Annotated in this window: 51 protein-coding genes and 1 pseudogene (2 of these 52 only partly in view); 22 read left to right on the forward strand and 30 right to left on the reverse strand. The window is 65.7% G+C overall.

Going from position 1 to position 56,192, the window contains the following annotated elements:
- Positions 1 to 2,081, forward strand: partial view of a histidine kinase dimerization/phospho-acceptor domain-containing protein gene (locus tag QJT82_RS24675; RefSeq protein WP_028340595.1) — the 3' portion only. Its footprint begins 1,828 nt before the window's first position; only the last 2,081 of its 3,909 coding nucleotides appear in the window; its start codon lies off the left edge, out of view; its stop codon occupies positions 2,079 to 2,081.
- A gap of 687 nt (positions 2,082 to 2,768) precedes the next feature.
- Positions 2,769 to 3,596: a metallophosphoesterase gene (locus QJT82_RS24680; RefSeq protein ID WP_028340596.1), complete on the forward strand. Its 828-nt coding sequence runs from the start codon at positions 2,769 to 2,771 to the stop codon at positions 3,594 to 3,596.
- On the opposite strand, the gene QJT82_RS24685 is transcribed toward QJT82_RS24680, so the two are convergent.
- Both QJT82_RS24685 and QJT82_RS24690 read right to left on the reverse strand, forming a co-directional pair.
- A complete protein-coding gene (locus QJT82_RS24685) occupies positions 3,535 to 4,020 on the reverse strand; it encodes a cyclic nucleotide-binding domain-containing protein (protein ID WP_028340597.1) in 486 nt (161 codons plus the stop codon). The two genes, QJT82_RS24680 and QJT82_RS24685, sit on opposite strands and share 62 nt — an antisense overlap.
- A 130-nt stretch (positions 4,021 to 4,150) precedes the next feature.
- On the reverse strand, positions 4,151 to 4,945 hold the full coding sequence (locus QJT82_RS24690) for an alpha/beta fold hydrolase (protein ID WP_028340598.1): 795 nt from the start codon (positions 4,943 to 4,945) through the stop codon (positions 4,151 to 4,153).
- A 155-nt stretch (positions 4,946 to 5,100) separates the two neighbouring features.
- On the opposite strand from QJT82_RS24690, the gene QJT82_RS24695 reads away from it, so the two are divergent.
- From QJT82_RS24695 to QJT82_RS24705, 3 genes and pseudogenes are all read left to right on the forward strand, one after another.
- On the forward strand, positions 5,101 to 5,754 hold the full coding sequence (locus QJT82_RS24695) for a GntR family transcriptional regulator (protein WP_080686739.1): 654 nt from the start codon (positions 5,101 to 5,103) through the stop codon (positions 5,752 to 5,754).
- Positions 5,751 to 7,280 carry an aldehyde dehydrogenase gene (locus tag QJT82_RS24700; protein ID WP_028340600.1) on the forward strand — a complete coding sequence of 510 codons (1,530 nt, stop codon included), beginning with the start codon at positions 5,751 to 5,753 and terminating at the stop codon, positions 7,278 to 7,280. Before QJT82_RS24695 ends, QJT82_RS24700 begins: the two co-directional genes overlap by 4 nt.
- 78 nt (positions 7,281 to 7,358) lie before the next feature.
- Positions 7,359 to 8,726, forward strand: a pseudogene (locus tag QJT82_RS24705) (MFS transporter).
- A 63-nt stretch (positions 8,727 to 8,789) separates the two neighbouring features.
- Here QJT82_RS24705 and QJT82_RS24710 read toward each other — a convergent pair.
- From QJT82_RS24710 to QJT82_RS24735, 6 genes are all read right to left on the reverse strand, one after another.
- Positions 8,790 to 9,773, reverse strand: a complete 984-nt coding sequence (locus QJT82_RS24710) for a carbon-nitrogen hydrolase family protein (protein WP_028340602.1) — start codon at positions 9,771 to 9,773, stop codon at positions 8,790 to 8,792.
- A 13-nt stretch (positions 9,774 to 9,786) separates the two neighbouring features.
- A complete protein-coding gene (locus QJT82_RS24715) occupies positions 9,787 to 10,314 on the reverse strand; it encodes a tautomerase family protein (protein ID WP_028340603.1) in 528 nt (175 codons plus the stop codon).
- Between the two features lie 103 nt (positions 10,315 to 10,417).
- The gene (locus tag QJT82_RS24720; protein ID WP_028340604.1) at positions 10,418 to 11,425 is read right to left on the reverse strand and encodes a helix-turn-helix domain-containing protein; all 1,008 of its coding nucleotides are present in this window, start codon (positions 11,423 to 11,425) and stop codon (positions 10,418 to 10,420) included.
- Between the two features lie 393 nt (positions 11,426 to 11,818).
- On the reverse strand, positions 11,819 to 12,460 hold the full coding sequence (locus QJT82_RS24725) for an acetyltransferase (RefSeq protein ID WP_028340605.1): 642 nt from the start codon (positions 12,458 to 12,460) through the stop codon (positions 11,819 to 11,821).
- 1 nt (position 12,461) lies between these two features.
- A complete protein-coding gene (locus QJT82_RS24730) occupies positions 12,462 to 13,112 on the reverse strand; it encodes a 3-oxoacid CoA-transferase subunit B (protein ID WP_018268725.1) in 651 nt (216 codons plus the stop codon).
- A 24-nt stretch (positions 13,113 to 13,136) separates the two neighbouring features.
- Positions 13,137 to 13,844, reverse strand: a complete 708-nt coding sequence (locus QJT82_RS24735; protein WP_028336014.1) for a CoA transferase subunit A — start codon at positions 13,842 to 13,844, stop codon at positions 13,137 to 13,139.
- Between the two features lie 245 nt (positions 13,845 to 14,089).
- Here QJT82_RS24735 and QJT82_RS24740 point away from each other — a divergent pair, with 245 nt between their 5' ends.
- From QJT82_RS24740 to QJT82_RS24755, 4 genes are all read left to right on the forward strand, one after another.
- The gene (locus QJT82_RS24740; RefSeq protein ID WP_028340606.1) at positions 14,090 to 16,054 is read left to right on the forward strand and encodes an AsmA family protein; all 1,965 of its coding nucleotides are present in this window, start codon (positions 14,090 to 14,092) and stop codon (positions 16,052 to 16,054) included.
- Positions 16,055 to 16,214: 160 nt separating this feature from the next.
- Entirely contained in the window at positions 16,215 to 17,600 is a 1,386-nt protein-coding gene (locus tag QJT82_RS24745) for an ABC transporter substrate-binding protein (protein ID WP_028340607.1), read from the forward strand.
- A 203-nt stretch (positions 17,601 to 17,803) separates the two neighbouring features.
- Positions 17,804 to 18,673, forward strand: coding sequence for a sugar ABC transporter permease (locus tag QJT82_RS24750; RefSeq protein ID WP_028340608.1), 870 nt, complete (start codon positions 17,804 to 17,806; stop codon positions 18,671 to 18,673).
- The gene (locus QJT82_RS24755; protein WP_028340609.1) at positions 18,670 to 19,521 is read left to right on the forward strand and encodes a carbohydrate ABC transporter permease; all 852 of its coding nucleotides are present in this window, start codon (positions 18,670 to 18,672) and stop codon (positions 19,519 to 19,521) included. The genes QJT82_RS24750 and QJT82_RS24755 overlap by 4 nt, the downstream gene beginning before the upstream one ends.
- A gap of 92 nt (positions 19,522 to 19,613) precedes the next feature.
- Here the strand turns inward: QJT82_RS24755 and QJT82_RS24760 are convergent, their stop codons facing one another.
- Genes QJT82_RS24760 through QJT82_RS24770 form a run of 3 tightly spaced genes read right to left on the reverse strand, consistent with a single transcriptional unit; the run spans position 19,614 to position 22,440 of the window.
- Positions 19,614 to 20,429, reverse strand: coding sequence for an ABC transporter permease subunit (locus QJT82_RS24760; protein ID WP_028340610.1), 816 nt, complete (start codon positions 20,427 to 20,429; stop codon positions 19,614 to 19,616).
- Entirely contained in the window at positions 20,429 to 21,343 is a 915-nt protein-coding gene (locus QJT82_RS24765; RefSeq protein ID WP_264641725.1) for an ABC transporter permease subunit, read from the reverse strand. Before QJT82_RS24765 ends, QJT82_RS24760 begins: the two co-directional genes overlap by 1 nt.
- Positions 21,340 to 22,440 carry an ABC transporter ATP-binding protein gene (locus tag QJT82_RS24770; protein ID WP_245288711.1) on the reverse strand — a complete coding sequence of 367 codons (1,101 nt, stop codon included), beginning with the start codon at positions 22,438 to 22,440 and terminating at the stop codon, positions 21,340 to 21,342. Before QJT82_RS24770 ends, QJT82_RS24765 begins: the two co-directional genes overlap by 4 nt.
- Before the next feature lie 296 nt (positions 22,441 to 22,736).
- On the opposite strand from QJT82_RS24770, the gene QJT82_RS24775 reads away from it, so the two are divergent.
- Positions 22,737 to 23,966: a tetratricopeptide repeat protein gene (locus QJT82_RS24775; protein WP_080686741.1), complete on the forward strand. Its 1,230-nt coding sequence runs from the start codon at positions 22,737 to 22,739 to the stop codon at positions 23,964 to 23,966.
- Between the two features lie 155 nt (positions 23,967 to 24,121).
- Here the strand turns inward: QJT82_RS24775 and QJT82_RS24780 are convergent, their stop codons facing one another.
- The 3 genes from QJT82_RS24780 to QJT82_RS24790 all read right to left on the reverse strand — a co-directional run bounded on the left by QJT82_RS24780 (position 24,122) and on the right by QJT82_RS24790 (position 30,215).
- Positions 24,122 to 25,588 carry a glycerol-3-phosphate dehydrogenase gene (locus QJT82_RS24780; protein ID WP_028340614.1) on the reverse strand — a complete coding sequence of 489 codons (1,467 nt, stop codon included), beginning with the start codon at positions 25,586 to 25,588 and terminating at the stop codon, positions 24,122 to 24,124.
- 64 nt (positions 25,589 to 25,652) lie between these two features.
- Positions 25,653 to 27,176, reverse strand: a complete 1,524-nt coding sequence (locus tag QJT82_RS24785) for an ABC-F family ATP-binding cassette domain-containing protein (RefSeq protein ID WP_028340615.1) — start codon at positions 27,174 to 27,176, stop codon at positions 25,653 to 25,655.
- A gap of 351 nt (positions 27,177 to 27,527) precedes the next feature.
- Positions 27,528 to 30,215 (reverse strand): EAL domain-containing protein, encoded by a 2,688-nt coding sequence (locus QJT82_RS24790; protein WP_028340616.1) that lies wholly within the window; start codon positions 30,213 to 30,215, stop codon positions 27,528 to 27,530.
- A gap of 262 nt (positions 30,216 to 30,477) precedes the next feature.
- On the opposite strand from QJT82_RS24790, the gene QJT82_RS24795 reads away from it, so the two are divergent.
- Complete coding sequence (locus QJT82_RS24795) at positions 30,478 to 31,593, forward strand: NAD(P)/FAD-dependent oxidoreductase (protein WP_338132181.1); 1,116 nt, start codon at positions 30,478 to 30,480, stop codon at positions 31,591 to 31,593.
- A 96-nt stretch (positions 31,594 to 31,689) separates the two neighbouring features.
- On the opposite strand, the gene QJT82_RS24800 is transcribed toward QJT82_RS24795, so the two are convergent.
- Positions 31,690 to 31,875 carry a DUF465 domain-containing protein gene (locus tag QJT82_RS24800; RefSeq protein WP_016847370.1) on the reverse strand — a complete coding sequence of 62 codons (186 nt, stop codon included), beginning with the start codon at positions 31,873 to 31,875 and terminating at the stop codon, positions 31,690 to 31,692.
- A gap of 240 nt (positions 31,876 to 32,115) precedes the next feature.
- On the opposite strand from QJT82_RS24800, the gene QJT82_RS24805 reads away from it, so the two are divergent.
- The 3 genes from QJT82_RS24805 to QJT82_RS24815 all read left to right on the forward strand — a co-directional run bounded on the left by QJT82_RS24805 (position 32,116) and on the right by QJT82_RS24815 (position 33,020).
- Positions 32,116 to 32,322, forward strand: a complete 207-nt coding sequence (locus QJT82_RS24805) for a DUF465 domain-containing protein (RefSeq protein WP_016847372.1) — start codon at positions 32,116 to 32,118, stop codon at positions 32,320 to 32,322.
- 194 nt (positions 32,323 to 32,516) lie between these two features.
- On the forward strand, positions 32,517 to 32,726 hold the full coding sequence (locus QJT82_RS24810) for a hypothetical protein (RefSeq protein WP_028340618.1): 210 nt from the start codon (positions 32,517 to 32,519) through the stop codon (positions 32,724 to 32,726).
- 42 nt (positions 32,727 to 32,768) lie between these two features.
- The gene (locus QJT82_RS24815) at positions 32,769 to 33,020 is read left to right on the forward strand and encodes a hypothetical protein (RefSeq protein WP_018268738.1); all 252 of its coding nucleotides are present in this window, start codon (positions 32,769 to 32,771) and stop codon (positions 33,018 to 33,020) included.
- Positions 33,021 to 33,108: 88 nt separating this feature from the next.
- Here the strand turns inward: QJT82_RS24815 and QJT82_RS24820 are convergent, their stop codons facing one another.
- A complete protein-coding gene (locus QJT82_RS24820; RefSeq protein WP_028340619.1) occupies positions 33,109 to 33,804 on the reverse strand; it encodes a GGDEF domain-containing protein in 696 nt (231 codons plus the stop codon).
- Positions 33,805 to 33,949: 145 nt separating this feature from the next.
- On the opposite strand from QJT82_RS24820, the gene purE reads away from it, so the two are divergent.
- Together purE and QJT82_RS24830 are read left to right on the forward strand one after the other, a co-directional pair.
- Positions 33,950 to 34,438 (forward strand): 5-(carboxyamino)imidazole ribonucleotide mutase, encoded by a 489-nt coding sequence (gene purE / locus QJT82_RS24825; RefSeq protein ID WP_028340620.1) that lies wholly within the window; start codon positions 33,950 to 33,952, stop codon positions 34,436 to 34,438.
- On the forward strand, positions 34,435 to 35,541 hold the full coding sequence (locus tag QJT82_RS24830) for a 5-(carboxyamino)imidazole ribonucleotide synthase (RefSeq protein ID WP_028340621.1): 1,107 nt from the start codon (positions 34,435 to 34,437) through the stop codon (positions 35,539 to 35,541). The genes purE and QJT82_RS24830 overlap by 4 nt, the downstream gene beginning before the upstream one ends.
- A gap of 179 nt (positions 35,542 to 35,720) precedes the next feature.
- Here QJT82_RS24830 and aqpZ read toward each other — a convergent pair whose 3' ends face one another.
- A complete protein-coding gene (gene aqpZ, locus QJT82_RS24835) occupies positions 35,721 to 36,443 on the reverse strand; it encodes an aquaporin Z (RefSeq protein WP_016840586.1) in 723 nt (240 codons plus the stop codon).
- A 264-nt stretch (positions 36,444 to 36,707) separates the two neighbouring features.
- Between aqpZ and rpsU the strand changes: the two genes are divergently transcribed.
- Both rpsU and QJT82_RS24845 read left to right on the forward strand, forming a co-directional pair.
- On the forward strand, positions 36,708 to 37,004 hold the full coding sequence (gene rpsU / locus QJT82_RS24840; RefSeq protein WP_021078544.1) for a 30S ribosomal protein S21: 297 nt from the start codon (positions 36,708 to 36,710) through the stop codon (positions 37,002 to 37,004).
- 113 nt (positions 37,005 to 37,117) lie between these two features.
- On the forward strand, positions 37,118 to 37,780 hold the full coding sequence (locus QJT82_RS24845) for a tetratricopeptide repeat protein (RefSeq protein ID WP_028340622.1): 663 nt from the start codon (positions 37,118 to 37,120) through the stop codon (positions 37,778 to 37,780).
- A gap of 40 nt (positions 37,781 to 37,820) precedes the next feature.
- On the opposite strand, the gene QJT82_RS24850 is transcribed toward QJT82_RS24845, so the two are convergent.
- From QJT82_RS24850 to QJT82_RS24895, 10 genes are all read right to left on the reverse strand, one after another.
- Positions 37,821 to 38,732, reverse strand: coding sequence for a hypothetical protein (locus tag QJT82_RS24850; RefSeq protein WP_028340623.1), 912 nt, complete (start codon positions 38,730 to 38,732; stop codon positions 37,821 to 37,823).
- A 276-nt stretch (positions 38,733 to 39,008) separates the two neighbouring features.
- Positions 39,009 to 39,293: a cupin domain-containing protein gene (locus QJT82_RS24855; protein ID WP_028340624.1), complete on the reverse strand. Its 285-nt coding sequence runs from the start codon at positions 39,291 to 39,293 to the stop codon at positions 39,009 to 39,011.
- A gap of 37 nt (positions 39,294 to 39,330) precedes the next feature.
- Positions 39,331 to 40,428 carry an ionic transporter y4hA gene (locus tag QJT82_RS24860; protein WP_028340625.1) on the reverse strand — a complete coding sequence of 366 codons (1,098 nt, stop codon included), beginning with the start codon at positions 40,426 to 40,428 and terminating at the stop codon, positions 39,331 to 39,333.
- Positions 40,429 to 40,481: 53 nt separating this feature from the next.
- Entirely contained in the window at positions 40,482 to 41,300 is an 819-nt protein-coding gene (locus QJT82_RS24865) for an alpha/beta fold hydrolase (protein ID WP_028340626.1), read from the reverse strand.
- Positions 41,301 to 41,315: 15 nt separating this feature from the next.
- Entirely contained in the window at positions 41,316 to 41,486 is a 171-nt protein-coding gene (locus QJT82_RS24870) for a hypothetical protein (RefSeq protein ID WP_196238154.1), read from the reverse strand.
- Positions 41,487 to 41,496: 10 nt separating this feature from the next.
- Positions 41,497 to 42,894, reverse strand: coding sequence for an NAD(P)(+) transhydrogenase (Re/Si-specific) subunit beta (locus tag QJT82_RS24875; RefSeq protein WP_028340627.1), 1,398 nt, complete (start codon positions 42,892 to 42,894; stop codon positions 41,497 to 41,499).
- Between the two features lie 43 nt (positions 42,895 to 42,937).
- The gene (locus tag QJT82_RS24880) at positions 42,938 to 43,255 is read right to left on the reverse strand and encodes a proton-translocating transhydrogenase family protein (RefSeq protein WP_016841609.1); all 318 of its coding nucleotides are present in this window, start codon (positions 43,253 to 43,255) and stop codon (positions 42,938 to 42,940) included.
- 11 nt (positions 43,256 to 43,266) lie between these two features.
- Positions 43,267 to 44,391, reverse strand: coding sequence for a Re/Si-specific NAD(P)(+) transhydrogenase subunit alpha (locus tag QJT82_RS24885; RefSeq protein ID WP_028340628.1), 1,125 nt, complete (start codon positions 44,389 to 44,391; stop codon positions 43,267 to 43,269).
- A 146-nt stretch (positions 44,392 to 44,537) separates the two neighbouring features.
- Positions 44,538 to 44,690, reverse strand: coding sequence for an aa3-type cytochrome c oxidase subunit IV (locus QJT82_RS24890; protein ID WP_016841611.1), 153 nt, complete (start codon positions 44,688 to 44,690; stop codon positions 44,538 to 44,540).
- Positions 44,691 to 44,929: 239 nt separating this feature from the next.
- Positions 44,930 to 46,846, reverse strand: coding sequence for a M3 family oligoendopeptidase (locus QJT82_RS24895; RefSeq protein ID WP_028340629.1), 1,917 nt, complete (start codon positions 46,844 to 46,846; stop codon positions 44,930 to 44,932).
- Positions 46,847 to 46,988: 142 nt separating this feature from the next.
- Between QJT82_RS24895 and QJT82_RS24900 the strand changes: the two genes are divergently transcribed.
- The 3 genes from QJT82_RS24900 (at position 46,989) to QJT82_RS24910 (ending at position 52,942) form a co-directional block, all read left to right on the forward strand.
- A complete protein-coding gene (locus QJT82_RS24900; protein WP_281446659.1) occupies positions 46,989 to 48,479 on the forward strand; it encodes a sigma-54 dependent transcriptional regulator in 1,491 nt (496 codons plus the stop codon).
- 307 nt (positions 48,480 to 48,786) lie between these two features.
- Positions 48,787 to 51,078 (forward strand): L,D-transpeptidase family protein, encoded by a 2,292-nt coding sequence (locus tag QJT82_RS24905; protein WP_028340631.1) that lies wholly within the window; start codon positions 48,787 to 48,789, stop codon positions 51,076 to 51,078.
- A 265-nt stretch (positions 51,079 to 51,343) separates the two neighbouring features.
- Positions 51,344 to 52,942, forward strand: coding sequence for a DUF882 domain-containing protein (locus QJT82_RS24910; protein WP_028340632.1), 1,599 nt, complete (start codon positions 51,344 to 51,346; stop codon positions 52,940 to 52,942).
- A gap of 36 nt (positions 52,943 to 52,978) precedes the next feature.
- Here QJT82_RS24910 and QJT82_RS24915 read toward each other — a convergent pair whose 3' ends face one another.
- The 3 genes from QJT82_RS24915 to QJT82_RS24925 all read right to left on the reverse strand — a co-directional run bounded on the left by QJT82_RS24915 (position 52,979) and on the right by QJT82_RS24925 (position 55,626).
- The gene (locus QJT82_RS24915; protein WP_028340633.1) at positions 52,979 to 54,742 is read right to left on the reverse strand and encodes an adenylate/guanylate cyclase domain-containing protein; all 1,764 of its coding nucleotides are present in this window, start codon (positions 54,740 to 54,742) and stop codon (positions 52,979 to 52,981) included.
- A gap of 134 nt (positions 54,743 to 54,876) precedes the next feature.
- The gene (locus QJT82_RS24920) at positions 54,877 to 55,149 is read right to left on the reverse strand and encodes a DUF2312 domain-containing protein (RefSeq protein WP_024584938.1); all 273 of its coding nucleotides are present in this window, start codon (positions 55,147 to 55,149) and stop codon (positions 54,877 to 54,879) included.
- Between the two features lie 174 nt (positions 55,150 to 55,323).
- A complete protein-coding gene (locus QJT82_RS24925) occupies positions 55,324 to 55,626 on the reverse strand; it encodes a DUF1244 domain-containing protein (RefSeq protein WP_026191804.1) in 303 nt (100 codons plus the stop codon).
- 196 nt (positions 55,627 to 55,822) lie between these two features.
- On the opposite strand from QJT82_RS24925, the gene QJT82_RS24930 reads away from it, so the two are divergent.
- Positions 55,823 to 56,192, forward strand: the 5' portion of a protein-coding gene (locus QJT82_RS24930; RefSeq protein ID WP_035631531.1) for a DUF1036 domain-containing protein. It continues 239 nt past the right edge of the window; only the first 370 of its 609 coding nucleotides appear in the window; its start codon is at positions 55,823 to 55,825; the stop codon falls past the right edge of the window.

Below are 56,192 nucleotides of genomic sequence, written 5' to 3' on the forward strand. Positions count from 1 at the left end.
TCGCGCCGCGGTCGCTGTCGGCCGATGTCGCGCCGGCGCCGCGCGGCGATGCGCCGCCCGGGCCCGCCGCGCCGCCGGACAATCCTCCGCCGCACGCCGAGCCGCCGCCCGACACGACCGCAGCAGCACCACCCGAGGAATTGACCGAGCCGACAGCCGCAGAGACTTCACACCGAGCCGATCCGGATCACGCCGTGGAAACGCACGAGGAAACGCACGAAGTGCGTCACGACCCGCCACCGAATGTGGTGCCGTTCCGTCCCGCCGGCGACACCCGGCCGCCGTCGCTGACGCCGGTCGAGAACAACGCCTTCAACGAACTCGCCCGTCAATTGTCGGCGCGGCTCGAGAACGAGGCCGGCCTCGCCACGACCACGAACGACAGCGTGCCGGCCGAGCCGGTCGCCGAAGCGCCGCCCGCAAGCGAACCGCCGCAGGAAGCAGCGGCAGCGCCGCAGGAGACGGTCGCGCAGCTGGAGACGCCAGCCGATCCGCCAAAGGCCAGTTGGCTCGCTGCGGCCGAGCCGGCGCCGCGCGCCGACTCCCGGCGCGACCGCGCGCTGCTCGATCTGTTGCCGGTCGGCGTCCTGATCTACCGGCTCGACCGCCTGCTCTATGCCAACCACGCCTTCCTCTCACGCATGGGCCATGACAGCCTGCACGCGCTGGAAGCCGCCGGCGGCCTCGACGCGCTCTATGTCGAGCCCGGCGTCTCGCAGGCCAGCAGCACGTCGGGCACCGGCACGCCGGTGACGATCTCGGCGAACCAGAGCACCGAGCACGGCGCGCAGTCGGTGTCCGCGGAGGCGCGGCTGCACACCATCACCTGGGACGGCGATTCCGCGCTGGCCCTGATCTTCTCGCGCACGCTGGACGAGGATGCCGCGATCGCCGCCGCGCTCTCCGAACCGGAGCCGGAGCCTGCGGCCGCCGCGGAGCCGCTGCTTGCGCCGGCTGAGCCGCAGGCCGGCCAGGCCGACGCCGAGGAGCTCGGCGCGATCCTCGACACCGCGGCCGAAGGCATCATCATGTTCGATGCCGAGGGCAACATCCATTCCTGCAACCGCAGCGCCGAGGCGCTGTTCGGCTATGACGGCGACGAGTTCGTCACCCGCAAGCTCGCCGACCTGTTCGCTCCGGAAAGCCAGCACGGCATCTTCGACTATCTCACCAGCCTGAAATCCGCCGGCGTCGCCAGCCTGCTCGACCATGGCCGCGAGACGCTCGGGCGCGTCCGCCAGGGCGGCATCATCCCGCTGTCGGTGACGATGGGCCGCACCCGCGCCGACGGGCCGAACTTCTTCGCGGTGTTCCGCGATCTGTCGCAGACCCACAAGAGCGAGGGCGAATTGCGCGAGGCGCGGCGGCTCGCCGAACGCGCCGCCAACGCCAAGTCCGACATGCTGGCGCGGATCAGCCACGAGCTGCGCACGCCGCTCAACGCCATCATCGGCTTTGCCGAGGTGATGATCGGCGAGCGCTTCGGTGCGCTCGGCAACGAACGCTATGTCGAATACATGAAGGACATCCGCGCCTCCGGCGAGCGGGTAATCGCGATCGTCAACGATTTGCTCGACCTCTCGCGGATCGAGACCGGCAAGCTCGACCTCGCCTTCGCCAGCCAGAATCTCAACGAGATGGTGGAGAGCTGCGTCGCTGTGATGCAGCCGCAGGCCAACCGCGAGCGCATCATCATCCGCACCTCGCTCGCCCACACGCTGCCGCCTGTGGTCGCCGACGCCCGCGCGCTGCGCCAGATCACGCTGAACCTGATCGGTAACTCGATCCATCTCGCCAATGCCGGCGGCCAGGTGATCGTCTCGACCGCGCTGTCGGATTTCGGCGAGGTGATGCTGCGCGTGCGCGACACCGGGCAGAGCCTCAACGACAACGAGGTCGCCGCGGCGCTCGAGCCGTTCCGCGCCCCGACGCCATCAGATCAGGCCGGCTCCGGCGGCGTCAGCCTGTCGCTGACCAAGGCGCTGGTCGAAGCCAATCGCGCCAAATTCCAGATCAGGACCGGCGGCCGCACCGGCACGCTGATCGAGGTGACCTTCGTCCACGCCACGGCAAGGGCGTGAGCGGCGGCGCGAGCATGCAGCGCGTGTGCTGTCTCGCGCTCCCGTAAGGGACGCACCGGCGGAAGGGCTCCCTCCCCCCTTGCGGGGTAGGGCAATCGCATATGACCCTTCGGCGGCTGCGGAGGTCACTCCGCCTCGTGGTTCGAGACGCGCCGCAAGCGGCGCTCCTCACCATGAGGGTCTACTATTGTGCCGCAAAACAAGACCCTCATCCTGAGGAGCCCGCCGAAGGCGGGCGTCTCGAAGGATGGCCGCGAGGACGCTGCCCGACAGATTTCTTTCCATATGCGATTGCCCTGCCTTGCGGGGGGAGGGTTGGGGAGAGGGGTACCACACGACGTGCTCTCTCCATTTGCAGAACGGCGCGGCCGAGACTGTGAGACCGACACTCATCGCAAGAATCTCGCCCGGGGCCACCCCTCTCCCCACCCTCTCCCGCAAGGGGAGAGGGAGCCTGACAGGCGTGCTCACCTCACTTGCCTGAGCGGCGCACAACCGCGCAAAATTCAAGTCGCTTCGAAATTCGCGCTCCACCGCCGCGCCAGCAGGACCAACTACTCGCCGGGCACTGCGAACATCTGTCGCGTCGGACCCGCGCGGCGCGGCATAGATCTTGCTGCGATTTGGCTTGTTTGAATTCATTGCCGTGCGACCCCGCCCGTTTTCCGGGCATGCGGATTTTCACCGATGCGCTGTCTCGTCGTCGCCGACCTGCATTACTCGTTGCCGCAGTTCGACTGGCTGCTGGCGGCGGCACCGCAATTCGATCTCGTGATCTTCGCCGGCGATGCGCTCAACCTCGGCTCGGCGGTCGATTTCCGCGCCCAGATCGTCGTCGTCACGAAATACCTGTCACGGCTCGCCGATCTCACGCGGGTGATCTTCTGCTCGGGCAATCACGACCTCGACGAGCGCAACCCGGAGGGCGAGAAGATCGCGCGCTGGGTCGCGGGCATCAGGGAGTTCGGCGTCGCCTGCGACGGCGACAATCTGGCCATCGGCGACACGCTGTTCACGGTGTGCCCATGGTGGGACGGCCCGCTGGTCAAGGCGCGGATCGACGAGCAGCTTCGCGCCGCAGCCGCGGTGCCGCACAAGCGCTGGGTCTGGGTCCATCACGCCCCGCCGGCGGATTCGCCGACCAGCTGGGGCGGCAAGCGCTTCTTCGGTGACGCCGAGCTGCTCGGCTGGATCGAGCGCCACCATCCGGCGATGGTGATCTCGGGCCATGTGCATCAGTCGCCGTTCATCCAGAGCGGCTCGTGGTTCGACCGGATCGGAGCGACCTGGGTGTTCAACACCGGCCTGCAGCCCGGCCGTCCCCCGGTCTACATCGTGCTCGATCTCGCGCAGGACAAGGCGTTCTGGCTCGCGGCCGGTGATGCGCAGATGATCGATCTCAAGGCGCCGCTGTCGCGGCCGGCAGCGCTTGTGCGCGATGCGCCGGACTGGCTCATATCCTTGGATCGGATTGCCGATCCGAGCCTGGCGCGACCTGCATCGGCGGCAGGTTGATCATGCTCTGCAGCACCTCGCCGACCATCGCCAGATGGGTGCCGTGATCGGCATATTGGTGCATCAGGTCGGCGAGATAGGTCGTGGCGACATGAAGCCGTTGCGCCAGCAGCTGCGCGATCAGCAGCGCCACCGCCGGCTGCTGGCGCAGGAACGAGGCCGCATCGTCGAACTCGTACAGGACGCAATCGGACGCCGTGCGCACCTTGGCGCTGTGCACGCGGTCGAGCAGCACACTCATCTCGCCGAACACCGCGCCGGGCTCGTCGATGACCGCCACCAGGCTGTCGCCCTTGACGACTTCCACCTTGCCGTCGAGCAGCACGAACAGGTGTCCGGTCTTGCCGCCCTCCTCGATGAAATCCGTGCCGGCCGGCAGGCTGCGCCTGCGACCGCCGGTGCAGTGATCAAGGATCGCTCGCATGTTTCATCTCCGTCTCCGGTCAGACTAGGCAGAGATGCTGTCGCGTCAAACGGCATTAGCTGGGCGTTCTGCCCAAATTGTCGGCACGCCACCGCGTGACCCGCGGCGCGATCCAGCCGTTTGCACTGCCTCAGGCGGGGGCGTTATGCTTGACCGCCAGGAAATCGCCGATCGTATCGAGGAACAGTTTTGGCGATTGCAGTTGCGGGACATGCGCACACCCCGGAATGACCCTGAGCTTGGCTCTCGGCAGACCGCCTGCCAATTCGTATGACATCGGCGGCGGCGTTGCCTCGTCATATTCGCCGACCACGACGAGCGTCGGTATGGTCACGCTGCGTAGTTCGGCACGAAGATCGAGGCTCGCCAGCGCATCGCAGGCCGCGCAGAACACGTTGAGATCGGTGCGCAGGAATGCATCGCGGCGATCCTGCATCAGCGCGGGATGCTGCGCCTGGAAATCCGGTGCGAACAGCCGGCGCATTGCAATGTCGGTGATCGCGGCGAGCCCCTTCTCGCGTGAAACCCTGGCCATGTTGCGAAACGCCTCGCGGCCCGGCTCGGAGAACGCCGCACCGCTGTCGGCGAGGATCAGCCGGCTCGCGATCGCCGGGTGGCGGATCGCCATCTGCAGCGCGACGAACCCGCCATAACCATTGCCGAGCACGATGGCCGGCGTGCCAGCAACCGCATCATGCACCGCATCCGCCATTCGGTCGGCAATCGCGGCAAGGCCACCCTCAACCGCGCTCGACCGGCCGAATCCCGGTAGTTCCGGCACGATGGTCCGAAACGACCTAGCAAGCTCCGGCACGATCGCATCGAAGCTCGCGCGATCCGACAGCAGCGAGTGAAACAGGACCAACGGCGGCCCCTCGCCCGACTGGGCTGCGTTGACTGTGCGGTTGGCCAAAAGCCTGTCCATCGTCGCTCTCTTTCAAATCGCGCCCGAAATTCGCGCATTTGGGCTCCGAAGCGCCCCTGCGGACGATTGATAAATCAAATCACCCGGATTTCAAGGATTTCTACTTGACGTGATATTTCACAGACTGCATTTTGGTGGGCAGGAGACCCAATGAAATGATCCTTCTCCGCGAAAATATCTACGAAAACCTGAGATCTGATATTTTATCGTGTCAGTTTGCTCCCGGTGATGAAATACGAGAGCAGGATCTGGCCGAGCGTTACGCTGTCAGCCGCCAGCCGGTTCGGGACGCCCTGCTGCGGCTCGAGCGCGAGCACCTCGTGACGGTGCAGCCCCGCCAGGGCTACCGGGTCAATCCGATCTCGCTGTCCGACGCGCGCGATCTGCTGCGCTTCCGCCTTGCGCTCGAGCCGGCCTGCGTCGCCGAAGCAATCGCGAGCGCGCCCGACAGCATCCTGAAATCACTCGATGAATTCCGCCGCTTCTCCGGCAGCCATGAGGACTTCATCACCTACAATCGCGGCTTCCACTCGGCGCTGGCGCACGCATCGGGCAACCGCCGCATGGCGACCACGCTCTGCGACCTGATCGGCCAGGCCGATCGGCTGGTGCGCGTCAGCGTCTCCAATCTGAAGGGCCACGACCCGGCGAAGCTCGTGGCCGAGCATGTCGCATTGATCGACGCCATGCAGCAGCGCGAGGCGCGCACCGCGGCCCGCATCATCAAGGCTCACATCGCGGCAACCGAAAAGCGCGTGCTGCCGGCACTCAAGCGCAACGCCGTCATCGTCGAAGAGAGATCATCATGAACATTCCGTCGAAGCCCGCGACGATCGACGTCGAGATCCACGGCAACTTCATCGACGGACGCGAGGTCGAGGCCGGAGACGGCGAGATGCTCGACGTGCGCAATCCCGCGACCGGCGACGTCATCGCCCGGATTCCGAATTCGACCGCCGCGGATATCGACCGCGCGATGAAGAGCGCTCGCGCTGCATTCGAAGGCAAGGCGTGGGGCGGGATGGACACGAGGGCGCGCGCCCGGCTCGTCAACAGGCTCGCCGACGCATTCGAGACCAATCTCGACACGCTGTACCGGCTGGAGACATTGAACAACGGCCGTCCCGTCAACGAAACCCGCGCGCAGCTGTCGCGCCTGCCGGATTTCTTCCGCTACTTCGCCGGACTAGCGCTATCGCGCCGTGATTCCGTCATCCCGGTCGAAGGCGCGTATCTGAACTACACCCTGCGCACGCCGATCGGAATCGTCGCCAACTGCACGCCCTTCAATCACCCGCTCATGATCCTGTGCAAGTCGCTTGCCGTCGTGCTGGCGACCGGGTGCGTCACCGTGGTCAAGCCGTCGGAATACACGCCGCTGACGACACTGAAGCTCGCCCAGATCTTCAGCGAGGCCGGACTGCCTCCCGGCGTCTTCAACATCGTGCTTGGTCTCGGCCAGAGCGCCGGCAAAATGCTCGCCGAGCATGGCGACATCAACAAGCTTGTGCTGACCGGCGGGACCGAAGCCGGCCGCATCGCGGGCAGCGCCGCGGCCAAGGTGTTCGCGCACCAGACCATGGAGCTCGGCGGCAAGACGCCGGTGATGATATTCGACGATTTCGACGTCGACCGCGCCGTCAACTATGCCGCGTTCGGCGCCTTCATCGGCGCCGGCCAAACCTGCGTTTGCGCGTCGCGCCATATCGTGCAGGCCTCGATCTACGACGAGTTCGTCAAAAAGCTGCAGGCCAAGACCCGTACCATCCGCATTGGCGATCCGTTCGATCCGAACACACAGCTTGGGCCGGTGATCTCGGCGCGCCAGCGCGACCGCGTTCTCAGCTATGCGCGCTACGGTCATGAAGACGGCGCGCGGCTGCTCACCGGCGGCGTGGCTGCAAAGGTCGCGGGCCACGACAACGGCTATTTCGTCGAACCGACCGTGTTCGCCGACGTCAAATCCGACATGCGGATCTTCCAGGAGGAGGTGTTCGGCCCCTTCACCTCGGTGACCCCATTCAAGGACGAGGCCGACGCGCTCCGGCTCGCCAACGATTCGCCCTTTGGCCTCGCCGCCGCCATTCGCACCCGCGACGTCGCGCGTGCGCATCGCGTGGCCGCCGCGGTCAAGGCGGGGATCGTCTGGATCAACGATCACCACCGGCTCGATCCGGCCTCGCCCTGGGGCGGCGTTGACGATTCCGGCATCGGCCGGGAATGCGGCACCGAGAGCTTCGACGACCATTTCAACACCAAGAGCGTGATGGTCGCGACCCACGAACAGCCGTTCGATTGGTACCGCGACACGGCCAGCCAGCGCCGCTTGAACTAGCCGCAGTCGAGCAAAGCGGCAAACCGCCCACAGATGGCGGGCCGCATCACCGAGGAAACAGTCAAGGGGAGAGCGTATATGTCGACATCGGTCAATGCCGGGAGCCGCCTCGATCGGCTACCGATCGGACCATTCCATCGCCGGATCATGATCCTGATCGGGATCGGAATGTTCTTCGACGGTTTCGACATCTATATCGCCGGCACCGTGCTCGGCGTGACGCTGAAAACCGGGTTCTCGACGCTCGCCCAAAACGCCGCGTTCATCTCCGCAACCTTCGTCGGCATGATGCTCGGATCGTTCGGCACCGGCTTCCTCGGCGACCGTTACGGACGACGTTTCACCTACCAGTTCAATTTGCTGCTGTTCGGTATCGCGTCCCTGGCGGCGGCGTTTGCGCCAAGCATGGCCTTTCTGATTGCCTGCCGTTTCGTGATGGGCGTCGGTCTCGGCGCCGAAAATGTCGTCGGCTATTCGACGATGACCGAGTTCGTGCCGGCCCGGAGCCGCGGCAAGTGGCTCGGCTTCACCGCCGTCTGCGTCGTGACCGGCCTGCCCATCGCGCTGCTGGTCGCATCGGTCGTCGTCCCGCAATTCGGCTGGCGCGCGATGTTCGTGCTGGGCGGCGTCGGCGCCTTGATCGTCTGGTACCTGCGCAAGTCGCTGCCGGAGTCCCCGCGCTGGCTGGAGGCGGTGGGACGCACCGCCGAGGCCGAGGCGCTAATGCAGGCGATCGAGAAGGAAGCTTCCCAGGGCCACCCCTTGCCGGCCCCCGCGGCTGCAACACCGGCACCGGTGTCGCCCGATCTCGCCACGCTGTTCACTGCGCCGCTGCTGTCCCGCATGATCGTCGGCGCGGTATGCCTGATTACCATCAATACGCTGCTCTATGGCTTCGTGACCTGGCTGCCGGTGTTTTTCATCAAGCAGGGCCTGTCGGTCGCGACCTCGTTCGGCTACTCGCTGTTGATGGCGCTTGGCGCGCCGATCGGCTCGGCGATCGGCGCCCTGACCGCCGACCGCTGGGGCCGCAAGCCCACGATCATCGGCGCGTCGCTGATCTCGATCATCCTCGGCGTCATCTATCCGATGATCTCGGATCCGTTCCTGCTGCCGGCCGTCGGCTTTGCGCTGACCGTGCCGATCTATGTCCTGGTCGCGCTGTTGTTCGGCATCTATATTCCCGAACTGTTCCCGACCGAGGTGCGGCTGCGGGCATCCGGCATAGTCAACACACTCGGTCGAGGTGCCACCATCGTGACACCATTCCTGGTCGTGATGCTGTTCGAAGCGCGCGGCGTCGCCGGCGTGATGGCCCTGATGATCGGACTGCTCATCGTGCAGATCATCACCGTATGAGCGCTCGGCATCGAGCCGCGGCACCGCAGCCTCGAGGAGCTCAAGGGCGAGGAATCACCATCCGCAATCCCGCAGGAAGCTTCGTGACGCGCAGCGAGCTTTCTTCGCTACAAGCAGCTTTGGCGGCGCGGGATACCCGCGCCGTTCGCGTCACTCCCACATCTCCGGCGTGACCCGCCCGGCGAAGCCGCAGTCGATGACCCGCTCCTGCGGATTGCGATCGACGATCAGCCGCAGCAAGTCGGGGCGCGAATAGTGGCCGCCGATATCGCACAGCGCCTTGGCGGCGAGCACGGCCTCCAGCGATCCGTCCGCGATCAGGATGGTCTCGCCCTGCGCCGGACCTGCGATGACCTCGCCGCGCGGATCGATGATGACGCTGTCACCGCTGTACTCGATCGTCGAGAGCTCGCGGTAACGTTCCGGCGTAATTTCGTGCGAGCGCATGCCGCCGACGGCGATGACGTAGCAGCCGGCTTGCGAGGCGAACGCGCGCGACAGCAACAACTGCCGCGGCCAGAGCGGCGTCGGCGACAGTGGCGCCACCGCAGGCTCCCGCCCCGGCCACGCGGCGACGTGGATCTGCGTTCCCTGCGCGGCCAGCGCATAGCCGGGCAGCATGGTGTTGTGCTCCCAGCAATTGAGGCCGCTGATCCGGCCATAGGGCCGCTCATGCACCCGCAGCCCCGCCGCGTCGCCGTCGGCCCACACCGAGCGCTCGTTGAAGGTGGGCTTCAGCTTGCGATGGCGGCCGAGCAGCCGCCCCTCGCGGCCGATGAACAGCAGCGTGCAGTAGACCGTGCCCCTGGTCACGGCATCACGTTCGGCGACGCCGATCACGACATCCAATCCGGCGGCCTCGGCGGCGGCGCAGAGCCGATCGGTCGCGGGCGAGGGAATTTCGACTGCATTGTCGAGATACTCGGCCATCGCGCGAAACGTGCTCGGCCCGGTCGGCGCGTGACAGAAGAAGGGATAGCCGGGCAGCCAGGTCTCGCCGAAGGCGGCGATCGTCGCTCCCATGGCGCCGGCCTCGCCGATCAGGCGGCAGGCCTTCTCCACCGAGGCGTCGCGATCGAATGGCACCGCGGCGGCCTGGATCGCCGCGAGCCTGAAATGCGTGTCGGATGTCATGGCCGTGCCCGCGTCAGTCGACGCCCTTGCGGACAGCGTCGAGCGCGCCCGCAAGCAACTCCAGCGCCTTGACGCGCCGCCGTCGCGCCAGACGCGCCTCGCCGACCTTGCGCTCGTGCTCGCCGGCGATGAAGGCCTGGATGTCCGGCAGCGGACGAATGACACCACGGCTGCCCCACTGGCCGTCGGGGATCTCGGTCGGAAACACCCAGACCTGCGGTGCCACATCCTCGAACGAACCGCCGGCGGCGCGTACCACCGCATCGGTCACGTCCTTCACCAGCGCCGCGCGCGAGGCTTCGGTGTACTGGCCTTCCGGCACGGTCGGGACAATCCGGTAACGCGGCGACGGCGATGGCTGGCCCGCCACATAAACGGCGGCCGGCCGATGCAGGAAGACAACGGTGACGCCTTGCGCGACCTTGTTTGCCGGATCGAACCCCTCGTGACCGATCAGGATATCACCGAGCTCCTTGATGAGCCGCGCTTCCGCGTCCGGCTTCAGGGCTCCTTCGGGAATTGTCACGTCGATCATCGGCATTGAGGGGACCTCCTGTTGTTGACAGCACGAGGTCTATGCGCGGCGTGCTCCCGGCAGCAGTGGCAGTATCGCCATTTTGGGGGCAAATTCGGACACGGCGTTCTCAGCTCGCGGCGACCCTGCACACGAACCGGCGCTGGTATTCGCGTGGCGAGAGCCCGGTTTCGCGCTTGAACAGACGACGGAAGGTCGACAGATCGTCGTAGCCGACGCGCGCGCTGACCGCGTCGAGCTTCAGCCGCGTGGTTTCGATCAGCCGCTTGGCCACATCGACACGCAACGCTTGCAGATATTGCAGGGGTGGCTCGCCGACCGCCAGCTTGAACCGGCGGTTCAACGTGCGCTCGCTGACCGCAAGGTCGCGGGCCAGCCTGGCCAGACTGAAGCCCTGTTGCAGCGACTTCTCCATCATGCTCTGCGCCCGCGCCACCAGCGCGTCGGAGTGCTGCGTGTCACGCGCGCGGCTGGCATAGGGTGCCTGCGAGACGCGATTGCTGTCGATCAGCATCAGCTTGCCGGTCTCGGCGGCCACGTCGGCACCGGCGAATTTCTCGACCAGCCGAAGCGCGAGATTGAGCGAGGTGGTCACCGCGCCCGAGCAGACAATGCGGTTCTGCTCGGTGAGGATCTCGGCGACGCGCAGATCCACCGCCGGATAGCGCATCGCGAATGTCCGCCCCTTGGCCCAATGGGTGGTCGCAACCCTGCCGTCGAGCAGGCCGGCCTCGGCGAGGATGAAGCTGCCGGTGCAATAGGAGGCGAGCAAAGTGCCGCGCTCATGCTGCCGCCGCAGCGCCGCGAGCAGCGGCTCGACGGTATCGAGCCGCGCGAAGAACCGCTCGATATCGCCGACGAACGGTCCCGGGATCACCACCGCGTCCGCCGAAGACCGCGCGCCGATCGGTCCGTCGACGCCGATGACCTGGCCGGACGCCGTCTGGACCGGCCGGCCACTCAAGGACTCGACGCGCCACCGCAGCTGAGACGGCTTGCCGTTGTGGCGTCGCGGCCGCCGCGCCGTCACCGAATTGGCGGCCGTGAACACGTCGACAATCCCCGCCACACCCGAAGCGAGGATGCCGTCATAGACCCAGATCCGGATGAGTGGCATGGCGTGTCCGATCTTGCACAATATGGTGTAATTCTGCCATCGCATGGACGACCGGACAAGCCGGCGGTGTCGGGGCGCCGAATGTGACGCGCTGTGTGACTGCCCGACCGGCAACTCAGCACAAACCTGTCAACTCGGACAAACCATGTCGCAAGAATGCGGGCGTATGACTCACAAACCGTGCCGCACACTCACTGTCGTCCCGGCCTAGTGCGCTATTGCGCACGGGGGGCCGGGACCCATAACCACCGACGGGAATTGTTATGCGCGATTGCAACGACGAGTCCCGCCTGCAACATCCGCCGCGGCGTATGGGTCCTGGCCCCCCGTGCGCAATTGCGCACTAGGCCGGGACGACAGATTTATATGCGGGCCGGTCGCCGTGCACCCCGTTCACATCGCCCGCGCAAATCTGCGAAAGCCCGGCGCGCCGGTCAGCGCCTCGAAGGCGGCGTCGCGCTTCTCTTCGGCGAAGGTGAAGCCGGCCCTGGCGTAGCAGCGTTCGGCGGCGTCGTTGCCGATCAGGAACGAGATCGAGGCCTGCGTGTAACCGGCCGCCTTGCCGTCGGCGAGTGCGCGGCGGATCAAGTCCTGCACCAGGCCGCCGCGATGGGACGCTTGTCGGGCGACATGCTCGATCAGCCAGTCGCCCTCGCCGCCTTGCACCCAGCAGTTACGGGCATAGCCGCCGCGCGCGACGATGGCATCGGCATCCATGCCGGTCTCTGCTGCGACTTCCTCGATCGCCGCACGTGCGGCGACGACCGTTCCGGATGCCGGCATCGCGCACAGCGCGGCGGTCGGCGCGCCATCGACTTCAGCGATCAGGAAATGGGCGACGTGATACCATGACCGCACCCGCGCCACGGCGAGCCGCGTCATGAACGCCAGGCATTCCGCCTCGCCCCGATCGAGCGCGATATCGAACCAGCCGCGCGGCAACGGGCCGCGCTGCGCGGCCAGCACGATGCCGGCGATGAAGCCGGCGTCGTCGGATCGTGCGGGACGGATCGAGGATCGTCCCGCGCCGATCATCTCAGGTGTTCTTCAGCGCGACGCGGAATTCGGCCTCGGTCTTGGCCTTGACCTCGTCGAGCGTGACGCCGTCGGCGAGCTCGATCAGCGCCATGCCGTCCTTGCCGTGCTTGTCGATGGTGAACACCGCAAGGTCGGTGACGACCATGTCGACCACGCGCTCGCCGGTCAGCGGCAGGTTGCACTGCTTGAGCAGCTTGGGGCCGTCCTTGGCGGAATGCTCCATCACGACCACGACGCGCTTGACGCCGGCGACGAGGTCCATGGCGCCGCCCATGCCCTTCACCATCTTGCCGGGGATCATCCAGTTGGCGAGGTCGCCGTTCTGCGCCACCTGCATGGCGCCGAGGATCGACAGATCGATATGGCCGCCGCGCACCATGCCGAAGGAATCCGCCGACGAGAAATAGCTGGTCGAGGGCAGCTCGCTCACGGTCTGCTTGCCGGCGTTGATGAGGTCGGCGTCCACCTCGTCCTCATAGGGGAACGGGCCCATGCCGAGCATGCCGTTCTCGCTCTGCAGGCTGACGTCGATGCCGTCGGGAATGTAGTTCGAAACCAGCGTCGGGATGCCGATGCCGAGATTGACGTAATAGCCGTCGCGCAACTCCTTGGCGGCGCGGGCGGCCATCTGTTCACGGGTCCAGGCCATGAGGCTCTCCTGAAGAAGTGTGTTTTAAGCGGCGGGCCGCGGACGGGTGTTGCGGAACTCGATCCGCTTCTTGCCGGTCCCGACCTCGATGATGCGCTTGACGAAGATGCCGGGGGTGTGGATGTGGTCCGGGTCGATCTCGCCGGCCGGCACCAGGTGCTCGACCTCGGCGACCGTGACCTTCGCGGCGGTGGCCATCATCGGGTTAAAGTTGCGCGCGGTCTTGCGGTAGACGAGGTTGCCGGCGGTGTCGCCCTTCCAGGCATGGACGATGGCGACGTCGGCGAACAGGCCGCGCTCCATGATGTACTTCTCGCCGTCGAATTCCTTCACTTCCTTGCCTTCGGCGATCAGCGTGCCGACGCCGGTCTTGGTGTAGAAGGCCGGGATTCCGGCGCCGCCGGCGCGGATGCGCTCGGCCAGCGTGCCCTGCGGGTTGAACTCGAGCTCGAGCTCGCCGGCGAGGTATTGCTGGGCGAACAGCTTGTTCTCGCCGACATAGGACGAGATCATCTTCTTGATCTGGCGCGTCTCCAGCAGCCGGCTGAGGCCGATGCCGTCGACGCCGGCATTGTTGGAGACGACCGTGAGGCCCTTCACGCCGGACTCGCGGATCGCGTCCGACAGGGTCTCGGCGATGCCGCAGAGGCCGAAGCCGCCCGACATGATCATCATGCCGTCCTTGAGGAGACCATCGAGTGCCGATTTGGCGTCGGGATAAACTTTGTTCATGCAGCGAATACCTGATGGAGGGCGCGGAACGGCTGTGGCAAAGCGGATTATTAGGCGAAATCTTCGCAGTGCGTCAATCATGGCCGGGTGCGGCGACGGGCGGCGGCCTGCGGCGATCAACATGGCCTTGAAAGCGACAAGAAAACCCTTCAAGTTGCGTGGGTTGGCAGGGGCCTCCGGCGAGAGCCCGCTGTGTTCGACGACGACCCGACAAAACTCAACCCGACCCGGATATGTCATTGACGATGGCCCAAGGAATTAAGCGCCTGGGGATGCCGATCGCGGCGCTTTTCGGCCTGGCGCTGGTCGGGCTGGTCGGAACGTCGTGGTTCCTCAACCGGGACGCGCTGCAGCGGGCGGTGGAAGCGCAGATCCGCGCCGTGACCGGGCTCGATCTCGTCGTCAACGGGCCGATCGACGTCTCGGTTTTTCCCGGCAGCTACGTCTCCTTTCATAATGTCGGGCTGAAGGGCGCCGATACCATCGGTCCCGCCCTACAGGTCGACGTGTTGACCGCCAATCTGCGCCTGCTGCCGCTGCTGCTGCGGCGGTTCGAGATTGCCGACGTCATGATGCTCCGTCCGCATATCCATGTGGTCCGCGACGGCGCCGGCGAGAGCAATTGGACGCCGTTCGTCGAGACCATCGCCAAGGCGATGACGCCCGGCGCCGAGAACCAGGTGTCGTTCTCCGAAATCCGGATCCAGGACGGCGAGCTGAACTACCAGGACGGCACCAACAACATCTCCGAACAGCTTGGCGATATTGACCTGTCGCTGGCCTGGCCCTCGATCTCGCGCTCCTTTGCCGCAACCGGCCAGTTCGACTGGCGCGGCGAGCGCGTCGACGGCTCGATCAGCGCGAGCGACTTCGTCGCGCTGCTGTCGGGCGACCGCTCCGGCCTGAAGGCACGGCTTGCCAGCGCGCCGCTGAAGGTTGCTTTCGACGGAACCGTCGCCAACCGCACCAGCCTGATGATGGAAGGCGTCGCCACCATGGACAGCCCGTCGCTGCGCAACGCGTTGCGCTGGATGGGACAGGCCCCGCCCGGCGGCGGTGGCGGCTTCGGCCGCTTCGCGCTGAAGGCCCGCGCCAATGTGGTCGGCGGCTCGGTCGCGCTCACCAATGTCAATGTCGAGCTCGACGGCAACGTCGCCGAGGGCGTGATGACCTACGCCAATAACGGCCGGCAGACACTGCAGGCGACGCTTGCCGCCGGCAATCTCGATTTCACGCCTTACATCTCGACGTTCCGCCTGCTGGCCAGCGGCCAGCGCGACTGGAACAGGCAGCTGTTCGACCTGTCCTCGCTGTCGTCGACCGATCTCGACATGCGCCTGTCGGCGGCCAAGGTCACGGTCGGCCCGTCCAAGCTCGGCCGCACCGCATTCGGCGCCAATCTGCGCGGCGGCGCGCTGGCGCTCAGCGTCGGCGAGGCGCAGATGTATGGCGGCATCGCCAAGGGCTCGTTCGCGATCGCGCGCTCGGATGCGGTCGCCGACGTCAGGGCGCAATTCCAGTTCACCGATGTCGATTTGCAGGCCTGCGCCAGCGAATTGTTCGGCATCAACAAGCTGTCCGGCCGCGGCAACCTCAACGTCTCGCTGACGGCCTCGGGCTCGAGCCCGTTCGGGCTCGCGTCGTCGCTCGACGGCACCGCGACGCTGAACGGGCATGACGGTGCGATCGCGGGCTTCAATGTCGAGCAGCTCTTGAAGCGGCTGGAGAAGCGGCCGCTGTCCGGCGGCGGCAATTTCCGCTCCGGCTCGACGCCCTACGACAATCTCAGCATCTCGGTGAAGTTCGCCGACGGCGTTGCGACCGCTGACGACATTCATGTCGAAAGCCCAACGGCAAAGATCACGCTGACCGGCACGGCCTCGGTGCCGTCGCGCGAATACGATCTCAAGGGCGTCGCCAGCCTGACCTCGGCATCGGCCGGCGGCAACGGCTTCGATCTGCCCTTCGTGATCCAGGGGCCGTGGGACGATCCGCTGATCTTCCCCGATCCGGAAAGCCTGATCCGCCGCTCGCCGGCCTCCGCCCCGCTGCTCGATGCGGTGAAGGATCGCAAGACCCGCGACGCGGTGCGCTCGGTGATCGAGCGCTTCACCGGCGGCGCCGCACGGCCCGCGGCGGCGCCCGATGCTGCGGCAGGCGCGCCCGGCGGCGCACCGGCGGCGTCGGCCGAGAATGCGAAGTCGAACTGATCGAATCCATTCACTTTGCGCATCGATGCACCGGGACCGATCCACGCGCTCGCCACAAACCCCTACACAAGTCGGCGGCGCGACATCTTTATCGGGTCACGGGCATGCGCTAGTGTTTTCTCCAACCGGTTAAAAAGCCGGCCTCATGAGGGAGAACAACGTGAGATCCAAGGTTATCGGTGCGCTATCAATTGCGGTCGCCGCGGTCGGCCTGTTCGCCGCAACTGCACCCGCTCTCGCCCAGGGCAAGACGATCACCGTCTGGTGGGGCAAGGGATTTTACAAATCCGAAGACGACGCGCTGCTCGAGACGATCAAGAAATTCGAAGCCAAGACCGGCATCAAGGTCGAACTGTCGCAATACGCGATCCAGGACATGATTCCGAAGACGGTCGCCGCGCTCGATTCCGGCACCGTGCCCGACGTCGCCTATTCCGACTCCTACGACGTGCAGGCGCAGGGCAAATGGGCCTATGAAGGCAAGCTCGAGGATCTCTCCGACATCCTGCTGCCGATGAAGGATGCGTTCGCGCCGAACACGCTGGAGACGGCGCTGCTCTACAATGACGTCGCCAAAAAGAAGGCCTATTACGGCTTCCCGCTGAAGCAGCAGAGCATGCACGTCCAGATCTGGGGCGACATGCTCGAGAAGGCCGGCTTCAAGGCCGCCGACATCCCGACCAAGTGGGAGGATTACTGGTCGTTCTGGTGCGACAAGGTGCAGCCGGCAATCCGCAAGGCGACCGGCCAGCGCATCTACGGCGTCGGCCAGCCGATGGGCGTGGAATCCACCGACTCGTTCCAGTCGTTCTACACCTTCATGGACGCCTATCACGTCAAGCTGGTCGACGACGACGGCAAGCTCTTGGTCGACGATCCCAAGGTGCGCGACGGGTTGATTCACGCGCTGAAGGACTACACCGACACCTACATTAAGGGCTGCTCGCCGCCCTCCTCCACGACCTGGAAGGACCCGGACAACAACGTCGCGTTCCACAACAAGACGATCGTGATGACCCACAACTTCACGATCTCGATCGCGGCCAAGTGGTTCGAGGATTCCACCAACCCGGCGCTGACCGACGCACAGCGCGCCGCCGGCAAGCAGGCCTATGAGCAGGACATCATCACCGCGTCCTTCCCGAAGGCGCCGGACGGATCGACGATCCGCTACCGCTCCGACGTCAAGACCGGGCTGATCTTCGCCAACGCCAAGAACAAGGCGGAAGGCAAGCAGTTCATTGCCTTCCTGATGCAGGAAGACAATTTGCGGCCCTATGTCGAGGGCGCGCTCGGCCGCTGGTTCCCGGTGACCAAAGCAAGCCAGGCGAGCCCGTTCTGGCAGGCTGACCGGCATCGCAAGGCGGTCTACAATCAGTTCACCGGCGGCACCGCGCCGTTCGACTTCACCAAGAACTGGAAGTTCACCATCCTGAACAACGAGAACGTCTGGGCCAAGGCCATGAACCGCGTCGTCAGCGAGAAGGTGCCGGTGGACAAGGCCGTCGACGAACTCATCGCCCGCATCAAGCAGGTCGCGGGGTAGACGTTGCAAGACCAGCTGCCGCGGCACATTTCTCTGGTCGTCCCTGCGAAAGCAGGGACCCATACGCCGCGGCGGTGATTTTGAAACATGCTGGTCACCGGCTTTCGTGCAATAGCGAAAGCCGGTGGTTATGGGTCCCTGCTTTCGCAGGGACGACAGAGTAGGCGCAGGCGCAAGCGGTAGCTTGCTCAAAGAGTAACCGTATGGCGATCACACTCTCCGCATCCGATGTCCCCTCGCCGCCGTTGTCGGCGCGGCTGTCGCCGCCGCAGGTCTGGGGCATCGTGCTGCTCGCGCCCTATCTGCTCGTCTTCCTCGCCTTCGTGGTCTATCCGGTCGGCTACGGCCTGTGGCTGGCGCGCCATCCGGCGAGCTATGTCGCGCTCTATCACGACCCGATCTTCGCCCGCGCGGCGGTCAACACGCTGATCTTCCTGGTCATCGGCATCAACATCAAGATGCTGATCGCGCTGTTCCTGTCCGGCTTCTTCGCCCAGCAGCGGCCGTGGATCAGGTGGCTGTCTGTCATCTTCATCCTGCCCTGGGCGGTGCCCTCGATCCCGACCATCCTGTCGGTGCGCTTCATGCTCAATCCGGAATGGGGCGTGGTCAACCAGCTGATCTTCAAGTTCACCGGCGACGACGGCCCGAACTGGCTGAACGATCCCTCGGTCGCATTGGCGATGGCGATCGGCGTGCACATCTGGAAGTCGCTGCCGTTCTGGACGCTGATCCTGCTGACCGGACGGCTCGCCATCTCGCACGATCTGTACGAAGCCTCCGACGTCGACGGCGCCAATTGGTGGCAGAAATTCCGCTACATCACCTGGCCGTCGATGCAGACGCTCTATGTCACCTGCACGCTGCTCTCGATGATCTGGACGCTCGGCGACTTCAACAGCGTCTATTTGCTCACCGGCGGCGGCCCCGCCGACCTCACCCACGTGCTGTCGACCCTCGGCATCCGCTATCTGCGCCTCGACCAGCTCTCGCTGGCGATGGCCTCGATCGTCTGCGCGATGCCGTTCGTGCTGCCGCTGGTCTATTTCATGATGAAACGGTTGTCGCGATGAAGCTGCCCACCCTCCGCGAAGTCGGCACCGAAGCCAAGCTGCTCCTGATCGGCATCCCGGTCTTCATCTGGACCATGATCCCGATCTACCACATGTTCGTGTTCGCGATCTCGCCGAAGGAGGACGCGTTCTCCGGCAAGGTGTGGCCGGCGCATCCGACGCTGCACAATTTCGAGATCGTGTTCAACCAGCAGCACTACTTCCTGCGCGACTTCTGGATCCAGTTCTGGAATTCGACCGTGATCGCGCTCGCCGTCGGCGCGCTGACGCTGTTCGTCGCCACCGCCGCCGCGTTCTCGATCTCGCGGCTGCGCGTGCCGGGCGGCCGCGCCGTCATGAACTTGGCGCTGTTCACCTACTTCATCCCGGCCGCGTTCCTCGCCGTGCCGATGTACCGCACCATGGGCAATTACGGCCTGCTCAATAATCACTGGTCGCTGATCCTCGCGATGGTGACGATCGCCGCGCCCTACGCGATCTGGGTCCTGAAACAGGCCTCCGACAAGCTGCCCGTCGAGCTCGACGAGGCCGCGACGATGGACGGCGCCACCACGCTTCAGCTGTTCCGCCTGGTCTATGTGCCCTTGATGATGCCCTCGCTGGTCGCGGTCGGCACCTATGCGATCCTGCTCGCGTGGAACGAATATCTCTACGCGTTCCTGCTGCTGTCGAAGGACACCGACATCACGCTGCCGGTCGCGCTCGGCAACTTCCTCGCCGCCGACGACTCGCCGTGGGAGCTGTTGATGACAACCGGCTTCATCTACGCGCTGCCGCCGGCCGCGGTCTATTACGCCTTCAAGCGCTACATGGTTGGCGGGCTGACGGCAGGCGCGGTTAAATCTTGATGCGCTGTCATTCCGGGATGGTGCGCTAGCACCAGACCCGGAATCTCGAGATTCCGGGTTCGATGTTTCACATCGCCCCGGAATGACGGAAACTAGAGCGGCGCGGCGCTCTCGCCGCGCGCGCTCGACAGTTTCGAGGCGAACGAGGCGATCACGATGATCACGGCGATCAGCGCGATCACCAGCGTGCAGATCGCGTTGATCTCGGGCTTCACGCCGAGCCGGACCTCGGAATAGATCCGGATCGGCAGCGTCGCCGAGCCCGGGCCGGTGGTGAAGCTCGCGATCACGACATCGTCGAGCGACAGCGTGAAGGCCAGCATCCAGCCGGCGACGATCGCCGGCACGATCAGCGGCAGCGTCACCAGGAGGAACGCCCGCACCGGATCGCAGCCGAGGTCCATCGCAGCCTCCTCCAGGCTGCGGTCGAGCGTGGAGAGGCGCGACTGCACCACGACGGTGACGAAGCACATCGTCAGCGTGGTGTGGGCGATCGTCACCGTCCAGAACCCGCGCTCGGCGTTGAGCGCCACGAACAAGAGCAGCAGCGACAGGCCGGAGATCACCTCGGGCATCACCAGCGGCGAATACAGCATGCCGGAGAACAGCGCCCGTCCCCGGAACCGCTCGCCGCGCGCCAGCCCGATTGCCGCCAGCGTGCCGAGCAGCGTCGCCAAGGTCGCCGACACCGCGGCGACCGACAGGCTCATCCACGCCGCCTCCAGCATGGCACGGTCGCCAAAGAACTCGCGATACCAGCGCAGCGACCAGCCGCCCCACACCGTCACCAGCCGCGAGGCGTTGAACGAGTAGATCACGAGGATGACGATCGGCAGATAGAGGAAGGCCAGCCCGAGCGCCAGCGACGTCATGTTGAAGCGGGTGAGCCTGGTGACGGTGCGCGCCATCAGCGGCCCGCCTCCAGCTGACGCCGTTGCAAGCGGTCGTAGAGCACGAGCGGCGGCACCAGCAGCAGCAACAAGGCGACCGCGGCGGCCGATGCGACCGGCCAGTCCTTGTTGGTGAAGAACTCGAGCCACAGCGTCTGCCCGATCATCAGCGAGTTGGAACCCGCGAGCAGGTCGGGGATCACGAACTCGCCGACAACAGGGATGAAGCAGAGCAGCGCGTCGGCGCCGACGCCGGGCAGCGACAACGGGAATGTCACCAGCCAGAACGCTTGCAACGGCGAGGCGCCGAGATCGCCCGCGGCCTCCAGCAGCGACGCGTCCATCCTGGAGAGCGTCGCATAGAGCGGCAGGATCATGAACGGCAGATAGGAATACACGATGCCGAGATACATCGCGCTGTCGGTCGACAGCCAGACCACCGGCGCGGACACGATATGCAGCGCCAGCAGCACCTGGTTGAGCAGGCCGTCATGCTGCAGGATGTTGATCCAGGCATAGATGCGGATCAGGAATGAGGTCCAGAACGGCACGATGACCAGCATCATCGCGACGCCCTGCCAGCGCTGTGGCAACCGCGCCATGCCGTAGGCAATGGGATAACCGATCAGGAGCAGGATCAGCGTCGAGCTCATCGCGACGACGAGGCTGCGCAGATAGGACAGGATGTAGAGATCGTCTGAGATCAGCAGGCGGAAATTGTCGAACGAGAATTGCGCGAACGCCGCGGCCAGCGCCGCGCGGCCCTCGGTGAAATCGAACACCGGCGTATAGGGTGGCTGCGCGATCGCGGTCTGCGACAGGCTGATCTTCAGCACGAAGCCGAACGGCACCAGGAAGAACAGCACCATCCACAGATAGGGCGCGATCGCGGCGAGCCGCGCCGGCCGGGCGAAGATGCGGCGCGCGCTCATTGCTCGAGCACCAGGCAATCGTCGGCAGTGAACCATGCCACCACGCGCTGGCCGGCGAGATAGGCATCGACATCGAGCCGCGCGGTGTTGGCCATCGACGAGCGCACCACCGCGCCCGTCTCGAGCTTCACCCGATAGCTGGTCACGCCGCCGAGATAGTTGACGTCGGTGACGACGCCCTCAAGCCGGTTGATCGCCTGCGACGCGCCCCCATCCGTTGCCGGCGCGCGGCGCGACAGCTTCACCTTCTCGGGGCGGATTGCGACGGCAACGACCTGCCTGGTCACCGGCGGCCACAGCTCGCTGACCGCGAGCGTGCCTGCATCAGCCGTCGCGACCGTCAGGCGCCCATTCTCGCGGGACGTGACCTCGCCGTTGAACAGATTGATGTCGCCGACGAACTCGGCGATCCAGCGTGAGGCCGGCGCCTCGTAGAGATTCCGCGGGGTTGCGACCTGAACCAGACGGCCGGCATCCATCACCCCGATGCGGCCGGCCATCGTCATCGCCTCCTCCTGATCGTGGGTGACGATGATGAAGGTCATGCCGAGCCGGCGCTGCAGCTCCATCAATTCGACCTGCGTGCTCTCGCGCAGCTTCTTGTCGAGCGCGGCGAGCGGCTCGTCGAGCAGCAGCACCTGCGGGCGCCGCGCCAGCGAGCGCGCCAGCGCGACGCGCTGCCGCTGTCCGCCGGAGAGCTGGTCGGGCTTGCGCTTCTCCATCCCCTCGAGCTTGACGAGCGCCACCATCTCGGCGACGCGCCCTGCGATATCGCCGCGCGCCATGCCGGCACGCTTCAGCCCGAAGGCGATATTGTCGCGCACCGACAGATGCGGGAACAGCGCGTAGTTCTGGAACATCATGTTGACGGGCCGCTCATGCGGCAGCACCTGCGCGATGTCGCTGCCGCCGAGTAGGATGCGGCCCTCGTCCGGCGTCTCGAAGCCGGCGAGCATGCGCAGCAGCGTGGTCTTGCCGCAGCCGCTCGGGCCGAGCAGCGCGAAGAATTCGCCGGCGCGGATATCGAGCGAGAGCTTGTCGACCGCGCGAAAATTGCCGAACGACTTGGCGACACCCTCGATCCGCAGCAGCGGCATGTCCGAGACGGCCGGTTCAGGCAACGGCTTTGCCGCCTCCGCACTCGCTTCGCCCAATGTCACGTCTGCAAGCCCCGATTCCCCTTAAGGTTCGATTGTGACGGCAAACTAGCGGCGGATCGGCACCGGCTCAACCGCCTCACGGACATCTCCCGCAATATTGTCGGCTTCCATGCCTCTGCTAGACTTCGCAGCCAAATTCGGGAGGACAACCGATGATTCACGATCGCTACGGCCTGCCGCTGACCACCACGTCGGACCGCGCCGCCGCCTATTATGTCGACGGCGTCGATCGCATGCTGGCAGCGCTGCACGGCGCCGATGCGGCGTTCGAGGCGGCGATCGCCGAGGATCCGGACTTCGCGTTGGCCCATCTCGGCCGTGCCCGCGTCCACCAGCTCAACATGGAAGGCACCCAGGCCCGTGCCAAGGCGGCCGATGCGCGACAGCTGGCCGCGGCCGCAAGCCCGCGCGAGCGTCAGCACATCGAGATCATCGCGTCGGTGATCGAGGGCCAGGGCAAGAAGGCGATGACAGCGGCCGAACAGCATCTGAGCGAATATCCGCGCGATGCGCAGATACTCTCGCTGTTGCTCGGCGCCTTCGGCCTCTATGCGTTCTCCGGCCGGCCCGACCATGACGCCGCGCGGCTTGCCGTCTGCCAGCGTTACGCCGGCGACTATGGCGACGATTGGTGGTTCCTCACCTATCTCGGCTGGTCGAAGACCGAGGCGGGCAATGTCGTGTCCGGCCGCGCCATCACCGAGCGCGGCTATGCGCTGAAGCCGGAAAACGCCGGTGCCGCGCACGCCGTCGCGCATGCGCTGTTCGAGCAGGGCGACGCGGCGGAAGGCCGCAGCTTCCTCTCCGCCTGGCTGCCGGCGAATGATCGCACCAGCTTCCTGCAGGGCCACCTCGCCTGGCACCTCGCCTTGATCGCGATCGAGGAAGGCGACGCCGACGGCGCGCTCGACATCTACGAGCAGCACATCAAGCCGGCCAACCGGCCCTATCCGCCGCTCAATATCTATACCGACACGGCCTCGCTGCTGTGGCGGCTGACGGTCGCCGGCAAGAGCGGCCTCGAGCAGCACTGGAAGGATGTCGCCGCCTATGGCGACGGATACTTCCCGAAGGCCGGCGCGCATTTCGCCGACGTGCACCACGCGCTGGTCGCAGCCACGACGAACAACGACGCGCTCGAGGCGCGGCTGGTCGAGATGGCCGCGCGCGACGCCGACGGCAGGCTGGCGCCGGGCCCTGCGGCGATCGGGCTTGGCCGCGGGATCGCGGCGTTCGCCGCCGGCGATCACGACGACGCCGTGCGCATCCTTGCGCCGCTGATGCCCGAACTGGTGCGGATCGGCGGCAGCCACGCGCAACGCGAATTGTGGGAGGACACCTTCATCGTCGCATGCCTGCGCGCCGGCCAGGGCCGGCGGGCAACGAGCCTGATCTCGGAGCGGCTGCATCGCCGTCCGTCCCGGCGCGACCTCGCCTGGTCGCAAGAGGCCGCAAGGCAATAGCCGCTGCTGGAGCCCTTCTCCTTCCCCCTGAAAGGGGGAAGGCCGGGATGGGGGTCGGCCACAAGCGACACCGGTTGTTGTGGAGAGAAGATCCCCACCCGCTTTGCTCTAACGAGCAAAGCGACCTCCCCTTTGCAAGGGGAGGTTTGAGAGCCTCAATCCGCCTTCGCCATGAACGCCGCGAGCGCGTCGCAATCGGCTTGCGGCATGGTCAGTCCGAGCTTGGAGCGGCGCCACAAGATATCGTCGGGAAAGCGCGCCCATTCCCTGCGCATGAGGTAGCGCACCTCGGCGCCCGTCAGTTCGGGACCGAAGGCCGGGCCGAGATCGGCCTTCTCTTTGGCGTCGCCCAGAACATCCCCGACGTTCAGCCCATAGGCGGCCACCAGCCGCCGCGCCTGCGCCTCGCCGAGGAAGCGCCAGCGGTCGCGGGCGATCTCGACCTCGGTTTCAAAGCGCTGCCAGGCGAATTCGCCGCCCGGCAGCGGCGCCGTTGCAGTCCAGCGCGGCGTCATCGGATAGAACCGCGTGAACTCCGACACCGCCCGCTCGGCGCGGCGCCGCGCGGTGGTGACGTCGCCGCCGAAGATCGTGAGCAGCGGCGCCTTGCCGCGCCTGACATCGAGCAATGCTGCGCCATCGCTCATGCGCCGGCGCGCGGGCGCGACCACGGAATTGGCGCCAGAGACGGTTCGCAGCACATCGACTGGAGCGATCTGCTCGCGAAAGTAGCGATTGGCGGCGTCGCAGAGATAGGCCTCGTCGCGCACGCCCATCGCGACAACCGCCGGATCACCCTTGAAGGGATGACTGACGCTGCCGATCAGGGTGAAGTCGCGCTCGTAGGGACTGGCGAAGATCAACCGGCCGTCAGGGTTCTGAAACACATAGACGTTGTCGCAGTCGAACAGGCGGCGCACCACGATCTGGCTGATCTGCACGGTCGCAAGCTGCGGTGCCGGCACGCGCAGCACGATGTCGGCGACCGAGGCGGTCCACGCACCGGTCGCGTTGACCAGCGCCCGTGCCGTGATCACCCGCCGATAGCCGCGGTCGATCACGATTAGGCGCCAGGTTTCGCTACGCTCGGCCCGGGTCACGCGCGCGCCGGTGCGGATATCGGCGCCGCGCGCCGCGGCATCGACGGCGGTGAGCACGACGAGCCGGGAATCGTCGACGACGCAGTCGGAATATTCGAACGCGGTTCCGAACGGCCGCTTCAGCGCATTGCCGACCGGATGGTGGGTGACATCGAGCGTCGCCGAGCGCGGCAGACCGCTGCGCGAAGTCAGCCGTTCGTAGAGCAGCAGCAACGACCGCAACTGCCACGGCGGCCGCTCCTCGGCATGCGACGGGATCACGAAGCGTACCGGCCGCACCAGATGCGGCGCGATGCGCAGCAACACGTCGCGTTCCCTCAGTGCCCTGCGGACGCGGAAGAACTCCCGCCGTTCCAGCCCGGCCAGATCGCCATGGACCAGCCGCGGCGAAGCCTGCGATGCGCCGGAACCGAGATCGCCCTGTTCCAGCAGGATCACGCGCAGGCCGCGGCCGGCGGCATCACGGGCAATGCTCGTGCCGTTCAGGCCACCGCCGATGATCGCGACGTCATAGTCCGCCATGGGCAACGCCTATCGCATTTTCATGCGAACAAAAGACGCGGTCGCAGAGAAAATGCATTGGACGTCAGCCCGCTCCAACGGAGGCGAAGAACTGTTCCGGCCCGTCGACCTCGATCAGCTTCCTGCCTTCGATCACCCAGAACCGGTTGGCCACGGTCCGCACGAACTGGCGGTCGTGCGACACCAGGAGGCAGCTGGCCTGCTGTTCCATCAATTCGTCCTCCAGCGCCTCCTGCCCCTCGATGTCGAGGTGGTTGGTCGGCTCGTCGAGCAGATAGAAGTTCGGCTGGGTGAGCCGCAGTACCAGCATGCCGAGACGGGCCTTCTGCCCGCCCGACAGCCGCCCGATCGGGCGGCCCTGCATCTCGATCGAGAGCCCGGCGCCGGCGAGCAGGCCGCGCGCACGCTGATCGCCGACCTCGAAGCGCCGCGTCAGCATGCGCATCGGCGTGTCGCTATCGGCAAGATCGGCCAGTGCCTGGTCGCAATAGCCAAGCACCAATGACTCGGTGGCCCGGATCTCGGCCGGTGCCGCTCCGGCATTCTCGATCGCCAGCCGCAGCGCCGCGACAAAGCGGGTCTTGCCGGCGCCATTCGGCCCGAGCAGCGCAATCCGGTCGCCCTTGCAGATGAACTGCTGGCCGGTCCTGAACAACAGCCTGCCGTCGGGTGTGGCGACCCCGGCGTTGGTCAGCCTGATCAGGACCTTGGCATGGGTGTCGCGGTTGGCGAGCCGGATCGTTCCGGCCGAGCGTTCCAGATGCGCGGGCTTCGCCGTCTCCTCCAGTCTCTCGGCGCGCTGCTTCAATTGCCTGGTCTTCGACAGCAGAAGGTCGCTGCCGGAATTGATGCCGAGGTTGTTGAGCTTCGCGGCCTGCTGGCGGAGCCGCCGCACGGCCTTCATGTCGCGCTGATAGCGCCGCTCGTCCGAGGCATCGAATTCGTCGATCGCCGCGCGCGCCGCGGTATAGGGCAGCGAGAACAGCTGCGACCGCTCCGGGCGCAGGAACAGCGTCCGGTTGGTCGTTGCATCGAGAAAGGCGCGATCGTGGCTTGCGATCACCACCGGCATCTCGCGTGGCAGTGCGTTCAGCCAGGCCTCGAGCCGGCCGATCTTGGCGAGGTCGAGATGGTTGGTCGGCTCGTCGAGCAGCAGCACATCGGGTTCGGTCACCAGCACGCGGGCGAGCACCGCAAGCCGCAACCAGCCGCCGCTCAGCTGCTTCAGCGGTCTCGTCCACAGCTCTTCCGGAACTTCGAGCGATTGCAGGGCGACGTCGACCCGCCAGCCCTCGCTGGCGCGCTGTTCGCCGGGAAGCGCCTCGAGCACGGCGGCGTGGAACGGCGTATCCAGTTGTCTTGGCGGCGCATCCTGCTCGACATGGCCGACGGTCAGTCCGCGCGCACGGGTGATATCGCCTTCGTTGGGCTCCATCGCATCTGCGATACAGCGCAAAAGCGTGGACTTACCGCGGCCGTTGGCGGCCACCAGCCCGATGCGGTCGCCGGCATTGACGACAAAATTCAGTTCGGAAAACAGCGGCGCGTTCAGCGTCACGCCGAGGTTGCGTACATTGATGAGGGTCACGATCAATTCTCTGGTCTTGCCGGCGATCGCGACATCCCGAGGCGTCCAGCCATCATCGGATGTGCGTGTCGAAGCGCGGCGAGGGATTCATGTGCAGGCGCGAACGCTCAAACGTTCGACGCCGCACGGCCACGAAGGGCAGACCAGGAAGGATGTTGCGCGAGTTTCCGGTCAGCCCTGCAAACGCATCTGCAGGGCGTTGACGGGGCCACGCTTGAGGTGGGGATCGGTGAATCTCGCCACGACGCGGCCCTCCTTTCTCGGCTGAAATGATGTGGTGGGTCGAGATGTAGCCGGGCGAGCAACGGATGGCAAGCATAGCCGGCCGGGCCGGCGACCATTCAGGCCAAATTACCCGGCTCTGCGCACGGTCTCCGCAAGCTGGTCGCCACCGACCAGCCCGGCAAATTGGCCGATCGGGGCCGGCCTGCCGATCAGATAGCCCTGCACCGCGTCGCAGCCCTCTTCGGCGAGGAAGCCGAGCTGTGCCTCGGTCTCGACGCCTTCGGCGACGATCGACATTTCAAGGCCGTGGCCGAGATCGATCACCGCGCGCACGATCGCGGCCGATTGCGGGTTGCGGCCGAGATTGATGACGAAGGCGCGGTCGATCTTGATCTTGTCGAACGGAAACGCCTGCAGGTAGCTCAGCGAGGAATAGCCGCTGCCGAAATCGTCCATCGAGATGCGGACGCCGAGCGCCTTCAGCCGCCGCAGCAGCGACAGGCCGCGGTCGAAATCCTCGATCAGCACGCCCTCAGTGATTTCGAGCTCGAGCCGGTCGGGCGTGAGCCCGGTTTCGAGCAGGATCGAATGCACGAGGCCGACGAGGTCGCCATGGGTGAATTGCGCCGGCGACAGGTTCACCGCGACCTGCAGCGGGATCGCCCAGGAGGCCGCCTCCCGGCAGGCTTCGCGCAGGATCCATTCGCCCATCTCGACGATCAGGCCGCTTTCTTCCGCGAGCGGAATGAAGTCGCCGGGCGGCACGAAGCCGCGCACCGGATGGTGCCAGCGCGCCAGCGCCTCGAAGCCGATGATCTGGCTGGCCGCCACGCTGCCGCCCGCGGCGGCCTGCGGCTGGTAGTAGAGCGACAATTCGCCATTCTTGATCGCGACCGACAGCTCCTGGTGCAGCACGCGGCGATCGCGGATCTGCTGGTCCATCTCCGGCTCGAAGATCGAGATCGTGCCGCGCGACTTCGCCTTGGCGCGAAACAGCGCCGCGCCGGAATTGGCCAGCAGCGAGGCCGCGTCGGATCCGTTGTCCGGGAACACCGCGATCCCTGTGGTGAGGCCGGTCCGCACCGACTTGCCGTCGATCAGGAAATCCTGCCCGAGCGCCTCGGCGGCCTGCTCGGCCAGTGCGATGCCGGCCACCGGCTGCTTGCCGTCGATGATGAGGCCGAACTCGTCGCCGGACAGCCGCGCGACCACGCCGCCGCGCGCCACGGTCTGCAGGCGCTGCGCGACCTCGATCAGCACCTTGTCGCCCATCGCGTGGCCGTAGACGTCGTTGATCTCCTTCAGCCCGTCGAGGTCGACGCAGAGCACGGCGAACTCCTCGTCGGTGCCGTCGCAGGCCTCGATCATCTGGGTCAGCGCCTGCAGGAAGGCGGCGCGGTTCGGCAGATCGGTCAGGCCGTCATGATAGGCCATGTGCGCCATGCGCGACTCGGTCTGGCGCCGATCGGTGACGTCCTCATGGGTCTTGATCAGATATTGCGGCTCGCCGACCTCGTCGAGCACGGTCATACGGCGGGTCAGGAACAGCCGCAGGCCGTCCTTGGTCGAGATCGGATGCTCCTCGGCGATCATGCTGCGCTTCCTGATCGCGGCCTCGTCGCGGGCGATGATCAGCTTGGCTTCACGCGCATTGAAGATGTCGGACGCGGTCAGGCCGGCGGCGTCCTCGCGGCGGCGATTGAGGATCGTCTCGGCGCTGCGGTTGGCCAGGAGGTAGCGGCCGTCGCTGACCCGCTGCACGATCAGCGAGACCGGGATGTTGTCGACCACGAGCTCGAGGAATTTCTTGTTGTTCTCGAGCTCGCGCGACAGCGAGCGGCGGTCGGTCACGTCCTCGAACAGCGCGATCAGGAATTCCGGCTCGCCGGCCTCGTTGCGGGCGATCACGCGGTTGGAGGCGAGGATCCGCTTGTCCGAACCGCGTTCGACGAAGAATTCGCTGCGATGATAGCCTTCCGCCGCGTTCAGCGCCGCGCGGTCGGCGGTGTCGATGCTGGCGGCGGTCTCGGGGCGGAAGATCTCGTCGGCGCGCTTGCCCACGATGTGATCGCGCGAGAAGCGCGAGAAGCGCTCGAAGGCGCGGTTGGCGAAGATGTAGCGGCCGTCCTCGATGTTCTTGGCCGCAACGCAGACCGGAACGTTGTCGAGCACCGATTCCAGGAATTGCGTGGTCGAGGCGAGCTTGCGCGACAGCTTGCGTTGGTCGGTGCAATCGAGATGGGTCGCGACCGAGCCGCCGTTCGGAAGCGGAAAATACTTCACCAGCACCGACCTGCCGCCGGGCAGCTCGGTAACCAATCCATCGGGCGCCGCGGCCCTGGCGAAGAAATCCTCGGCGCTGAGGTCGAGCACGCCGCGGTCGCGGCGCAGCTCCAGCAGCTCGACGCCCGTCATGTTGCGCCGGATGTCGGCGCGCGACAGGCCGTAGATGTCGAGATAGCGGTCGTTGCAGAACACGATGCGCTCCTGCGCATCGGTCATCACCACGCCCTGGTTCAAATGGTTGAGTGCCGACGAGACGAAGGCGTTGCGCCGCAATTGCGCGCGCTTGGCCTTGCGCAGCGCCGATAGAATCCACAGCCCGACCGCGCCGAAAAAGGACGCAACCACCACGCTGCCGATCAGGAGCTCCCAGACCACGCCGGGATCGAGGCTGCCCAGATAGCTCGACGGCGCGAACGCACCGGTACCGGCCCAAGCTGCAGCGCACGGCGCGACGGCGGCGATCAGGCAGAGCACGGCCCTTGCCGGAATCCAATTCTTCCCGCCCGCCTGCACCTTCCTGCCAGCCATCGATCACCCGCGGATTTCCGGGGCGAGTGTCCGGCTCCGGCGGTTTGGATCGGGTAAACGCGTACTGATGCAACCGGAAAATGCTGACTTAATTTATGACAATTGCCCTGACATGATTAATGCTCCACTAACAGGGCATGGCTTCCCAACTATTTGAGATGGCCCAAACACTTGCCTAATAAGCACTTGCCCAAAGCGACCGGATCGGCTGAACGATGTTGGCGGCAGCGGCCAGGGCGCGGCCGGGCGGAAATTTTCGGACCTGAAGGACGAGATGGACAGGGTTGATTGCGTGATCGTCGGTGCGGGGGTGATCGGCCTCGCGGTGGCGCGGCGGCTGGCACAGGCCGGCCGCGAAGTGATTGTGATCGAGGAGGCCGAGGGGATCGGCACGGTGACCTCGTCGCGGAACAGCGAGGTGATCCACGCCGGCATCTACTACCGCGCCGGCAGCCTGATGGCGCGGATGTGCGTCAGCGGCAAGCGGGCACTCTACCGCTACTGCGCCGAGCACGGCGTCCCGCACAAGAATTGCGGCAAGCTGATCGTGGCTACCACGCCTGCCGAGACCGAGAAGCTGCAGTCGATCCGAGCGCATGCAAAGGCCAATGGCGTCGACGACATGCAGCTGTTGTCCGGCGAGGCGGCGCGCGCCCTGGAGCCGGCGCTGAATTGCGACGCAGCGCTGCTGTCGCCCTCGACCGGGATCATCGACAGCCATGCCTACATGCTGGCGCTGCGCGGTGACGCCGAGGCGGCCGGGGCGGCGTTCGCCTTCCATACGCCGCTGCTCCACGCCAGGGCCACCGCCGACGGGTTCGAGATCGAGGCCGGCGGCGCAGCGCCCATGACGCTGGCCTGCGATCTCCTGGTCAATGCCGCCGGGCTCGGCGCGACGGCGGTCGCGCGCAACGTCGAGGGCATGCCGATCGAATTGATTCCAACGGCCTATTTGGCCAAGGGCAATTATTTCAGCTGCAGCGCCAGGGCGCCGTTCTCGCGGCTGATCTACCCAGTGCCGGAACCCGGCGGGCTCGGCGTGCACCTGACGCTCGACATGGCCGGACAGGCGAGGTTCGGGCCCGACGTCCAATGGATCGATCACATCGATTACGCCGTCGACCCTGATCGGGCCGAGCGGTTCTATCCGGCGATCCGGAAATACTGGCCGGCCCTGCCTGACGGCGCGCTGATGCCGAGCTACTCGGGCATCCGCCCCAAGATCGTGCCGCCGGCGGTGGCGACGCAGGACTTCCTGATCCAGGGGCCGGCCGATCACGGCGTCGCGGGCCTGATCAACCTGTTCGGGATCGAATCGCCCGGACTGACGTCATCGCTCGCGGTCGCCGACCATGTCGGCGAGTTGGCGGAACTCTGAGCAAATACAGTATGGCCGTCCGGGGGATGCGCGCGCACTTGTGCGTTCATCCCTCGGTGAAAGGCCAGGCTGTTTGCTAATTTGCAGGGGGGCGGTCTAGTGGACCGTGTCGTCGGCGGACAGTCTCAACCGCTCGATTTGATCCTTGACCATCAACTTGCGGCGCTTCAGCTCGCAAATATGCAGGTCGTCTACGGAGGGGTGAACGAGCGCTTCGTGCAGTTCGTTCTCGAGTATTTTGTGTTTACGCTCCAGCTCAATGAGATGGGCCTGTATTGCCATTGCGAACTCTCCTCGGTGCGTTAAACCTCAGGTTCGATCCGGACCGCCGAGTGTACACAAGTGGACGGCGCTGTCGATGGGGAACGCGAAATGCCGCACGCACTCATTTCGGTTTATCTGTAACCAATCGTGACTATGGAACCGGTCCGGCTTGCGCGGCGCGCGCGCAAGGAGGATATTCCGGCGAGCGGCGACTTCCGCCGCAACAACCTCATCGTGCTTATCAGTTAATATACAACCATGAACGATCAGGATGAGCGCGAACTAATCGCCGAGCTCGCGCGTCTGCAACAAGAGCACCGCGACCTCGATGCCGCGATCGACGCGCTGCACCAGTCGCCGGCGCCGGATTTGTTGATGCTGCAACGCTTGAAGAAGCGGAAGCTGCAACTGCGCGATCGCATCGCCTTCATCGAAGACCAGATCACGCCCGACATCATTGCCTGACGCGCGTCGCGGCGCGGGCCTTCGCGGTTCGGCGCTTCCGGTTCAGATTGGGCGGCGGTTTTCCCCGTCATCCACAGCGCCTCGCCGGCTTCACGTTCGCGGCAACGGACGCGAGGCGGTTTCCCGGCGCTTGACTCTATCGGAACAAAAAGAGAACATATCGTCCAGCCGCCAGCCATCAGAGGGAGTTCGCCATGTCCGCACCGCCTTCCCTGCCCGACAACAGCCGCTACGAGAAGGCCTGCGATCAGGCGATCGCGATGTGCGACGGCGACCTGCGCAGCACCATCAAGGCGCTGATCATGGCCAACGAATATCTGGAAGCCGAGCTTGAGGAATTGCAGGCCGCGATCACCGCCGGTTGCGTGCCGGCGCAGACCCGGGCGGCGAGCGATGCCGCCTGATCCTTGGCCTGATCCTTGGCCTGATCTTCAGGGAGCACAGCGATGGCCGATGTAACCTATTACGTGGCACTGCCCTTCATGCAGGATGATGACGGCACGCCGGTCGCGGGCAATGCCGAGGAATGCCAGAGCTCGGCGGTCGCGCTGCGCCGCGCGGAGACCATGTCGCGGATGCCCGGCAGCATCGGCGCCGTCGCGTTCAGCCGTACCGGCGATCCCGCGATCGGCGAATTCGGCGATGCCAAGCTGTTGCGGGCCTACGGCAATGTGCCGGAGGATCTGAGCGCGCTCTGACCTCTCAAGCGCGATGGGATCGGGTCGAATCATCATCGTTTGAGCATGATCTTTTCGGAAAACCGCTTCGCACTTTTCCGGATCATGCTTAGGATTCGTGGCGCCGCTGCGCCTTGCGCACATACATCGCACGGTCGGCTTCATCGAGAACGCGATCGATATCCGAATGCGCGGTGAGGATCGCAACGCCCGCGGAGGCACCTGCGGTGACCTGGCTGTCACGGAACATGAAGGTCAACCGATCAATCGCCTCTTCCAGCGCAGCCGCCTTGGCGCGGGCATCGATCTCGCTGAGATTCCACAGCAGCACGGCGAACTCGTCGCCGCCGAGACGGCCGATCACGTCGGAAGCGCGCACCTGATCCGATATCGCGGCAACGATCGCCTTCAGCACCTCGTCGCCCGCCGCGTGGCCGAAGGCATCGTTGATCGGCTTGAGGCGATCGACGTCGAGCACGATCAGCGCGCCGGAGGCCTGATAACGCTTGATAAAGGAGAGCGAACGGGCGAGCTCGCGCTCGAATCCGCGCCGGTTCAGGATGTCGAGCAGGAAGTCGGTCTCGGCGGAGGCCTGCAGCTCCTCGATCCGGGCCTGCGCCCGCGCCAGCTGCGCCCGCAAGCTGCGGATCGTCGATTTGTCGCCGGATGCGACCGCGCCTCGCGTCGAAGCGTCGGTTCCGGCCCGTTTGGTTCCAGCCCGCTTGGCTCCAGTCTTGCCCGGCCCGGATTTGCGTCGTTTCGCGGCCCCGGAGGCGGCCGCCGTCGTCTTCTTCTTCATGCGCATCCTTGTTGAGGCCTGCTTATGAAGGCTTGCCGGGATTCACCAAGACAGGATAGTCCATTCTAACTCCCTTGCCACGCCTTGGATGACGCCCGGGCCGTCCCTATAATCGGCCTATGCTTTTGGATTCCTGCACAGAATTGAAGAGATGACCGCTCCGATCGCCATCATCATGGGAAGTCAGTCCGACTGGGAAACCATGCGCCATACCGCCGAAACGCTGGCTGCGCTCGGTGTGGCCTGCGAAACGCGTATCGTTTCGGCCCACCGCACCCCGGATCGGCTCTACGCCTTTGCCAAGGGCGCCAAGGCAGCCGGCCACAAGGTGATCATTGCCGGCGCCGGCGGCGCCGCACATTTGCCGGGCATGGCGGCCGCGCTGACCGAGCTCCCGGTGTTCGGGGTTCCCGTCGAGTCGAAGGCGCTGTCGGGCGTCGATTCGCTCTATTCGATCGTGCAGATGCCGGCCGGCGTCCCGGTCGGGACCCTGGCAATCGGCAAGGCCGGCGCGATCAATGCCGCGTTGCTCGCGGCGAGCGTGCTCGCACTCAACGATCCGGCTCTATCGGCTCGCCTTGCGGCCTGGCGCAAGCAGCAGACCGACGCGGTCAATGAGCATCCGGAGGGCGCGGCGTGACGGCTTCGAACGGAGTGAAGCTGAAGCCGGGCGACACCATTGGAATCCTCGGCGGCGGGCAATTGGGCCGGATGCTGGCGATGGCCGCGGCGCGCCTCGGGCTCCGCTGCCAGGTGTTTTCGCCGGATCCGGACTCCCCGGCGTTCGACGTGGTGCAGAACGCGACCTGCGCGGAATATGCCGACGTCGAGGCGCTCGAACTGTTCGCCAACGACGTCGACGTCGTCACCTATGAATTCGAGAATGTCCCGGCCGCAACCGCGATGGTGCTCGCCGCACGCCGCCCGGTACTGCCGGCCTACAAGATCCTCGAGACCACGCAGGACCGGCTGATCGAGAAGGATTTTATCAGCAAGCTCGGCATCGGCACCGCCGACTACGCCGACGTCTCCTCGGTCGGCACGCTGCGCACGGCGATCGAGCGCATCGGCCTGCCCGCGGTGATCAAGACCCGCCGCTTCGGTTATGACGGCAAGGGCCAGGCCATCATCCGCGCCGGCGACGATCTCGAACAGGTCTGGCAGGACCTCGGCACCAAGTCGGCCATCCTCGAAGCCTTCGTGCCGTTCGAGCGCGAGATCTCGGTTATCGCCGCCCGCTCCGCTTCAGGCGAAGTCGAATGCTTCGACGTCACCGAGAACGAGCACCGCGACCACATTCTGAAAATTTCCCGCGCGCCGGCCGCAATCCCCGATGAGCTCGCCGCGCAGGCGCGCGCGATCGCCGAAAAGATCGCCTCGGCGCTCGATTATGTCGGCGTGCTCGCGGTGGAGATGTTTGCGGTGCCCGGCAACGGCAGCAAGGCGACGGTGCTGGTCAACGAGATCGCGCCGCGTGTGCACAATTCCGGCCACTGGACGCTCGACGGCGCCTCGATCTCGCAGTTCGAGCAGCACATCCGCGCGATCGCCGGCTGGCCGCTGGGCAAGCCGGTGCGCCACGGCGATGTCGTCATGACCAACCTGATTGGCGACGATATCCTGAGCTACGAGCAGTGGCTCACCGTTCCCGGCGCCACGGTGCATCTGTACGGCAAGGGCACGCCGCGCCCCGGCCGCAAGATGGGGCACGTCACCGAAGTGACGCCCGCCCGCAAGCCATAGTTCACACGCGCGCCCGCAAGCCGCCTTCGACGCATCGATGGAAATGGGATCGTGGCAGCCACGATCCATTAGTCTAGAGCATCGGTTCTGATTCAATCAGAACCGATGCTCTGGATTTTTGTTTACGCGTTTTCTTCACGCGAACCGGCGTCCACTTCGCTCGAAAACGCTCTCGCCGATCACGCCGTCTTCGCGCCGGCGACGATGCCGGCCGGCTCGTCGCTGAGCCAGCGATAGATCACGCCGCCGAGCGCACCGCCGATCAGCGGCGCGACCCAGAACAGCCAGAGCTGCCCCAGCGCCCAGCCGCCGACGAACAGCGCCGGTCCGGTGCTGCGCGCCGGGTTCACCGACGTATTGGTGACGGGAATACTGACGAGATGGATCATCACCAGCGCGAGGCCGATGGCGAGCGGCGCGAAGCCGGCAGGCGCCTTGCCATGGGTCGATCCCATGATGATGAACAGGAACATCATGGTCATCACCACCTCGGTGATGAAGCACACCACCATGTTGTACTGGCCGGGCGAGTGCGCGTCATAGCCGTTGGAGGCAAAGCCCTTGCTGACATCGAAGCCGGGCGCGCCGCTCGCGATCACATAGAGCAGCCAGGCCGCGATGATGGCGCCCACGACCTGCGCGATGATGTAGGGCAGCACCTGGCCGCCCGGGAAGCGCCCGCCCGCGGCGAGCCCGACCGTCACCGCCGGATTGAGGTGGCAACCCGAGATATGGCCGATCGCATAGGCCATGGTCACCACGCTCAGCCCGAAGGCCAGTGACACGCCGACCAGGCCGATCCCGACCTGCGGAAAGCCGGCCGCGATCACCGCGCTGCCGCAGCCAGCGAATGTGAGCCAGAACGTACCGATGGCCTCGGCAGCGTATTTCTTCATCTCCATCTCGCATCTCCCCTATTTCCAATGTCCGGGTTATCCAAAACGCCGGGAGCGGCCCTCATCTGGGCGCCAAACCACCCAAATCAGGGCCGCACAATGGCATTTTCGCCCTATTTCGTGGCTTTACTAGGCCCGAAAGTCACTCGACCGGTGGACATCTGCGCGTTTCTCTGATACATGCGCGCGCCTAGGGTTAAGAGGCAGGCCTTTTGCCGCCTCTTCACCTCGCCAGAATTCCGAACCGATCAATTCAAAAGAGGATGCCGCGTGCAGGTTCTCGTCCGCGATAACAATGTCGACCAAGCCCTGAAGGCGCTGAAGAAGAAGATGCAGCGCGAGGGCATTTTCCGCGAGATGAAGCTCCGCGGTCACTACGAAAAGCCCTCCGAGAAGAAGGCCCGCGAAAAGGCCGAAGCCGTGCGCCGCGCGCGCAAGCTGGCACGCAAGAAGCTGCAGCGCGAAGGCCTGCTGCCGATGAAGCCGAAGCCGGTGTTCGGCGCTGGCCCCGGTGGCGACCGCGGCGGCCGTCCGGGCGGTGCAGGCGCTGGTCGCGGCCCTCGCTGAACCGTTTTGCCGATATGGAAGTCTAACAGCGCGGGCCACGGGCCCGCGTTGTCGTTTTGAAGCGCGCCGCGTTCCGGGGTACCCATGCAAAACGACCGGCAAGAGCATTTTGCATGACGGCTGATCCGGTAGCCCGCTCGCCCTTTCCAGGACCCGCGCACCGCCGTTGCGCGCCGCATCTCGTCATCATTGCAGTGGTTCTCGGCCTGCCGCTCGGGGGCTGCTCCTTCGACCTCGGTTCATGGGGCTCCTCGGACGACAAGCCGAAGCCGGCTGCCACCGCCGACAAGCCCGCCGCCGACACCATCACCCCGCAAGACGTCAACAGCGCCAAGGATCACACCACGCGTGCGCAGGCGCTGGCGCGCTCGGGCAAGCTCGACGAGGCGATGGCGGAGTTCGAACAGGCACTGGCGGCCGACCCTTACAACATCCAGGCGCTCTACGGCCGCGCCCTGATCTATCAGGGCCGCGGACAGCATCAGCAGGCAATCGACGATTTCACGGCGGCCAGCGGGCTGTCGCCGCAGAAGGCCGAGCCCCTGGTCGGCCGTGCGACCAGCTACCTCGCGCTCGACAAGGCCAAGCAGGCCGCCAGCGATCTCGACGAGGCCGTGCAGGCCGATCCAAGCAATGTTGCGGCGTGGAGCGCTCGCGGCCAGGCCTATGAGCGGCTCGGCGACAAGGCCAAGGCGGCGGCGTCCTACAATCGCGCGCTCGCGCTGCGGCCAAGCGACGGCAACGCGCGCAGCGGGCTGGCGCGCACCGGCGGCTAGCGCTTGGCGTGAAGACAATCCGTCAGGAACGATCGAGCGGCTACTTCGGCAGGACGGCGTGGAACATCGACTTCATGCCGGAGAACATGTCGTCGGTCACCGACGTGCGCTCGTTCTTCTGCGCCGGCATGATCGCCTCGGCGCGCAGGTCGAGCGGGGCCTGCACCACCGGGACCGGAATGTCGGCCGGCGGCGTCAGCCGGTTGGAGTCCTGGCCGCCGGCGGCGTAGGGCGGACGCGGCTGCGAGGATTGATCGACATTGTCAGTGGACGGGCTCGACACCATGATCGGCGGCGGCAACGGCCGGATCGCCGAGGCGGCTGTCGGACGCTGCGCCTCAGGCAGGCGGGCAAGATCGGTGCGCGTAGCGTCCTGGGAACGCGTGGCGTCCTGGGAACGCGCCGCCTCCTGCGGACGCTCCTTGCGCAGCCGCTCGATGGCGGCGCGCGCGAGGTCGTTGGCGTCGCGGCTTTCCTCAGGCGTGACAGCCGTCTCGACCGGCGCAGCTGACGTCGCAGGGGCGGCCGGCTGCGGCGCGGCGGGCGTGACCTTCGCGACGGCCTTCGGCGCCGCCGGGTGATGGCGGGTGTCGGCGGGGATGCTGGCGGTATCGGCCGGCGCCTCAGGCTTCACATCGGCAGATTTGGGGTCGGCCGATTTCTCGGCGGGCTTCTCGGTGACGGTGGCCTTCTCGGACGCCGACCGCTCGATCAGCGTGCGCTCCGACATGCCCTTGGCCTTCACGCCGGCTTCGGGAAGGCTGCTGACGACAGTGGCGGGCTTGGCGGCGGCTTTCGGATCGGCCTTGGGATCGACTGCGGCGGTCACGGCTGCGGCTGCCGGCGCCTCCGGCTTGGCCACGATGTAGTGATTAACGATGTACGCCCCGATGATGGTCGCTGCCACCGAGGGTAAGATGTCCATCACGAATTTCTTCAGGTAACTCAGCATGACCTGCCACTCCCCACCCCGGTATTACATGCTGGAACTTTGAGGCACATTCAGGGATCAACTGCGTCGGATCGGTGGCAAACCCCCGTTCCGACGTCACCTTTGGTGTCGCTTTGGTTTCAGCCGGAGGCGCCCCCTGCGCAGGCCGCATCCGCCTGCTAGATCATCGCGCAGCCGTTAACGGGTTATGAATTTCCACAGCCGCGCCGGCTCGGACCTGCCATTCGGCGGGTGCAGGGTTCCTTGCAGGGTTCCTTGGAGGATTCTTGCGCCGCATCAGGGCTTGAGTTCGACCTCGAGGAACACGATCTCGCTGGCCGTCTCGTTGAGCACGTCGTGCTGGACCCCTGCCTTGCGGAAATAGGATTTGCCGGCTCCGAGCTGCGCCTTCGAGCGCTCGCCGTTCGGCGCCACGATCGTCATCTCGCCCGCCGTGATCGGAACGATGACATAGTCCATCTCATGGGTGTGGTGGCCGGTGGCGCTGCCCGGCGCGAGCCGCCATTCGGTCACGCGGACCTCCGCGGTATCCACCTGCACATCCGATTTGGCGCTGAGCATCGTCATTCTCTCCAATTTTTTTTGAGCGGATCATGCTCTACGGCACGAAAACCATGAACACGAACACGGCGAACACCACCATGTGAACGAGCCCGAACAGGATGTTGGTGCGGCCGGTTCCGAAGGTGAGCATGCTGACCATGAAGGTGAGCAGCAGGATCAGCATATGCTGGTTGCTGAGCCCGAGCACCAATTGCTTGTCGAGCGCATAGGCGGCTACGGCCACCGCGGGAACCGTGAGCCCGATGGTGGCGATCGACGAGCCGAGCGCGAGGTTGATGCTCTTCTGCAGGTCGTTCTTGCGCGCCGCCGACACTGCGGCAACACTCTCCGGCAGCAGGATCAGGGCCGCCACCACCAAGCCGGCAAAGGCCGGCGGCGCGCCGATCTTGACGGTGACGACATCGACCACCAGCGAGAATTTCTTCGCCAGCAGCACCACCGCCAGCAGCGAGATCAGCAGCAGCGCAACGCTGATCGCCGTCATGCGGTCCGACATCACCTCGCCATGCGCCGCCGCCTCATTGGCGCCGCTGACGAAATAATCGCGGTGACGGATGGTCTGGGTGTAGAGGAACACCGCATAGAGCAGCACGGTCACGACGCTGACCACGGCGAGCTGGGCCGTGGAAAACACCGGGCCCGGAGAGGCCAGCGTGAAATTGGGCATATCGAGCGTGATGGTCGCAAGCACGAACAGCACGCTGAGGTAAAGGTTGGCGCCGGTGATCTGGAAATCTTGCTCCTTGTAGCGCAAGCCGCCGATGAAGATGCAGAGCCCGACCAGGCCGTTGCAGACGATCATCACCACCGCAAACACCGTGTCGCGGGCCAGGGTCGGCGCCGGCGTGTCACCCAGCATGATCGTCGAGATCAGCGCCACCTCGATGATCGTCACCGCGAGCGTCAGCAGCAATGTGCCGAACGGCTCGCCGATCCGCTCGGCGATCATCTCGGCATGGTGGACCGCCGCGAACACGGTGCCGAACAGAATGACCAGCAGCACCGCCGCAAACACCCAGCCCCCGGCCGATGGCGCGAAGCTGTAGCCGGTGGCCGTGACCGCGGCAAACAACAGCACCGCCAGAACGGGATACAGCCAGGCCGACCGCGGCATCGGTCCGTGTGCGCTCATCGTGGGGTCCCCTCACTTCGGTGGCGCGATTATGCGACAGACAATCGCCGCCGTCAGCCTCTTGCGGCGTCGATAAACCGCCGCGCCGTCGCCATCGCCCCGAAATCGTCGAGATTATCGTGCCCGCCACCGGGCAGTCGCACGAATTGCTTGGGCTCATGGGCGAGGCCGAACAGGCGCTCGCCGAAGCGAATCGGGATCACCGGATCGTCGGTGCCATGCATGATCAGCAGCGGCGCCTTGACCTGCGCGATGAGCCGGTCGGAGTGGAATTGATCGCGCATCAAGAGGCTGACCGGCACATACCAGAAATGCGCGCCGGCGACGTCGGCCGTCGACGTATACGGCGCCTCAAGGATCAGCTTGCCGAGCGGATGTTCGGCAGCGAGCGCAACCGCAACGCCCGTGCCGAGGGAGAATCCCCAGGCCACGATCTGCTCGGCACGGTAGCGCGCGGTGGTGAAGGCGTAAGCCGCCGCGGCGTCCTGCAGCAGTCCCTGCTCGCTCGGAGACCCGCTCGACCCTGCGTAACCCCGAAAGGACAGCGCCACCAGCCCGGTGCCGTCGGCCGTGATGGCCTTGAAGCGCGCCACGCGTCCGGCAAGGAAATCGCCATTGCCGTGAAAGAACAGCACGACGGGCCGGCCCGGCTTCGCCGGCACGTGCCAGACGATGACCTTCTCGCCGTCGTCAGTGGTCAGGACATGCTCTTCCGCTTCGGGAAGCCCCGCGGCTGCCGGCGCGGTCCGTCCGACCGGCGGGATCGGAAACAACAGTTCGCGCTGCCTGACATACAGCGCAACGAGCCCGCCGAGATAGATGACGAACGCGGCGATCAGGAGCCATTTCAGGATTGCGAGTGCCAGTGCCATCAGCGGTGGCCGCGGCTATGTTTTGCCGCGGAGCTTGCGCAGCTTCTCGACATCCGCCTTGATGCTGTCGGGGACCGGCCGGCACGCGCACGCCGCCGCATGCGCGACGTGCCACTTGATGCGCTGCTCGCGCGTCGCCCGGGGCGGCATGCGATGCGCTCGATGCCACTCCCGGTTCGGCGCCATCGCTGCCGCCTTACATCGCCTTGACGATGTTCTCGGTGACCTTCTTGGCGTCGCCGAGCAACATCATGGTGTTGTCGCGGTAGAACAGCGGGTTGTCGATGCCGGCATAGCCCGAGGCGAGCGAGCGCTTGATGAACATCACGGTGCCGGCCTTCCAGACCTGCAGCACCGGCATGCCGTAGATCGGCGAGGTCTTGTCCTCTTCGGCGGCCGGGTTGGTGACGTCGTTGGCGCCGATCACGAAGGCGATATCGGCCTGGGCGAACTCCGAGTTGATGTCCTCGAGTTCGAACACCTCGTCATAGGGCACGTTGGCCTCGGCCAGCAGCACGTTCATGTGGCCGGGCATGCGGCCCGCGACCGGGTGAATGGCGTATTTCACCTCGACGCCTTCCTTCTTCAGGATGTCGGCCATCTCGCGTAGCGCGTGCTGGGCCTGCGCCACCGCCATGCCGTAGCCGGGCACGATGATGACCTTGGAGGCGTTCTTCATGATGAAGGCGGCGTCATCCGCCGAGCCGAGCTTGGCGGGCTTCTGCTCGCCCGAGCCGCCGCCGGCTGCGGCGGTCTCGCCGCCGAAGCCGCCGAGGATCACCGAGATGAACGAGCGGTTCATCGCGTGGCACATGATGTAGGACAGGATCGCACCGGAGGAGCCGACCAGCGCGCCGGTGATGATCAGTGCCGAATTGCCCAGCGTGAAGCCGATGCCGGCCGCGGCCCAGCCGGAGTAGGAGTTCAGCATCGAGATCACGACCGGCATGTCGGCGCCGCCGATCGGGATGATCATCAGCACGCCGAGCGCCAGCGCGATGATGGTGATCAGCCAGAAGTCGAGCGCGCTGCCGCTCATCACGAGGCCGACGATGAAGAACACCAGCGCCAGCGCCAGCACGATGTTGATGACGTGGCGGAACGGCAGGATGATCGGCGCGCCGCTCATCCGGGCCGACAGCTTCAGGAACGCGATCACCGAGCCGGTGAAGGTCAGCGCGCCGATCGCGACGCCGAGCGACATCTCGACCAGGCTCTGCGGATGGATGTTGCCGGGCGTGCCGATATCGAACGCCTCGGGCGCATAGAACGCACCGGCGGCGACCAGCACCGCGGCCATGCCGACCAGCGAGTGGAACGCGGCGACGAGTTCGGGCATCGAGGTCATCGGCACGCGGCGCGCGATGACGGCGCCGATGCTGCCGCCGATCGCGATGCCGAGAATGACCAGCAACCAGGCCACGCCGTCGGCCGGCGGATGGTTGGCCAGCGTGGTACCGACCGCGATCGCCATGCCGATCATGCCGAACATGTTGCCCTGGCGCGACGACGCCGGGCTCGACAGGCCGCGCAGCGACAGGATGAACAGCACCCCCGCCACGAGATACAACAGTGCAGAGAGATTGGCGCTCATCTCAGGTCCCCCAAAATCCTCATCACCCCGAGGTGATTGCCGCTCACTTGGCTTTCTTCTTGTACATCGCGAGCATGCGCTGGGTGACCAGGAAGCCGCCGAAGATGTTGACGCAGGCGAAGATCAGCGCGACGAAGCCGAAGCCGCGGGCCCAGCCCGAACCGCTCGAGACCATGCCGACGCCGACCGCGAGCAGCGCGCCGACCACGATCACCGAGGAGATCGCGTTGGTCACGCTCATCAGCGGCGTATGCAGCGCCGGGGTCACCGACCACACCACGAAATAGCCGACAAACACGGCGAGGACGAAAATCGACAGCCGGAACACGAACGGATCGACGGCCTGCGCGAGATGCTCCATGGCTTCTCTCCTTACTTCGGCTGGAAGTTGGGATGGATGACGGCGCCGTCCTTGGTCAGCGCGGTGGCCTTCACCAGCTCGTCGTCCCAATTGACCGCGAGCGCCTTGTTGGCCTTGTCGATCATCGTCTCGATGAACGAGAACAAATTGCGCGCGTAGAGCCCCGAGGCCGACGCCGCGACGCGGCCGGCGACATTGGTGTAGCCGACGATCTTGATGCCGTCGGTCTCGACCACTTCGCCGGGCCTCGCGCCCTCGACATTGCCGCCGCGCTCGACCGCGAGATCGACCAGCACCGAGCCGGGCTTCATCGATTTCACCATCTCGCCGGTGACGAGCTTCGGTGCCGGACGGCCCGGGATCAGCGCGGTCGTGATCACGATGTCCTGCTTCTTGATGTGCTCGGCGGTCAGCGCGGCCTGCTTGGCCTGGTACTCCTTGGACATTTCCTTGGCGTAGCCGCCGGCGGTCTGCGCGTTCTTGAATTCCTCGTCCTCGACGGCGAGGAATTTCGCGCCGAGCGATTCGACCTGTTCCTTGGTGGCCGGGCGCACGTCGGTCGCGGTGACGACGGCCCCGAGCCGCCGCGCGGTCGCGATCGCCTGCAGGCCGGCGACGCCGACGCCCATCACGAACACCTTCGCGGCCGGAACGGTGCCGGCGGCGGTCATCATCATCGGGAAGGCGCGGCCAAAGGCCTCGGCGCCCTCGATCACCGCGCGGTAGCCGGCCAGATTGGCCTGCGAGGACAAGACGTCCATCACCTGCGCGCGGGTGATGCGCGGCATCAATTCCATCGCGAAGGCGGACACGCCGGCATCGGCCATCGTCTTCAGCGCGGCTTCGTTGCCATAGGGATCCATGATCGCGATGACCAGCGCGCCGCGCTTGTATTTGGAGAGTTCGGAGGCTTCCGGCCGCTTCACCTTGATGATGATGTCGGCGTCCTTGAGCGCGTCCGCGCTGACGGTGGCGCCAACGGCGGTGAACTCCGAATCGGGAAGGCCCGACTTGATGCCCGCGCCCGGCTCGACCGCGACCTCAGCGCCGAGTGCCTTGAACTTCTTCACGGTATCGGGCGAGGCCGCAACCCGCGGCTCGGACGGATCAATTTCCTTGGCAACGGCAATCTTCATGGGCCCTCCGGCGGCGCGAGCGGCGCACGCGTCTTCAAACTAGCGTTATTTTCGCCAGATTTGGATACCCGGTTTTTACACATCCGGGTTCGACAGGAATTCCGGCACCGCCGCGGGACGGCGGCGCCGCTAGCCGATCTTAAGGATCAGACCAGGAAATAGGCCATCAGGGCGAGAATAATGGCGACGCTGATGGTGCCCCATTTGACCAGCATGATAAACCCTTCATAGGTCTGCTCATGCGCCACGTAATCGTTGCCGTCGGCGGTCGTGTAGGCCACTTCGCTATGGTCTGCCATCGCTGTCCCCAGTCAGAAATTCGCGTTCCTCCGCGAGCCATTACCGCAAACGGGTAGGCAGGGCAACGGCGCGGTCCCGATCGGGCGATTTGAAGCGCAAATCGTCCCCGATCCGGGCGGCCCGCCAACGGCCGCGTCCGGGCCGGATTGATCTCCCCAGCGCGGACGCCAAGGAAAGATCATGCCGTCCGGCGCAAAAAACGCCGGCTTCAGCCCAGGGCCAGCATGGCGGATGGGCCTCAGCCCATCGTTTCCAGCTCGTCGATCATGCCGGCGATGACGGACAGGCCGCCGTCCCAGAATTTGGGGTCCTTGGCGTCGAGCCCGAACGGCCGCAGCAGCTCGGAGTAGTGCTTGGTGCCGCCGGCGGCGAGCATGTCGAGATAGCGCTCGGCAAACCCTTCGGACGCGTGCTCGTAGACCGCATAGAGCGAGTTCACGAGGCAATCGCCGAACGCATAGGCATAGACGTAGAACGGCGAGTGGATGAAGTGCGGAATGTACATCCAGAACGTCTCGTAGCCCGGCTTGATCTCGATCGCCGGCCCCAGGCTCTCGCCCTGCACGCTGAGCCAGATCTGCCCGATCCGCTCGGCGGTGAGTTCGCCGTTCTTGCGCTCGGTATGGACCGCGCGCTCGAATGAATAGAACGCGATCTGCCGCACCACGGTATTGATCATGTCCTCGACCTTGCCCGCGAGCAGTGCCTGGCGCTGCTTGGCGTTCCTGGTCTGGGACAATAGCCGCTTGAAGGTCAGCATCTCGCCGAACACGCTTGCGGTTTCCGCCAGCGTCAGCGGCGTCGGCGCCATCAGCGCGCCGTTCTTTGCCGCCAGCACCTGATGGACGCCATGACCGAGCTCATGCGCCAGCGTCATCACGTCGCGCGGCTTGCCCTGATAGTTCATCAGCACATAGGGATGCGCCGACGGCGTGGTCGGATGCGAGAACGCACCGGGCGCCTTGCCGGGACGGACCGGCGCATCGATCCAGCGATCGTCGAAGAAGCGCTCCGCGATCGCGGCCATCTTGGGCGAGAAGCCGCTATAGGCCGACAGCACCATGTTGCGCGCCTCGGGCCAGGCGATCGTGCCGGTCGCCGCGAACGGCAGCGGGGCGTTACGGTCCCAGTGCGGCAGCTTCTTCTTTTTGAACCAGCCGGCCTTCAGCGCGTAATAGCGGTGCGACAGCTTCGGATAGGCCGCGCGCACCGATGCGACCAGCGCATCGACCACCTCGCGCTCGACGCGGTTGTTGAGATGGCGGGAATCCGCGACATCCTGGAAGCCGCGCCAGCGGTCGGAGATTTCCTTGTCCTTGGCGAGCGTGTTGGTGATCAGCGCGAAGCTGCGCTCATTGTCCTTGAAGGTCTTGGCGAGCGCCTGCGCGGCAGCCTTGCGCTTGTCCCCCGCCTTGTCCTGCAGCAGGTTCAGCGTGGGCTCGATCGCGAGCTCCTTGCCGCCGACCTTGAAACGCAGGCCGGAGATGGTCTGGTCGAACAGCCGGTTCCAGGCCGCGTAGCCGCTTTGCGCCTTTTCGTGGAACAGCTGCTCGACGCGATCCTCGAGCTGGTACGGCTTGTCCTTGCGCAGATCCTCGATCCACGGCCGGTAATGGCCGAGTTCGGGTTCGGCCATCGCGCGCTCAATCACATCATCGTCGACGCGATTGAGCTCGAGCGAGAAGAACAACAGATGCACCGACGCGGCGGTCAGCCGCTCGGAGACGTCGCCGTAGAATTTCGAGATCGCGGGATCGACGCTGTCGCCGGCATGGACGAGGCCGGCGTAAGAGCCGAGACGGCCGGCCAGATCGTCGATCGCCTCATAGCGCCTGATCGCCTCGGCCAGCCACTTTCCGCCGCCCTCCTTGGCGGTATTTTCGGCAAGCTTGCCCTTGTAGTCGGTCTCAAACGCGACGCAATCTGCGTCCATTTTCTGCAAGTCGCGTGCGACCTCAGGCGCATCGATACCGGAGTAGAGATCTGCCAGATTCCATTCCGGAAGCTTGCCGGTCTTGCTGGCTGCCTTTTTCGCCGCCGGGCCGCCTGCGGACGATTTGCGTTGCGCGGCCGTCTTGCGCAACGCGGCTTCCTTGCGGGGAGCGGCCTTGCTGAGGGCAGACTTGTTGGATGCAGTTCTGGAGCGCGAGGTCATCTTGTTCGTAACCTTAGTTCAGTCGGAAAGATGTCGGCGGCGGCGGAATGAATGCGGGTTTGCAACATTTAAGAGTACGTTAATCGGCATCGGCGACATTGCCCCGATTCGAGACAAATAAACGTAGCGTGCGGGGAAAACCATGGCTGCCACCATTTTGATCGCCGATGACGACGCAGTACAGCGCCGTTTGGTTGAAAACATGGTGCAGAAGTGCGGCTATGAGCCCCTCGTCGTGGACAGTGGCGACGCGGCGATCGCGGCCCTGACCGCTTCCGAGACGCAGGCGATTGACGCCGTCGTGCTCGACCTCGTGATGCCGGGCCTCGACGGTCTTGGAGTCCTCGCAAAAATTCGTGAAGCTGGTTTGACCGTCCCGGTCATCGTGCAGACCGCGCATGGCGGTATCGACAATGTCGTGTCGGCGATGCGCGCCGGTGCCCAGGATTTCGTCGTCAAGCCGGTCGGCTTCGAGCGGCTGCAGGTTTCCCTGCGCAACGCCCTCAACGCCTCGGCGCTGAAGGGCGAATTGCAGCGGATCCGCCACAGCCGCGAGGGCCGGCTGACCTTCTCCGACATCATCACCCGCAGCGAGGCGATGGCCGGGGTGCTGCGCACCGCGCAAAAGGCCGCGTCCTCGACGATCCCGGTGCTGATCGAGGGCGAATCCGGCGTCGGCAAGGAACTGTTCGCGCGCGCCATTCACGGCAGCGGCGAGCGCAAGGCCAGGCCGTTCGTTGCGGTGAATTGCGGCGCGATCCCGGACAATCTCGTCGAATCGATCCTGTTCGGCCACGAGAAGGGCGCCTTCACCGGCGCAACCGAGCGCCATCAGGGCAAGTTCGTCGAAGCGCATGGCGGCACGCTGTTCCTCGACGAGGTCGGTGAATTGCCGCTGGCCACGCAGGTGAAACTGCTGCGCGCGCTGCAGGAAGGCACCGTCGAGGCGGTCGGCGGCCGCAAGCCGGTCAAGGTCGATGTTCGCATCATCTCGGCCACCAATCGCAAGCTGCTCGATCTCGTGAAAGGCGGCCAGTTCCGCGAGGACCTGTTCTATCGCCTGCACGTGCTGCCGCTGACCATTCCGGCGCTGCGACAGCGGCGCGAAGACATCCCGCATCTGCTGCGGCATTTCCTGGCGCGGTTCTGCGCCGAGGAAAACCGCAACATCACCGGCATCAGCGGCGAGGCGATGGCGCACCTCGCGCAGCTCGACTGGCCGGGCAACATCCGCCAGCTCGAGAACACGGTGTATCGCGCCGTGGTGATGAGCGACGGCGACCAGCTCGGCCTCGCCGATTTCCCGCAAGGAACGGCGCATCCGGTGCCGGAGGGCAAATCGCTGCAGGGTGAGCCGCTGGTGGTGTCGCCCTCCACGGCTCCCGCCATGATTTCCGGTAATGAAATACCGGTCGCTGTTTCCCTGCCCCCCGTAGGCGGCCTTGCGATGCTCAATGCCGCGGGCGAGGTGCGCCCCTTAGAAGATCTCGAGAACGAGATCATCCGCTTCGCGATTTCGCATTACCGCGGACAGATGTCGGAGGTCGCGCGCCGCCTCAAGATCGGCCGTTCGACGCTCTACCGCAAGCTCGACGAAGCTGCGGCCGGCGCGCGCGCAAGCGACGCCACTTAGCCCTCGAGGCCGACAGGGCCACACCAGGGAACCTTTTGAACCGTGTCGTGGCGGTGACAGACAAAGGCTGTGCCGCGTGGCAAAAACGCACGGCCCGGAGCGAAATCAGCTGCTTCGAGGTCAGTTTGTCGTGAGTTGCCCCGCATGGCGCTGGCTGCATGAGAGGGGCAAATGTATCGTCTGCGTTCGTTGTGTGCAGGCGTGCGAGTCGATCGAGAGGCCGGCGCTTCGCGCAAGCTATGAAACCAAATTCTGAATTGAACTGTTCCGGTTTGACGAGGGGCAGTTTCACCCAGGGGGTGTGACGATGCGTGACTGTTCGAACAACCGTCGAGGATTTGACCGCGTATTGATGGCCGTCGCGGCAACCTTCCTCACGGTGTCCGCGACCTCGGCCCTCGCGCAGGACACGCCGCACTCCAGCGCTTCGGAACTCGCGATCGACGCGGCGATCCCGCGCCCCGAACCGGCCAACGTGCCGCCCCCCACCGCAAGCGATTTCAAGGCAGACACCACCGCAGCGCTGCCCGATGCAGCCAAGCCGGCCGACGTGAAGCCCGCCGATGTGCAAGCCACCGAGGCCAAGCCCGCTGAGACAAAGCCCGTCGACGCCAAGCCGGCACAGCCGAGCACCACGGCAAAGGCCGTCGAACCGAAGCCTGCCGATGTCGTAACCGCGCCGGCGACGCAGCCCGCCGACGCGCCGAAGACCGATACCGCGGTCGCGCCGGCGGCCCCCGCCCCTGCAACTGCCACCGCGCCTGCCGCAAGCCCCGCGCCTGCAACGGCCGCGGCGCCGGCCACAGCGCCTGCTCCCACGACCGCCGCTGCTCCGGCTACGGAGCCTGCGAAGGCAGCGAGCAACGTTGCCGCCGAGGATCAGCCGGTTGCCGACAAGCTGCGCGAACTGCTCGCCAGCAAGTCGCTGCGTACCTTCGACCGCAAGAACGAGCGCGCGGCGGCCGAGAAGTTCTATTCGGCTCGCGAATACGCGCCGGTGTTCACCAAGGCCGGCAAGCTGACCGATGCCGGCAAGGGTGTGATCGCACGCCTGAAGGACGCGGCCGCCGACGGCCTCGATGCATCAGACTATCCGGCGCCGGATTTCGCCGCGGCGACCTCGCCGGACGCGCTGGCCGACGCCGAGCTGAAGCTCGCGGCCAGCATGCTGGACTATGCCCGCCAGGCCCAGAGCGGCCGCATGCACTGGTCGCAGGTGTCGGGGGACATTCTCTATCCGGAGCACCCGATCGATCCGGCGGAAGTGTTCGCCAATGTGACCTCCGCCAAGGACGCCTCCGCCGCGCTCGACGGCTACAACCCGCAGCAGAAGCTCTACAAGGAGCTGAAGAAGAAGCTCGCCGAGCTGCGTGGCCAGGGCGACGGTCCGGTCATCACGATCGCGGACGGGCCGGCGCTGAAATATTTGCCGGCGCGCAAGAAGCAGGCCGCGGTCGAGATGGACGATCCGCGCGTGCCGGATCTGCGCAACAAGCTCGGCATCACCGAGGATGCCGACAGCACCAAGTATGACGCGACGGTCGCGCGGGCCGTGGAGAAATTCCAGAGCAGCGTCGACCTCAAGCCGACCGGCGTTCTCGACGAGCGCACGGTGAAGGCGCTGAACAATCCGAAGCGCGATCGGCAGATCGACACCGTGATCGTCAACATGGAGCGCTGGCGCTGGCTGCCGCGCCAGCTCGGCGCCGCCAGTGTCGGCAACGCCTATGTGATCCTCAACATCCCGGACTACACGCTGAAGGTGATGCAGAACGGCGCGCCGGTCTGGACCACCCGAGTCGTCACCGGCAAGCCCGGCCAGCATGCCACGCCGCTTTTGACCGAGACGATGAAGTACATCACGGTCAATCCGACCTGGAACGTGCCGCCGTCGATCATCTACAACGAGTATCTGCCGGCCCTGCAGCAGGATCCGACGGTGCTGCAGCGCATGGGCCTCAGGCTCGAGCGCAACCGCGACGGCTCGATCCACATCTCGCAGCCGCCGGGTGAAGCCAACGCGCTCGGCCGCATCCGCTTTAACTTCCCGAACAAGTTCCTTGTCTATCAGCACGACACGCCGGACAAGTACCTGTTCGCGAAGGACGAGCGTGCTTTCAGCCACGGCTGCATGCGCGTGCAGAATCCCGATCAGTACGCCGCCGTCCTGCTCAACATCACCGAGCCGAACCAGCACTACACGCCGGAGCGGATCCGCAGCATGTACGGCTCGAGCGAGGTCGACCTGAAATTCCCGACGCCGATTCCGGTGAACATCACCTACCAGACCGCGTTCGTGGACGACGCCGGCAAGCTGCAGTTCCGCAGGGACGTTTACGGCCGCGATGCCAGCATGCTGTCGCTGCTCAGGAACAGCCGCGGCAAGGATCTCGAGACGGTGGTGGCGCACGCCCAGCCGAGCTACTCGCGTCCGCCGAGCAGCAGCCTGCCCGCCGGCGTCAATGTCGCCGGCGACAACGGCTTTGGCTCCTCCGGACCAAACTTCTTCGAGCGCCTGTTCGGGGGATTCGGACAGCCGGAGCCGCAGCCGATCCGTCGCGGGCAAGCCCAGCAGCAGCGCCGGGTGATCACCCGCTAACCTGCATTTCCGCCCGATTGGGATAAATTTTGAAGCAAAATCAACGATCTCGCTCAAAGGGCGAGATCGTTTACGTTAACCATTTCGGGTCTCGGCTGGGGAGCAGGGCTATCTTTTGCCACAGTCGCCCAGTTAGTTAAGCCTAACTTGGGGGCGGGTCGGTAAACCTCGGTTAACCCTCCCGCTTTAAGAAAGCGTTCACCGTCTTCCGCAGGGGGTCTGCGAAAGATGCCGACCGAACGCTCGTCGACTGGGTGGGCTCATAGTGCTGGCTGTCTTCGCACGCCGCTGCAATCCGCTGTCGTTGCCTAAGGCCGGATACCAAGTCGGCCTGACTGCGCTATTGCTGTTGGCGGGCGCGGGATCGGTGCACGATGCCACCGCGCTGAACCAGACCCGCACCCTCTCCTTCCACCACACCCATTCCGGCGAAGACCTCACCGTCACCTTCAAGCGCGAGGGCCGCTACGACGAAGGCGCGCTGAAGCAGCTCAACCACTTCCTGCGCGACTGGCGCTCCCAGGATGAAACGGTGATGGACCGTCACCTCTTCGACATCCTGTGGGACGTCTATAACGACGTCGGCGGCAAGCAGCCGATCCAGATCATCTCCGCCTATCGCGCCCCTGCCACCAACGCCATGCTCCGCCGCCGCTCCTCGGGCGTCGCGCGCCACAGCCAGCACATGCTGGGGCATGCGATGGACTTCTTCATCCCGGGCGTGCCGCTGGAGCAGATCCGCTACGCGGGCCTCCGCCTGCAGCGCGGCGGCGTCGGTTTCTATCCGACCTCGGGCTCGCCGTTCGTCCATCTCGACACCGGCAGCATTCGCCACTGGCCGCGCATGACCCGCGAGCAGCTGGTCAGGGTGTTCCCCGACGGCCGCACCGTCCATGTCCCGACCGACGGCACGCCGCTCAAGGGCTATGAGCTTGCCAAGGCCGACATCGAGCGCCGCGGCAATGGTGACGATGCCGCGACCATCGGCAAGCCGAGCCTGTTCGCGAAGCTGTTCGGTGGCGGCAAGTCGAGTGACGATGAAGACGAAGGCGCGGCCAGCGTGAACGACAAGCCCGCCGCCAACACCGTGGTGGCCGCCGCCGCGCCCGCCAAATCCGCCGATCCGATTCCGCTGCCGCGCGCCAAGCCGCAGTTCGCCGCCGCCATCCAGCTCGCCGCCGCCGACGCCCAGCTCGTCCCGATGCCGAAGGCGAAGCCCGCGGTGCAAATGGTGCAGGTGGCCGAGAACACCGCGCCGCAATCGCCTGCCGACATCATCAACGCCCGCGGCTTCTGGGGCGACGAGGGTGAGGCGCCGAAGCAGGCGTCGGCGGCGCAGATTGCCGCGCTGAAGGCCCGCGAGGCGGTCGGCGGTACCGATCCGCAGACCACTGCCAGCACGACAACCGAAAACTTCAACAAGGCGCTGGCCTATGCGCCGGCGGCGGCGTCACCGGTCGATCGCGCCAACATCGTCGCAGCGACCGCGCCGATCCCGCGCAACGTACGCCCGACGCGCAATGCCGCGGCTCCTAGCACCGAAATCAACACCGTCGTTGCCAAGGGCGCACCGAGCCAGGGCGTGATCACGACCTCCGCGCGGATCTCGGCTGCCAAGGGTAACGATATCTGGATGCGCGTGGTGATGCTGGCGCCGAGCGCCAGCAATGCCATGCTGACCACGGTGCTTGGCGACACCGACATGACGATGATGCGGGCTCATTTCGTGAAGCCGCAGGCCGCCGTCGTCATGACCTTCTCGGAAGATCCGATGATGGGCATGACCTGCGACCGCTTCTCGGGCTCGGCGACCGCCCTGCTGACGACCCAGTCCTTCGTGCTCCGCACCGCCTCGCTGCGCTGAGCCGCGCTTCTACCGACAAGATAGCTTTGCGCCGGTTCAGGCCGGCAGCCCTGCCTTGAGCAGGCCGGCCTCGTAGCGCGCCCGATCGGGCTCGCACTTGTAGCGCTGGGTTGTCAGGTGCGCGGCAACCGAGAAGGTCGGCTCGCGCTTCAGCACCTCGGCGGCGTGGGCGGAGGCCGCCACCGTGTTGCCCATCTGCGCGAAGGTCGCCGCGAGGAAGGCGTGATGGGTATGGTCGGGGCGCGTGATCCGCGAGAACGCCTCGGCGGCGTCAGCGTATTTCTCGGCGCAATAGCAGGCCCGGCCGAGATGGCTCCAGAAGCGCTCCGGATGGAACGGATTGAGGCGCATCGCCCGCTTGATCCAGTCGATGCCTTCCTCGGGCCGCCCGAGCCACGTCAGGAGCTCGCCCTGTTGCACGACGACGAGGTCGTAATTCGGGTTCAGCGCGAGCGCGCGCTCCTGGTGGAAGGCCGCCTTGTCGTGGTCGTCGCGGTTGAGGTTCAGCGCGGCGAGGATCCGGTGCACGTCGCTGTCATTGTCGTCGAGCTTGAGCGCGATCTCGAGCTCGGCAGCGACCTGCGCCATGGTCGCGTCGCGGTCGGTGCACCAGTTGTAGACCCAGGTCTGGCCGAGCACGCAGGCCCGCCAGGCGTGGGCATGGGCATAGTTCGGGTCGAGCACGATGGCCCGCTCGAGCAGGCGCTGCGCCTCCGCGTTGTCGTCCCGTGCCGAGCGATGATGCAGCACCTTGGCGGCGAGCACGCACTCATAGGCCGCCATATTGTCGGTCGGCTTGCGCTTGACGCGGTCATGCGCGGCAGCCTCGAGGCGCCCAGGCAGGGTCGCTACGATCGCGCGCGTCATCTCGTCCTGGATGGCGAAGATGTCGGCAAGCTCGCGGTCGTAGCGTTCGGCCCAGACGTGCCGGTCGGCCACGGCGTCGATCAGCTGCACCGTGACGCGGATCCGGCCGCCCGCCTTCCGCACGCTGCCTTCCAGCACGTAGTCGACGGCGAATTCCTTCCCGACATCCTGCACCTTCACGGCCTTGCCCTTGTACACGAAGGTCGAGTTGCGCGAGATCACCAGCAGGTCGTGGAAGCGCGACAGCTCGGTGATGATGTCCTCGGTGAGCCCGTCGGCGAAGAATTCCTGCTCGGGATCGCCGCTCATGTTGACGAGCGGCAGCACGGCGATGGAGGGCTTCTTGGCGACGACCGGGGCGGCCACCGCACTCGGGTGCTCCGAAACGGGCCTGGCACCGGATTCGAGATGGACGCGGAAAACCCGGATCGGGCGCGCGATGTTCTTGACGGTCTGGTCGCCGAGATCCTCGAAGCTCAGATCTTCCAGGCGATCGCCGACCTGATCGCGGACCGCGCCGGAAATGCAGATGCCGCCGGGCTCGGCCAGCGTCTCCAGGCGGGACGCGACGTTGACGCCGTCGCCGAAGATATCGGCGCCGTCAACGATCACATCGCCAAGATTGATGCCGATGCGAAACTGCATCCAGCGCGCCGGCGTGACGTCGGCGTTGCGCTTCGCCATCCGGTTCTGGACCTCGGCCGCGCACAGCACCGCATCGACGACGCTGTGGAATTCGACCAGCAGGCCGTCGCCGGTGGTCTTGATGATGCGGCCGCGATTCTTGGCGATGGCCGGATCGATCAGCTCGATGCGATGGGTTTTGAGGCGCGCAAGGGTGCCCGTCTCGTCAGCCTCCATCAGGCGGCTATAGCCGACCATGTCGGCGGCGAGGACCGCAGCGAGCCGACGCTCTGGTCCTGGCACGTCCATCTGAACGATCTGCCCGGTTACCTCGCCGGCAGTGTAGCAAATCCCTGGATTTCACCCAAGCCTTGAACGCACGTCCCGAACAGGCGCCCCGAAAGGCCGCCTGGCGCCGCCTACCGGCCGAAACGCCGGCCGGCTCACAGCATCCCGAGCGCCTGCATGTAGGTCTCCAGGATGGTCTCCTGCTCCATGCGCTCGTTCGGATCCTGCTTGCGCAGACGGATAATGGCGCGCAGCGCCTTGACGTCGTAGCCGTTGCCCTTGCTTTCGGCATAGACGTCGCGAATGTCGTCCGAGATCGTCTTTTTCTCTTCTTCCAGCCGCTCGATGCGCTCGATGATGGACTTGAGTTGGTCCTTGGCAAATCGCGTTGCGGGCTCTTCCTTGACGGCGGCAGACGTGGTGGCCATCGCGCACTCCTGAACAGGTATTGAAATGTTACGCGAATACGCGCCTTGCGCACCGCTTGCTGCGGGCGACCCTCGATTTTGGCGCGCGTTCCGTCAAGGAAACATCGCGCTCATCCACAGCGCGCCCACAGGAGATGCGGACGGCCGCGGAACTGACGTCACAGAGGCTGAGGTTCAATGCCCGCTTTGGGCCTTCTTCATCGCCGCGAGCTGCTCCGGCGTCGCGCTGCCCTGATGCTTCGCCTTCCATTCCTCATACGGCATGCCGTAGACCGCCTCACGGCTCTCGTCCTTGCTCACCGCAAGGCCCTTGGCGTCGGCCTCTTCCTTCATCCAGTTGGACAGGCAGTTGCGGCAGAAGCCGGCGAGGTTCATCAGATCGATGTTTTGCACATCGGTGCGGTTGCGCAGGTGACTGACGAGACGCCGGAAGACTGCGGCCTCGAGTTCCGTTCTGGTTTTGTCGTCAATGCTCATGATCGTGATCCCGTGTGTCGCGCTCACCATATTGATATCAGGTGGGAATTGTCACAGATTTTGCCATATCGGCGCGCAGAACGGACCCGTCCGGCCACCCCGGCCACGGTCCGGCAGCGTCGCAGACGGGCGCCCGCCCGTTGACAGTGCCAGCCGGGCACGCGAAATCGTCCATGATTTGATATAGCTTCGCTGCATGAGCCCAACAGATTCCCTCGCCTCAGCTCCCCGCAATATCCGCCTGATCCTGGTCGGCCTCCTGCCGGTGCTGGCGCTTGTCGCGGCCTGCCTGTGGACGAGTCCGGCGGCCGCCGATTTCCGGCTCTGCAACAACACCTCGAGCCGCGTCGGCATCGCGCTCGGCTACAAGGACGCCGAGGGCTGGACCACCGAGGGCTGGTGGAACGTGTCGTCGCGCACCTGCGAGACCTTGCTGCGCGGCAACCTTGTGGCGCGCTACTACTACATCTACGCTCTCGACTATGATCGCGGCGGCGAATGGTCCGGCCAGGCCTTCATGTGCTCGCGCGACAAGGAATTCACCATCAAGGGCACCGAAAATTGCC

The sequence above is a fragment of the Bradyrhizobium sp. Mp19 genome, assembly GCF_029952935.1.
In the GTDB taxonomy this organism is placed as follows: Bacteria; Pseudomonadota; Alphaproteobacteria; order Rhizobiales; family Xanthobacteraceae; genus Bradyrhizobium; species Bradyrhizobium elkanii.

Coding starts and splice junctions, on each gene's coding strand:
- QJT82_RS24680 (WP_028340596.1), top strand. CDS start 2,769: ATGCGCTGTCTCGTCGTCGCCGACCTGCATTACTCGTTGCCGCAGTTC.
- QJT82_RS24685 (WP_028340597.1), bottom strand. CDS start 4,020: ATGCGAGCGATCCTTGATCACTGCACCGGCGGTCGCAGGCGCAGCCTG.
- QJT82_RS24690 (WP_028340598.1), bottom strand. CDS start 4,945: ATGGACAGGCTTTTGGCCAACCGCACAGTCAACGCAGCCCAGTCGGGC.
- QJT82_RS24695 (WP_080686739.1), top strand. CDS start 5,101: ATGATCCTTCTCCGCGAAAATATCTACGAAAACCTGAGATCTGATATT.
- QJT82_RS24700 (WP_028340600.1), top strand. CDS start 5,751: ATGAACATTCCGTCGAAGCCCGCGACGATCGACGTCGAGATCCACGGC.
- QJT82_RS24710 (WP_028340602.1), bottom strand. CDS start 9,773: ATGACATCCGACACGCATTTCAGGCTCGCGGCGATCCAGGCCGCCGCG.
- QJT82_RS24715 (WP_028340603.1), bottom strand. CDS start 10,314: ATGCCGATGATCGACGTGACAATTCCCGAAGGAGCCCTGAAGCCGGAC.
- QJT82_RS24720 (WP_028340604.1), bottom strand. CDS start 11,425: ATGCCACTCATCCGGATCTGGGTCTATGACGGCATCCTCGCTTCGGGT.
- QJT82_RS24725 (WP_028340605.1), bottom strand. CDS start 12,460: ATGATCGGCGCGGGACGATCCTCGATCCGTCCCGCACGATCCGACGAC.
- QJT82_RS24730 (WP_018268725.1), bottom strand. CDS start 13,112: ATGGCCTGGACCCGTGAACAGATGGCCGCCCGCGCCGCCAAGGAGTTG.
- QJT82_RS24735 (WP_028336014.1), bottom strand. CDS start 13,844: ATGAACAAAGTTTATCCCGACGCCAAATCGGCACTCGATGGTCTCCTC.
- QJT82_RS24740 (WP_028340606.1), top strand. CDS start 14,090: ATGGCCCAAGGAATTAAGCGCCTGGGGATGCCGATCGCGGCGCTTTTC.
- QJT82_RS24750 (WP_028340608.1), top strand. CDS start 17,804: ATGGCGATCACACTCTCCGCATCCGATGTCCCCTCGCCGCCGTTGTCG.
- QJT82_RS24755 (WP_028340609.1), top strand. CDS start 18,670: ATGAAGCTGCCCACCCTCCGCGAAGTCGGCACCGAAGCCAAGCTGCTC.
- QJT82_RS24760 (WP_028340610.1), bottom strand. CDS start 20,429: ATGGCGCGCACCGTCACCAGGCTCACCCGCTTCAACATGACGTCGCTG.
- QJT82_RS24765 (WP_264641725.1), bottom strand. CDS start 21,343: ATGAGCGCGCGCCGCATCTTCGCCCGGCCGGCGCGGCTCGCCGCGATC.
- QJT82_RS24770 (WP_245288711.1), bottom strand. CDS start 22,440: ATGCCGCTGCTGCGGATCGAGGGTGTCGCCAAGTCGTTCGGCAATTTT.
- QJT82_RS24775 (WP_080686741.1), top strand. CDS start 22,737: ATGCTGGCAGCGCTGCACGGCGCCGATGCGGCGTTCGAGGCGGCGATC.
- QJT82_RS24780 (WP_028340614.1), bottom strand. CDS start 25,588: ATGGCGGACTATGACGTCGCGATCATCGGCGGTGGCCTGAACGGCACG.
- QJT82_RS24790 (WP_028340616.1), bottom strand. CDS start 30,215: ATGGCTGGCAGGAAGGTGCAGGCGGGCGGGAAGAATTGGATTCCGGCA.
- QJT82_RS24800 (WP_016847370.1), bottom strand. CDS start 31,875: ATGGCAATACAGGCCCATCTCATTGAGCTGGAGCGTAAACACAAAATA.
- QJT82_RS24805 (WP_016847372.1), top strand. CDS start 32,116: ATGAACGATCAGGATGAGCGCGAACTAATCGCCGAGCTCGCGCGTCTG.
- QJT82_RS24810 (WP_028340618.1), top strand. CDS start 32,517: ATGTCCGCACCGCCTTCCCTGCCCGACAACAGCCGCTACGAGAAGGCC.
- QJT82_RS24815 (WP_018268738.1), top strand. CDS start 32,769: ATGGCCGATGTAACCTATTACGTGGCACTGCCCTTCATGCAGGATGAT.
- QJT82_RS24820 (WP_028340619.1), bottom strand. CDS start 33,804: ATGCGCATGAAGAAGAAGACGACGGCGGCCGCCTCCGGGGCCGCGAAA.
- purE (WP_028340620.1), top strand. CDS start 33,950: ATGACCGCTCCGATCGCCATCATCATGGGAAGTCAGTCCGACTGGGAA.
- aqpZ (WP_016840586.1), bottom strand. CDS start 36,443: ATGGAGATGAAGAAATACGCTGCCGAGGCCATCGGTACGTTCTGGCTC.
- QJT82_RS24845 (WP_028340622.1), top strand. CDS start 37,118: ATGACGGCTGATCCGGTAGCCCGCTCGCCCTTTCCAGGACCCGCGCAC.
- QJT82_RS24850 (WP_028340623.1), bottom strand. CDS start 38,732: ATGCTGAGTTACCTGAAGAAATTCGTGATGGACATCTTACCCTCGGTG.
- QJT82_RS24855 (WP_028340624.1), bottom strand. CDS start 39,293: ATGCTCAGCGCCAAATCGGATGTGCAGGTGGATACCGCGGAGGTCCGC.
- QJT82_RS24860 (WP_028340625.1), bottom strand. CDS start 40,428: ATGAGCGCACACGGACCGATGCCGCGGTCGGCCTGGCTGTATCCCGTT.
- QJT82_RS24865 (WP_028340626.1), bottom strand. CDS start 41,300: ATGGCACTGGCACTCGCAATCCTGAAATGGCTCCTGATCGCCGCGTTC.
- QJT82_RS24870 (WP_196238154.1), bottom strand. CDS start 41,486: ATGGCGCCGAACCGGGAGTGGCATCGAGCGCATCGCATGCCGCCCCGG.
- QJT82_RS24875 (WP_028340627.1), bottom strand. CDS start 42,894: ATGAGCGCCAATCTCTCTGCACTGTTGTATCTCGTGGCGGGGGTGCTG.
- QJT82_RS24880 (WP_016841609.1), bottom strand. CDS start 43,255: ATGGAGCATCTCGCGCAGGCCGTCGATCCGTTCGTGTTCCGGCTGTCG.
- QJT82_RS24885 (WP_028340628.1), bottom strand. CDS start 44,391: ATGAAGATTGCCGTTGCCAAGGAAATTGATCCGTCCGAGCCGCGGGTT.
- QJT82_RS24890 (WP_016841611.1), bottom strand. CDS start 44,690: ATGGCAGACCATAGCGAAGTGGCCTACACGACCGCCGACGGCAACGAT.
- QJT82_RS24895 (WP_028340629.1), bottom strand. CDS start 46,846: ATGACCTCGCGCTCCAGAACTGCATCCAACAAGTCTGCCCTCAGCAAG.
- QJT82_RS24900 (WP_281446659.1), top strand. CDS start 46,989: ATGGCTGCCACCATTTTGATCGCCGATGACGACGCAGTACAGCGCCGT.
- QJT82_RS24905 (WP_028340631.1), top strand. CDS start 48,787: ATGCGTGACTGTTCGAACAACCGTCGAGGATTTGACCGCGTATTGATG.
- QJT82_RS24915 (WP_028340633.1), bottom strand. CDS start 54,742: ATGGACGTGCCAGGACCAGAGCGTCGGCTCGCTGCGGTCCTCGCCGCC.
- QJT82_RS24920 (WP_024584938.1), bottom strand. CDS start 55,149: ATGGCCACCACGTCTGCCGCCGTCAAGGAAGAGCCCGCAACGCGATTT.
- QJT82_RS24925 (WP_026191804.1), bottom strand. CDS start 55,626: ATGAGCATTGACGACAAAACCAGAACGGAACTCGAGGCCGCAGTCTTC.